The organism is Pedobacter jeongneungensis, from assembly GCF_000633455.1.
In the GTDB taxonomy this organism is placed as follows: Bacteria; Bacteroidota; Bacteroidia; order Sphingobacteriales; family Sphingobacteriaceae; genus Pedobacter; species Pedobacter jeongneungensis_A.
This window is the reverse complement of sequence record NZ_AYMG01000001.1, coordinates 403700-461370: the sequence shown is the minus strand read 5'-3', so window position 1 is coordinate 461370 and position 57671 is coordinate 403700. Positions and strand designations below refer to the sequence as shown.

Annotated in this window: 57 protein-coding genes (2 of these 57 running past the window's edge); 21 read left to right on the top strand and 36 right to left on the bottom strand. The window is 39.1% G+C overall.

The annotated features are described in order from the left end of the window. From U859_RS0102090 to U859_RS0102055, 8 genes are all read right to left on the bottom strand, one after another. Nucleotides 1-98, bottom strand: partial view of an Hsp20/alpha crystallin family protein gene (locus U859_RS0102090; RefSeq protein WP_025141788.1) — the 5' portion only. The gene continues 355 nt to the left of window position 1, outside the view; 98 of the gene's 453 nt are visible here — the first part of the coding sequence; it begins with the start codon at nt 96-98; its stop codon lies off the left edge, out of view. A 53-nt stretch (nt 99-151) separates the two neighbouring features. Beyond that, the gene (locus U859_RS0102085; RefSeq protein WP_025141787.1) at nt 152-541 is read right to left on the bottom strand and encodes a hypothetical protein; all 390 of its coding nucleotides are present in this window, start codon (nt 539-541) and stop codon (nt 152-154) included. Between the two features lie 4 nt (nt 542-545). Then, entirely contained in the window at nt 546-779 is a 234-nt protein-coding gene (locus U859_RS0102080; protein WP_025141786.1) for a hypothetical protein, read from the bottom strand. 3 nt (nt 780-782) lie between these two features. Next, nucleotides 783-1049, bottom strand: coding sequence for a hypothetical protein (locus tag U859_RS0102075; protein WP_025141785.1), 267 nt, complete (start codon nt 1047-1049; stop codon nt 783-785). A 545-nt stretch (nt 1050-1594) separates the two neighbouring features. Next, nucleotides 1595-1948 (bottom strand): hypothetical protein, encoded by a 354-nt coding sequence (locus U859_RS0102070; RefSeq protein ID WP_037505130.1) that lies wholly within the window; start codon nt 1946-1948, stop codon nt 1595-1597. Between the two features lie 10 nt (nt 1949-1958). After that, nucleotides 1959-2510, bottom strand: a complete 552-nt coding sequence (locus tag U859_RS0102065; protein WP_025141783.1) for an RNA polymerase sigma factor — start codon at nt 2508-2510, stop codon at nt 1959-1961. 495 nt (nt 2511-3005) lie between these two features. Next, complete coding sequence (locus U859_RS0102060) at nt 3006-3941, bottom strand: PD40 domain-containing protein (protein ID WP_025141782.1); 936 nt, start codon at nt 3939-3941, stop codon at nt 3006-3008. 119 nt (nt 3942-4060) lie between these two features. Then, nucleotides 4061-4822, bottom strand: coding sequence for a DUF4197 domain-containing protein (locus tag U859_RS0102055; RefSeq protein ID WP_025141781.1), 762 nt, complete (start codon nt 4820-4822; stop codon nt 4061-4063). Between the two features lie 188 nt (nt 4823-5010). Here U859_RS0102055 and U859_RS0102050 point away from each other — a divergent pair, with 188 nt between their 5' ends. The 3 genes from U859_RS0102050 (at nt 5011) to U859_RS0102040 (ending at nt 7622) form a co-directional block, all read left to right on the top strand. Then, a complete protein-coding gene (locus U859_RS0102050; RefSeq protein ID WP_025141780.1) occupies nt 5011-5589 on the top strand; it encodes an RNA polymerase sigma factor in 579 nt (192 codons plus the stop codon). Next, nucleotides 5582-6883: a carboxypeptidase-like regulatory domain-containing protein gene (locus U859_RS0102045; protein ID WP_025141779.1), complete on the top strand. Its 1302-nt coding sequence runs from the start codon at nt 5582-5584 to the stop codon at nt 6881-6883. Before U859_RS0102050 ends, U859_RS0102045 begins: the two co-directional genes overlap by 8 nt. A 124-nt stretch (nt 6884-7007) precedes the next feature. Then, a complete protein-coding gene (locus U859_RS0102040; protein ID WP_162799837.1) occupies nt 7008-7622 on the top strand; it encodes an FMN-binding negative transcriptional regulator in 615 nt (204 codons plus the stop codon). Nucleotides 7623-7959: 337 nt separating this feature from the next. Here the strand turns inward: U859_RS0102040 and U859_RS0102035 are convergent, their stop codons facing one another. The 8 genes from U859_RS0102035 to miaB form a co-directional block, all read right to left on the bottom strand. Continuing rightward, nucleotides 7960-8964, bottom strand: a complete 1005-nt coding sequence (locus tag U859_RS0102035; protein ID WP_025141777.1) for an inorganic phosphate transporter — start codon at nt 8962-8964, stop codon at nt 7960-7962. 12 nt (nt 8965-8976) lie between these two features. Continuing rightward, complete coding sequence (locus U859_RS0102030; protein WP_025141776.1) at nt 8977-9618, bottom strand: DUF47 domain-containing protein; 642 nt, start codon at nt 9616-9618, stop codon at nt 8977-8979. A 631-nt stretch (nt 9619-10249) separates the two neighbouring features. After that, nucleotides 10250-11275, bottom strand: a complete 1026-nt coding sequence (locus U859_RS0102025; protein ID WP_025141775.1) for a sensor histidine kinase — start codon at nt 11273-11275, stop codon at nt 10250-10252. 121 nt (nt 11276-11396) lie between these two features. Further along, nucleotides 11397-11762 carry a preprotein translocase subunit SecG gene (gene secG, locus U859_RS0102015; RefSeq protein WP_025141774.1) on the bottom strand — a complete coding sequence of 122 codons (366 nt, stop codon included), beginning with the start codon at nt 11760-11762 and terminating at the stop codon, nt 11397-11399. A gap of 16 nt (nt 11763-11778) precedes the next feature. Then, nucleotides 11779-12936, bottom strand: coding sequence for a hypothetical protein (locus U859_RS0102010; RefSeq protein WP_025141773.1), 1158 nt, complete (start codon nt 12934-12936; stop codon nt 11779-11781). Between the two features lie 75 nt (nt 12937-13011). Continuing rightward, the gene (locus U859_RS0102005) at nt 13012-13527 is read right to left on the bottom strand and encodes an LptE family protein (protein ID WP_025141772.1); all 516 of its coding nucleotides are present in this window, start codon (nt 13525-13527) and stop codon (nt 13012-13014) included. Between the two features lie 69 nt (nt 13528-13596). Continuing rightward, the gene (locus tag U859_RS0102000) at nt 13597-14844 is read right to left on the bottom strand and encodes a sigma-54-dependent Fis family transcriptional regulator (protein ID WP_025141771.1); all 1248 of its coding nucleotides are present in this window, start codon (nt 14842-14844) and stop codon (nt 13597-13599) included. A 70-nt stretch (nt 14845-14914) separates the two neighbouring features. Beyond that, nucleotides 14915-16330, bottom strand: a complete 1416-nt coding sequence (gene miaB, locus U859_RS0101995) for a tRNA (N6-isopentenyl adenosine(37)-C2)-methylthiotransferase MiaB (protein WP_025141770.1) — start codon at nt 16328-16330, stop codon at nt 14915-14917. A gap of 1079 nt (nt 16331-17409) precedes the next feature. On the opposite strand from miaB, the gene U859_RS0101985 reads away from it, so the two are divergent. The 4 genes from U859_RS0101985 to U859_RS0101970 are packed head-to-tail and all read left to right on the top strand — an operon-like array spanning nt 17410 to nt 22649. Beyond that, nucleotides 17410-19239 (top strand): hypothetical protein, encoded by a 1830-nt coding sequence (locus tag U859_RS0101985; RefSeq protein ID WP_025141768.1) that lies wholly within the window; start codon nt 17410-17412, stop codon nt 19237-19239. A 25-nt stretch (nt 19240-19264) separates the two neighbouring features. Continuing rightward, the gene (locus tag U859_RS0101980) at nt 19265-21079 is read left to right on the top strand and encodes a hypothetical protein (protein WP_025141767.1); all 1815 of its coding nucleotides are present in this window, start codon (nt 19265-19267) and stop codon (nt 21077-21079) included. Nucleotides 21080-21129: 50 nt separating this feature from the next. Next, entirely contained in the window at nt 21130-21690 is a 561-nt protein-coding gene (locus U859_RS0101975) for a LemA family protein (RefSeq protein WP_029985358.1), read from the top strand. After that, on the top strand, nt 21690-22649 hold the full coding sequence (locus U859_RS0101970; protein WP_025141765.1) for a DUF3137 domain-containing protein: 960 nt from the start codon (nt 21690-21692) through the stop codon (nt 22647-22649). Before U859_RS0101975 ends, U859_RS0101970 begins: the two co-directional genes overlap by 1 nt. A gap of 189 nt (nt 22650-22838) precedes the next feature. Here U859_RS0101970 and U859_RS0101965 read toward each other — a convergent pair whose 3' ends face one another. From U859_RS0101965 to gltX, 8 genes are all read right to left on the bottom strand, one after another. Continuing rightward, nucleotides 22839-23204 carry a response regulator gene (locus tag U859_RS0101965; RefSeq protein ID WP_025141764.1) on the bottom strand — a complete coding sequence of 122 codons (366 nt, stop codon included), beginning with the start codon at nt 23202-23204 and terminating at the stop codon, nt 22839-22841. A 19-nt stretch (nt 23205-23223) separates the two neighbouring features. Beyond that, complete coding sequence (locus U859_RS0101960) at nt 23224-23808, bottom strand: chemotaxis protein CheB (protein WP_025141763.1); 585 nt, start codon at nt 23806-23808, stop codon at nt 23224-23226. Then, entirely contained in the window at nt 23793-24611 is an 819-nt protein-coding gene (locus U859_RS0101955; protein ID WP_025141762.1) for a CheR family methyltransferase, read from the bottom strand. The genes U859_RS0101960 and U859_RS0101955 overlap by 16 nt, the downstream gene beginning before the upstream one ends. Next, the gene (locus U859_RS0101950; protein ID WP_025141761.1) at nt 24608-24985 is read right to left on the bottom strand and encodes a two-component system response regulator; all 378 of its coding nucleotides are present in this window, start codon (nt 24983-24985) and stop codon (nt 24608-24610) included. The genes U859_RS0101955 and U859_RS0101950 overlap by 4 nt, the downstream gene beginning before the upstream one ends. A 17-nt stretch (nt 24986-25002) precedes the next feature. Continuing rightward, entirely contained in the window at nt 25003-28593 is a 3591-nt protein-coding gene (locus U859_RS0101945; RefSeq protein ID WP_025141760.1) for a response regulator, read from the bottom strand. Nucleotides 28594-28611: 18 nt separating this feature from the next. Then, on the bottom strand, nt 28612-29745 hold the full coding sequence (locus tag U859_RS0101940; protein ID WP_025141759.1) for a hybrid sensor histidine kinase/response regulator: 1134 nt from the start codon (nt 29743-29745) through the stop codon (nt 28612-28614). 104 nt (nt 29746-29849) lie between these two features. Beyond that, complete coding sequence (locus U859_RS0101935) at nt 29850-30692, bottom strand: neutral zinc metallopeptidase (protein WP_025141758.1); 843 nt, start codon at nt 30690-30692, stop codon at nt 29850-29852. Nucleotides 30693-30879: 187 nt separating this feature from the next. Then, complete coding sequence (gene gltX / locus U859_RS0101930; RefSeq protein ID WP_025141757.1) at nt 30880-32388, bottom strand: glutamate--tRNA ligase; 1509 nt, start codon at nt 32386-32388, stop codon at nt 30880-30882. A gap of 224 nt (nt 32389-32612) precedes the next feature. On the opposite strand from gltX, the gene U859_RS0101925 reads away from it, so the two are divergent. Genes U859_RS0101925 through U859_RS0101915 form a run of 3 tightly spaced genes read left to right on the top strand, consistent with a single transcriptional unit; the run spans nt 32613 to nt 34723 of the window. After that, a complete protein-coding gene (locus U859_RS0101925) occupies nt 32613-33821 on the top strand; it encodes a sensor histidine kinase (RefSeq protein ID WP_025141756.1) in 1209 nt (402 codons plus the stop codon). Then, nucleotides 33802-34311, top strand: coding sequence for a DinB family protein (locus tag U859_RS0101920; RefSeq protein WP_025141755.1), 510 nt, complete (start codon nt 33802-33804; stop codon nt 34309-34311). The genes U859_RS0101925 and U859_RS0101920 overlap by 20 nt, the downstream gene beginning before the upstream one ends. Beyond that, complete coding sequence (locus U859_RS0101915) at nt 34301-34723, top strand: hotdog fold thioesterase (protein WP_025141754.1); 423 nt, start codon at nt 34301-34303, stop codon at nt 34721-34723. Before U859_RS0101920 ends, U859_RS0101915 begins: the two co-directional genes overlap by 11 nt. Nucleotides 34724-34933: 210 nt before the next feature. Here the strand turns inward: U859_RS0101915 and U859_RS0101910 are convergent, their stop codons facing one another. Then, the gene (locus U859_RS0101910; RefSeq protein WP_025141753.1) at nt 34934-35296 is read right to left on the bottom strand and encodes a DUF6249 domain-containing protein; all 363 of its coding nucleotides are present in this window, start codon (nt 35294-35296) and stop codon (nt 34934-34936) included. Between the two features lie 258 nt (nt 35297-35554). On the opposite strand from U859_RS0101910, the gene U859_RS0101905 reads away from it, so the two are divergent. From U859_RS0101905 to U859_RS0101885, 4 genes are all read left to right on the top strand, one after another. Continuing rightward, on the top strand, nt 35555-36121 hold the full coding sequence (locus U859_RS0101905; protein ID WP_051584630.1) for a Crp/Fnr family transcriptional regulator: 567 nt from the start codon (nt 35555-35557) through the stop codon (nt 36119-36121). Nucleotides 36122-36190: 69 nt separating this feature from the next. Then, nucleotides 36191-36511, top strand: coding sequence for a DMT family transporter (locus U859_RS0101900; RefSeq protein ID WP_025141751.1), 321 nt, complete (start codon nt 36191-36193; stop codon nt 36509-36511). A 470-nt stretch (nt 36512-36981) separates the two neighbouring features. Beyond that, the gene (locus U859_RS0101890) at nt 36982-37563 is read left to right on the top strand and encodes an RNA polymerase sigma factor (protein WP_025141750.1); all 582 of its coding nucleotides are present in this window, start codon (nt 36982-36984) and stop codon (nt 37561-37563) included. Next, nucleotides 37560-38039, top strand: coding sequence for a hypothetical protein (locus tag U859_RS0101885; protein ID WP_025141749.1), 480 nt, complete (start codon nt 37560-37562; stop codon nt 38037-38039). Before U859_RS0101890 ends, U859_RS0101885 begins: the two co-directional genes overlap by 4 nt. Nucleotides 38040-38119: 80 nt before the next feature. Here the strand turns inward: U859_RS0101885 and U859_RS0101880 are convergent, their stop codons facing one another. The 6 genes from U859_RS0101880 to U859_RS0101855 all read right to left on the bottom strand — a co-directional run bounded on the left by U859_RS0101880 (nt 38120) and on the right by U859_RS0101855 (nt 45087). Next, nucleotides 38120-38647, bottom strand: coding sequence for an RBBP9/YdeN family alpha/beta hydrolase (locus U859_RS0101880; protein WP_025141748.1), 528 nt, complete (start codon nt 38645-38647; stop codon nt 38120-38122). 87 nt (nt 38648-38734) lie between these two features. After that, nucleotides 38735-38926, bottom strand: coding sequence for a cold-shock protein (locus U859_RS0101875; protein WP_025141747.1), 192 nt, complete (start codon nt 38924-38926; stop codon nt 38735-38737). A gap of 105 nt (nt 38927-39031) precedes the next feature. Then, nucleotides 39032-39958: a hypothetical protein gene (locus U859_RS0101870; protein ID WP_025141746.1), complete on the bottom strand. Its 927-nt coding sequence runs from the start codon at nt 39956-39958 to the stop codon at nt 39032-39034. Between the two features lie 58 nt (nt 39959-40016). Further along, nucleotides 40017-40892, bottom strand: coding sequence for a phosphodiester glycosidase family protein (locus U859_RS0101865; protein ID WP_025141745.1), 876 nt, complete (start codon nt 40890-40892; stop codon nt 40017-40019). Between the two features lie 338 nt (nt 40893-41230). Continuing rightward, nucleotides 41231-43747, bottom strand: coding sequence for a zinc-dependent metalloprotease (locus tag U859_RS0101860; protein WP_025141744.1), 2517 nt, complete (start codon nt 43745-43747; stop codon nt 41231-41233). A 92-nt stretch (nt 43748-43839) separates the two neighbouring features. Further along, the gene (locus tag U859_RS0101855) at nt 43840-45087 is read right to left on the bottom strand and encodes an aspartyl protease family protein (protein WP_025141743.1); all 1248 of its coding nucleotides are present in this window, start codon (nt 45085-45087) and stop codon (nt 43840-43842) included. 51 nt (nt 45088-45138) lie between these two features. Between U859_RS0101855 and U859_RS0101850 the strand changes: the two genes are divergently transcribed. From U859_RS0101850 to U859_RS0101840, 3 genes are read left to right on the top strand one after another with little or no spacing between them, the layout of a single operon-like run. Further along, the gene (locus U859_RS0101850) at nt 45139-46467 is read left to right on the top strand and encodes a D-alanyl-D-alanine carboxypeptidase (RefSeq protein WP_025141742.1); all 1329 of its coding nucleotides are present in this window, start codon (nt 45139-45141) and stop codon (nt 46465-46467) included. Then, nucleotides 46467-47513, top strand: coding sequence for an aminotransferase class I/II-fold pyridoxal phosphate-dependent enzyme (locus U859_RS0101845; RefSeq protein ID WP_025141741.1), 1047 nt, complete (start codon nt 46467-46469; stop codon nt 47511-47513). The genes U859_RS0101850 and U859_RS0101845 overlap by 1 nt, the downstream gene beginning before the upstream one ends. A gap of 37 nt (nt 47514-47550) precedes the next feature. Beyond that, nucleotides 47551-48051, top strand: coding sequence for a phosphoglycerate mutase family protein (locus U859_RS0101840; RefSeq protein ID WP_025141740.1), 501 nt, complete (start codon nt 47551-47553; stop codon nt 48049-48051). 354 nt (nt 48052-48405) lie between these two features. Here the strand turns inward: U859_RS0101840 and U859_RS0101835 are convergent, their stop codons facing one another. The 5 genes from U859_RS0101835 to U859_RS0101815 form a co-directional block, all read right to left on the bottom strand. After that, the gene (locus U859_RS0101835) at nt 48406-49089 is read right to left on the bottom strand and encodes a M15 family metallopeptidase (protein ID WP_025141739.1); all 684 of its coding nucleotides are present in this window, start codon (nt 49087-49089) and stop codon (nt 48406-48408) included. A gap of 112 nt (nt 49090-49201) precedes the next feature. Continuing rightward, nucleotides 49202-50428: an alanine dehydrogenase gene (locus tag U859_RS0101830; RefSeq protein WP_025141738.1), complete on the bottom strand. Its 1227-nt coding sequence runs from the start codon at nt 50426-50428 to the stop codon at nt 49202-49204. 73 nt (nt 50429-50501) lie between these two features. After that, nucleotides 50502-50918, bottom strand: coding sequence for a tRNA (adenosine(37)-N6)-threonylcarbamoyltransferase complex ATPase subunit type 1 TsaE (tsaE, locus tag U859_RS0101825; RefSeq protein WP_025141737.1), 417 nt, complete (start codon nt 50916-50918; stop codon nt 50502-50504). Between the two features lie 203 nt (nt 50919-51121). Beyond that, entirely contained in the window at nt 51122-51319 is a 198-nt protein-coding gene (locus U859_RS0101820; protein ID WP_025141736.1) for a hypothetical protein, read from the bottom strand. Between the two features lie 202 nt (nt 51320-51521). Continuing rightward, nucleotides 51522-53075, bottom strand: coding sequence for a PglZ domain-containing protein (locus tag U859_RS0101815; protein ID WP_025141735.1), 1554 nt, complete (start codon nt 53073-53075; stop codon nt 51522-51524). 111 nt (nt 53076-53186) lie between these two features. Between U859_RS0101815 and U859_RS0101810 the strand changes: the two genes are divergently transcribed. The 4 genes from U859_RS0101810 to lpxA all read left to right on the top strand — a co-directional run. Then, complete coding sequence (locus U859_RS0101810) at nt 53187-54410, top strand: HD domain-containing protein (protein ID WP_025141734.1); 1224 nt, start codon at nt 53187-53189, stop codon at nt 54408-54410. Nucleotides 54411-54532: 122 nt separating this feature from the next. Beyond that, nucleotides 54533-55609 (top strand): UDP-3-O-(3-hydroxymyristoyl)glucosamine N-acyltransferase, encoded by a 1077-nt coding sequence (lpxD, locus tag U859_RS0101805; RefSeq protein WP_025141733.1) that lies wholly within the window; start codon nt 54533-54535, stop codon nt 55607-55609. After that, nucleotides 55599-57011 carry a bifunctional UDP-3-O-[3-hydroxymyristoyl] N-acetylglucosamine deacetylase/3-hydroxyacyl-ACP dehydratase gene (locus U859_RS0101800; protein ID WP_025141732.1) on the top strand — a complete coding sequence of 471 codons (1413 nt, stop codon included), beginning with the start codon at nt 55599-55601 and terminating at the stop codon, nt 57009-57011. The genes lpxD and U859_RS0101800 overlap by 11 nt, the downstream gene beginning before the upstream one ends. Continuing rightward, a protein-coding gene (lpxA, locus tag U859_RS0101795) for an acyl-ACP--UDP-N-acetylglucosamine O-acyltransferase (RefSeq protein ID WP_025141731.1) crosses the window boundary here: on the top strand, nt 57011-57671 show its 5' portion. It continues 125 nt past the right edge of the window; 661 of the gene's 786 nt are visible here — the first part of the coding sequence; its start codon is at nt 57011-57013; its stop codon lies off the right edge, out of view. Before U859_RS0101800 ends, lpxA begins: the two co-directional genes overlap by 1 nt.

Genomic DNA, 57671 nt, shown 5'->3' with positions numbered 1-57671 from the left:
TGACCAAAAGGTCCACCAAAGTGACCTCCAAATCTTCCTTCTCCTGCGCCATAACGGCCATGCATCCTGCCCGAGTGGCATCTATGTTCTTTGTACATTTTACTTAATCTAATTGTTATTTATTTTGTTAATTCACAGGTTTAACCAATAGTTAATTGATAACTGCCTGCTCGGTTTTTGGGATCCCCAATAGTTGGGTTATGATGTTTGCATAAGGATAAGCTGGCGAAAAAACGGCATAATCAAATTTTAAACCCCTTATCTGCACCAAAATATCATCGATAAACTTCATGGGCTCCAATAAGGCACTGATCAATCCCGATTTCGGTTTTTCTTCATCGTTTTCATCATTCCGTTGAAAAACATTCAGCTCCTGATTATAAGCTTTAAAGTCGGCGCCCATTTCTTCTATAGGCCCCTTAAATTCATCCGAACTAAAAAAGGTAACCTTTTCCCCTCGGGTAATCAGGTCGTTGGCCATACCCAAAATCGGACTTACATCAGCCTGAGATGGATCGCTTAAAAAAAGTACCTGCGACATAACCTTATCTGTTTAGGGTGTTTACACTATCAATTGGGGTTATCATGGCATCAGTTGCTTTCCTGTTGTGGTGACTAACTCCATGATGTCTGCTGTATTCGTGCTGGCAATCTTCGTTGTAATGCCTGTTTTTAAAATCCAGCCGATCGCGGTATCCGTTTTGAACCGCAAGCACATTTAAGCTATAGAAAGTTCCTGCAGCAACAGCCAGTGCCAATAATATTCTAAATGTTCTCATCGCTTAATAATTTACGTTGATGTGGTTAAGGGTTCCGTTACTTTGTACGGTTGGTTTGTACCATTGGTTATCAATGGGTACAATCGGGTTGAAATGGTTTTCGAAACCATTATACCGGCTGTGGAAATAATGACGTCTTCTGCCGGCAAATGCCCTGAACATAAAACCGATCAGTACAAAGGCCAATATAAATTTGAATACAAACGGGATAAAGAAAGCGGTTGCACCTAATACGATCCCAAATCCTATAGCTTTTAATATTTTTTTCATCTTCTTATCTTTTTAAAGATTGGTAAACAATTCACTGTAAATGAGTTGAAGCACCAATACTGTTATTTTCGTTATTTATATAGGAAGACGGAGCAGCTTTATTTTTACTTTAAATTATTTTGATTTTTTTTAGTTTATTGAGGAATATCCCGTAGTTATGTCATCCTGAGGAATAATTATTTCATAAAATCAATATAAAAGACAGTGCTTTTTGGCAAAATGATAGGCTGCGTGAGATCGTCATTCCCAACTCGATTGGGAATCGTAATGCAAGCGCTTTAAGATTCCCGCCTGCGCGGGAATGACGGCCGTGCTAATGGATTCTGTCTATTGTAGCGTAGTGAAGGATCTTTTTAGTAGATTAACTTGTTGATTAGTGAGACAATAAATAGGTCGTCATTGCGAGGCACGAAGCAATCTTAATGCTTTAGTTATAGCAGCGATCGTTGTAAGATTGCTTCGTCGTTCCTCCTAGCAATGACGATACCTCTCAGAATGATCGGGTAATAAAACAAAAAAGCTCCGAATTTCTCCGGAGCTTTTAACTATTCTTTATTGCGATGGTGGCCCCAACCGCCACACCTTCGTTTATATTCTTCTTTAAATTTTACCCGTTCCTCATCATTCATGGTTTCCCATTTGGCACGCATGCTCCTCGCCCGCTCACGGAAACCGTTATGCCCGTCATGACCACCTTTTTTAAAATTACCGAAGAGCAACCTGCAAAGTACCAGTAAGCCCAGCGCCTGCCAATAATTTAGTTTGCCTGCATGTGCCACCTCAGGTAAAATCCAGTTCCATAAAAACATAACCACATACCCCAAAACCGCAGCAATAAGTACGGCTACGGGTAAAAAGAAAATAAATTTCTTGCGTCGATTAAAATTTCTATTCATCATGTCTGCAAATTTAATAGTTAATAAATTCCTGATATAAATTTTGTAAGCGGTTACGCAGGTGTTTCACCGCATAACCTTTTCTTGATATTAATGTTTTGATATTTTCGCCGCTTTCATCTGCCAGTTCCTGAAACGTGCGTTCTTCAAGCTCATTCTGCACAAATACGTAACGCTGATTTTCAGGTAGTTCTTCGAGGGCAATGAATAATTGATCCCAGAATAATTTTTTTAAACTTTCTTCTTCCGGCGAGTAGGTTTCGGCCAATAAAATTTCTTTGAAGTTAATTTCGCCATCTTCCCCTTCGAAACTGAAATCTTCCAGCGATTCTTCCTTTTGTTTCCGGTATTTATCGGTAATCTTATTTCTTGCCACACGGTAAAGCCAACCACTAATCTGCTCAATCGTTCCTACTTCGGGCTGATTGCTTAACTGGAACCAAACATCCTGTAAAATATCTTCCGCGTCCTCATCTGTATTCACCCTCCCGCGGATGAAACTGAACAAGCGCTTACCATAATTGGCAACGGTTGAAATGATATTTTGAGGTTCGTTTGTTGGCACTAAATTTTGTTTAATAATTCAGTAAACGGATGAAACTCAATATTACTTTAAATTTTCTTTATTTTTTTGGAATAACTTTCGAAGTTTGGTTTCGGGACTGGGCAGTGGCTAAATTTCGAAAGTATTAAAAGCACTGTGAGTAAGAAGTTATCATTATTTTTTGAAAATGAAAGGAGGATGGTCTTGGCAGACTGCAGCCCTGCTGTTTGCTATAGCCCTCATGCTTCGGGGCTGCCGCTGCCATCAGGTTTATTAACAAAGTGGGTGCACCCTGCAAACTCTAAAATGAAATGCTGTTTTGGCCACCCAGCCCCGGGTGAAGCGATACCCTGAAGGACGGAGGAACGGTGTCCAAAGTGTATGAGCGGAATACGGGAACCAGCTTATTTTTTTGTACAGGCATTGCGCTCCAAAAAGAGCTAACAATAAATTTCCATGCAGACTTACAAAGGCTTCCACCACACATGCTATCACACAGACTTCGTAAGCCTCTGCCTACTTCAAAGCGCCAGTTGGGTTACTTCCTCTATCAACCACAGTTTTAATGTTCCCGTTTAAATCTGAAACATAAATTTTGCTCTGTGTATATGGTTTTACTTCACCGCTATAAAAAATACGGTCGTCGGCAGTAACAAAAAGGAAAGGCACATGAACGCCTTTGGGTGAGATTGGTAATACTTTTTTACTGGCAACATCAAGAATATAAGCAGCCTCGGCCCTATCATGTAAGCCATCCAGCACCTCGCCATTACTGGCATTAAAGATTAATTTCTTGCCATCTTTACTGTAGAAAAAAATGCTGCTACTTGATATGTAATATGCATTTCCGATTAGCGCATTAATAGATTTTGTATCAATCAGTTTTCCAGTAAGATTGAATGTGTAAAGGTTATCCAGGTCATGTGCAATGATTTCTTTTTCATTTTTCCAGGTTGGTCCTGAAACACTGATATTAGACGCGCTATCCAATATGATATATCCCGAATTATCAGCCTTAATTAAACCTATTTTCCAGATACTATTTTTGTTAAAAATACTAAAAGCAATATTGCTTCCATCTGCCGACCAACTGGCACCATAATAGTTGTTGCTATTTACCTGTAGCTTAGCCTGACTTTTATTTTCCATGTCGGCAATCCAGATCGACCTGTTCCCTACAGAATCATTAAACGTGTAGGCCAGTTTATTTCCATCAGGCGAAATGGCCGGATCAGTAGCGCCACCAAATGAAATCTGTTTCATGGTATCGATACTCGTAGCTACAATTTTATCACCATCCTGATAAGCCAATGCAAAACTTTTATTGCTTAAAGAAACGGTATCTAAAACGGCTTTAGTGCTTTCCTCATTAGATTTGTTATTGCTACACGAAGTGATTAACGCCACACAGGGAATTAAAATAGAAACTAATCTGATACTGATTTTCGTCATGCGCAATTTTACAAATAGTTTTTCTTTCTGCAGATTAGAATGCCGTGGATGGACAATATTTTACTTAAAATAAACTTAATCAGTCGCCTTGGTTCGTGTCGCCACGAACCACACATAAATTAAATCTTTTTCTTATCCGCGTAACCGAAAACTTTTTGCAGTAAGGTTGTGCTTCTTGAGTTTAGATTACCCCTGATTTTTAATTCTTCTTTAGCTACCTCAACAAATAATCCATCTATCGCTTTCTGCGTAACATATTCTGTTAAGTTCGTGTTTACAGGTTTTACCAAAGGCAAGCGGTTATATTGAGTTGTTAAATCACTGTAATATTTGGTAGCGTTTACCTTGCTTAGGCTGGTGGTTACAATAGGGCTGAATTTTTCCATCAGTTGCGAAGTGGTTACCCTTTTAAAATATTCTGTTGCCGCGTTGTTGTTTCCCAAAAGGATATTGGTAGCATCGGTTAAAGTCATTTGTTTAATGGCCGAAATAAAAATTGGTTTGGCTTCGGTAGCGGCATCTTCTGCAGCACGGTTTAAGCTTACAATTACATTATCACAAAGTTTGTTCAAACCTATACCACGCAGTGTTTTTTCCACTTTTTGTGCTTCTGGTGGCATTAATATTTTAACGGCTAGATTACCCAAAAATCCATCTTTAACCGAAAGCCTGTCGGCACCGGCCGAAACCCCGATCTGTAATGCTTCTTTAATTCCCTGGCCAATTTCAAAAGTAGATGGCGTTCCGGTGGCACTTGTTGAGGTGGTACCTTGCTTTTCAGTTACCTTTTTAAAAATATCGCTCAGTTTAATCTGGGCATTTGCGTTAAGGCTTAAGGATAGCAGCACTATCGATGTAGCTAAAATATTGATTCTTTTCATTTTGTGTGTTTAGTGATGGTTAGCAAAACAACTGCCATAATTTAAATTGATGTTTCAAATATAAGTGTTTGTGTGCTGCGAATCTGGAATTAATGACGTGTAATCATCCCTAAAAAATTAGTTTATGCGCCATCACTCAGAAATATTTTTTATACTTGAAAGATAATTCGAAATAGCTGCCATTTTTTTTGAGATTTATAAAAAACACAGCTGGAAACAACCAGCAGGATGATGCCAAACTGATTGCCCAGTATAAAAATACCGGCGACTTAGATGCATTGGGTACGCTTTACAATAAATACATGCACCTCGTTTTCGGGGTTTGTCTCAACTACTTTAAAGACGAAGAGCAGAGTAAAGATGCTGTAATGCAGATTTTTGAAGAACTGGTAACCAAGTTAAAAGTGCATGAGGTACAGAACTTTAAAAGCTGGCTTCATGTTTTAACACGGAATCATTGTTTAATGGCACTGCGGAAATCAGCAAAGCAGAATAACGTTTCGATAGACGATACTTTTGTGGAAAACAGCGAGTTTGTGCATCTGGATATAGACAACACAAAAGAAACGCAGCTTACCATAATGGAAAAGTGTATGGAAACTTTGCCCGAAGAACAACGAAAAAGCGTAGATTTATTTTATTTACAGGAGAAATGCTACAAAGAAGTAGCCGATATTACCGGTTACGATATGCTTAAGGTGAAAAGTTACATCCAAAACGGTAAGCGGAATTTAAAGATTTGTATAGAAAAAAATAGTGGTGAATAACGACTGGTTAGATATTGATGTGCTGGAAGATTACCTTGATGGTAAGCTTGATGCCAAAGCCATGCACTTTGTAGAAAGGCAGGCTTTGGAAGATCCTTTTGTGGCCGAAGCATTGGAAGGACTAAAACAATCGCCAAAACGCAAACAAACGCTTTCTATTTTACAAAAACAGCTTTACGACCGTGTTTCGGAAAAACCAATAAAACGTAAACTGTGGGGCATTACTACGCAAAGGTTGAGTATTGCGGCAACTGCTACCGTAGCTTTTATTGCAGTAAGCATTCTGTTCTTTATGCGCGAAACCAATAGAAGGAACGCAGAAAATGTTGCACGTAAACAGGGCGGTGTAATGGTTCAATTAGATAGCACTACCGCAGTTGCTTCAAGTAAACCAAAACAAGATACTGCAGTACAAAGTGCGACTCAAACTGCTTTGGTAGATAAAGCCATAGCCGATGCGAAAAATACTGATCTGGCTAAAAATACGAAGACTAATACCCTTGTACAACCAGCTCCACAAGAGATTGTTGCTGCAAAACCAACAATTGGTTATAACCGCGCAAAGTTGGCGAAAGCTGAAAAAATGAGCACTTATGCTGAAAAAGCAAAAGCGGATCAAAGTGTATTAAATGAAGTCAAAGTTGCGGCGGCTCCAGCTATTGCATCAAATAAAATTGCGTTTAGTGGAAATGTGGTCGATCAAAGCAATGGTCAACCCATTCAAGGTGCTGTGGTAAAATTGGCAGGCTCAAAAAATGTAACGGCTACAGATGCTAAAGGTTATTTTTACTTACCTGCCGATAGCAATGCAAAAGATAAAGATCTACTGATTAATGCAATCGGTTTTAAAGAGGCGCCTGTAGTAGGCATACAAGACCCCAACGCCATTAAAAGCGCTTTAAGCGGGAATAAGTCATTAAATGAAATTGCGTTGATTACGGGATCTAACGGACAAAAGAAAGAAAATATTCCTGCGCCAAAAATCACGCTCCGTGCAGAACAAAACCTTGATGGAAAAGCAACAGGTGAAATTACCAAACCCATTCCGGTTTCGACGATAAACTATACCCAGTACCTGGAGAACAATAATAAGCTCTACAACCCAAAAGGTCCTGAGCAATTTGTGATTTTAAGTTTCAAGGTTAAAAAGAACGGCCGACCTACTAATATTTCCGTTATAAAATCACTCGACAAAAAAGCAGATGCAGAAGCAATGCGGCTTATTCGCGTCGGTCCGGATTGGGTACTGCCCAAAAAAGGAACTGATTTAGTAGAAATCAGCGTTAAGTTCTAATTTCCTTTATTCAACCACCGAGTACACGAAAAAAAGACACAGAGATTGTTGTAAAAGTACAGTTAAAATCCCTCTGTGTTACGCTGTGTAAAACTCAATGCCCTCTGTGGTAAAAACACATTCAATGTACAAACTCCCACATTTTACAGCTAATAATCAAGATGAAGTTCTTGAATTTATGCATCAAAACACTTTTGTAACCTTAATCGGTTACGATGGCGAATTTCCTGTTGCTACACAAGTACCGGTTAAAACGGTAGTTGATGGTGAATCGATAAAACTGATTGGCCACGTTATGACCAAAACCGACCATTGTAAGGCCTTTGAACAAAATCCAAATGTAATGGCCATTTTTACCGGTGCACACGCTTACATCAGCGCCTCGGTTTATGAAAAGCCGGCTTCGGTATCCACCTGGAATTACAAGACCGTTCAGGCTAAAGGCATCATCAGGCTGATGAGCCCGGAAGAAACCTACCAGGCCATAAAAGAACTAACCAATAAATATGAAGATCCGGAGACAAGTCCGGCTGCATTTAATAAAATGGATGAGGACTATATCCAGAAACATTTAAAGGCGATTACCGGATTCGAAGTTTTGGTGAACCATATCGATCATGTTTTCAAAATGAGCCAGAATCATTCAGCTAAAAATCAGGAAAGTATTGTGGCAAATCTGGAGGAAAGTGAAGATCCGCTGTCGAAAGAAGTAGCGAAGGAAATGAAGAAGAATTTGTAAGTACATCTATTATTTTACCACCGAGTCACACCAAGAAAAGGCACAGAGGGCGCTGAGAAGCGATCTATGTCAGTGTCTGAGCGGAGTCGAAGACTAGCCACGGAGACACAGATTAACACGGAGTAGTTTTCGCTTATTGAGCTCTCTCCCAAAGTTCGGGAATGCGCTGCAGTTGAGATAGCCTTCTCTGTGTTACTCGGTGTAAAACTCCGTGGCCTCTGTGGTAAAACAAAGTCACCTTGCGAAAAACTTAGCGTTCTTTGCGTTAAAAAATGCGAAAACGAAAAAAGACCAAAGCTAATGCCTTGGTCTTTCGAGTATATTAAGGATTTTGTTTTTACTTTAAGTAGTGAATTGCAGCATAAATAATGGCCGCCAATGTAGCTGAAACCGGAATGGTTAAAATCCATGCCCAGATTAAGTTGATGGTTACCCCCCAACGTACTGCTGAAACACTTTTTACAACACCTACACCTACAATCGAACCTGTAATGGTGTGTGTAGTAGAAACCGGGATCCCGAAATGCTCTGTAATCCCCAATGTAATGGCACCGGCACCTTCAGCAGCTACACCTTCAAGCGCAGTTACCTTGGTAATTTTCGAACCCATTGTTTTAACGATTTTCCAACCGCCACTCATGGTACCTAACGATATTGCCGAATAACAAGATACCGGAACCCACCAAGGCATGGCCTCGAAATTTGGAATAACCTTAGCGGCGATTAATGCTGTTGCAATAATACCCATAACTTTTTGGGCGTCGTTACCACCATGGAAGAAACTTAATGCTGCAGATGAGATCAGCTGCAAACGTTTAAACCATTTTTCTGCTGTTGCAGGTTTAGCATTGCGGCAGATATTGATGATAATCAATGTTAAAACAACTGAAATGACCAATCCGATTACTGGCGCAAGTACAATAAATGAAACGATTTTAATTACATAACCCATTTCTACAGCAGCAAGCGGACTCGCTCCAATTAACAGGGCATGTGTCATACCCGCACCGGCAAAACCACCGATAAGCGTATGAGATGAACTTGAAGGGATACCATACCACCATGTTAAAAGGTTCCAGATAATTGCAGCGATTAAGCCTGCCAGAATAACTTCTAAAGTGATGTAACTTTCAATTACTGTTTTTGCAACCGTATTGGCCACTTTGTGGTCGGTAAAGTAAAAGTAAGCCGCGAAATTAAACAACGCAGCCCACAAAACCGCCTGAAAAGGCGTAAGAACTTTTGTAGAAACAACTGTTGCAATCGAGTTAGCGGCATCGTGAAAGCCGTTAATGTAATCGAAAGCAATAGCCAGAATTACAACAATAACCAATAAGACCATGTTTATTTTTTATTAAGCGTTTTTAACCAAGATAGTTTCAAGCACATTCGCCACATCCTCACACTTATCTGTCGCTTTTTCTATCGTTTGTAAAACCTCTTTTTGTTTAATTAATTCAATCGCATTGGTTTCGTATTCAAATAAACGGGCAACGGCCAATGTAAATACATAGTCGGCCTGGTTTTCGCCGCTGTTGATACGGATACAGGCATCAGCAATTACACGTATATTCTTGAAACTGCGCAATTCTTTAATGGCTTTATCAATATCGGTACACATTTCTACCAAAAGTTCGGCGATTTTAACAATCGGCTCGTTAATGGTATTCATATTATACATTTGCATACGGTTTGCAGTTCCGTAAATATAATCTGCAACATCATCAACAGCAGTAGCCAATTGGTGAATATCTTCTCTATCAAATGGAGTAATAAAGTTCCTGCTAAGCTCAAGAAAAATCGAATGGGTAATATCATCACCAACGTGCTCTAAGCGTTCAATTTCTTTAAAAATTGTTTTCCTGCTTTCAGCATCACCCGTGCTAACCATCTCTAAAAGTGTTTCAGCAATTTTTAATGCATTGCTACCAGCTTGTTCGAAAAGTGGGTGAAACTTCCTGTCTTGAGGCGTAAAGAACTTAAAAATATTGTTCATGTTAATTTTTAATATGGTACAAAGCTACAAGCTCAATGTTAAGTTAATGTTAATTCATTAATTATATTAAGAAATCATTACCTGTTTTCGTCACATTTTATTGCTTTCAACTTTCTTTTAGGTATTTGATAATGAAATGGATAAAGGTTTAGGAAAATAATAAAGGTAATTCGGAATGGTTTTGAGGTGATCCGTGAAATAGAAACACGCAGCAACTTCCGCTGGACTATGGAGAACGTTGCTACTGAAGAATTTTTAGCCACAGATAAACACGGATTTTATACCTGCAATTAAATTATATTCACTCGCAAAAACAAAAAGTTGTTCGTGGAGACACGAACCACGGCTATGGAAGACATCCTGGTACATCTCTTTCCGTACTTCTGTGTTTCCGTGGCGAAAAAAAAGTTCGTGGAGTATACGAACCACGGCATTTGAATTATTAACCATAGATGCACACAGATAAACACGGTATACCCTTTTGCATCCCTTTTTATTTGTGGTTATTTATTTATATCACTCGCGAAGGCAAAAAGTGTTTCGTGGAGACACGAACCACCGCAAAGAAATGAAGACCTTCACTCAGTGTTCTTCGTGCCTTTTCTCTTTCACTCTGTGGTAAAATTCCGAGCTATCCCCCCTTTTGCAACGTAAATGCAAAGGTTGTACCGATACCAGGCGTACTTCTTACTGAAATGGTTTGCTGGTGAGCTTCTAAAATGTGTTTTACAATAGCCAATCCTAGGCCCGTGCCCCCCACTTCTCTTGCCCTATGGGTATCGATGCGGTAAAAACGCTCAAATAACCGCAACAGGTGTTTTTCTTCAATCCCAATGCCATTATCAGTAACTTCGATTAATACCTGATCATGCAATTCGAAAATCTTGATGGCTGTTTCGCCACCATCAACGCCATATTTAATACTGTTTACAATCAAATTGATCAGCACCTGCCGTACTTTTTCCCTATCAGCTAAAACAGGGGTTAGTGCTGTATATTTATCTTTAAAGAAAAGTTTAATGTGTTTTGCCTGTGCACGGTCTTCGAGATTTTCCATTACCTCCTTGGCCAACTGCACAAAGTCGAATTTTTGATAATCGATAGGCGATTCGCCAGTTTCGAGTTTCGAAATCACATCCAGATCGTTGATCAGGTAACTTAAGCGCTCTACATTGTTTTCTGCCTTTTTCAAAAACAGAACGGCCTGATCAGGATCATCTACCAAACAATCCTGCAAGGTTTCGATATATCCCTGAATGGCAAACAACGGAGTTTTAAACTCGTGTGAAACATTAGAAAGAAATTCCCTTCTAAACTGTTCCTGTTTTTTTAAGAGGTCTATTTCTTTTTTCTTCGCTCCGGCCCATTCTTTCACCTCATGTTCTACATCATTAATCGGATCAGAACTTACATATTCGCCAAGTGCATCCTTTAAATCTTTACCCAGCTTAAGGTTATGGATCAGTTTGTAAATCAGTTTGATCTTAGTGTAAATATATTTTTCGAGCAGGTAATAAAAAACCAGAAAACTACACAGAAACGATACACCAAAAGAAATAGCCAGGTAATACCAGCTATGCTGAAAATAAAAATTAACCATCCCGATGGATAGGCCCACGGCAAGAGCAGTAAATAAAACCAGCACACTTAATTTCATGCTGCAATTTAAAGCTTTTTATGTTAAATGTGTGTTAACAAGCATTCCTGCTGCAATAAATACCGAAAACAAAAAAGCTTTCCCTTTTGAGGAAAGCTTTTTAAAATAAGTTGCTTATAAATTATTTCTTTGTAGAATCGCTTTTAACTGGAGCAGGAGCTGCTGCTGGTTTAGTGTTGTTTAAACTTCCGCCAATTGGAGATGGTGATGGCGTTTTATCTAAACGTTCCTGAATAGCTGAGTTTCCAACTGCAGCAGAACCACCGCTTGTTTTAGCGATTGTAGTAACAGCAAGGGTTAACACCACAATTAAGGTTAACAATACCCACGATCCTTTTTCCAAAACATCGCCAGTACGCTGTACGCCAAACATGTTACTGGTGCCACCGCCTGTAGCTAAACCTCCACCTTTAGGGTTTTGTATTAAAACAAATAAGCCTAGGGCTACACACGCAATAATTAATAAAATGATTAAAAAGGTTACCATGGTAATATTATATTTTTTAAAATTTCTTTTCTATAGATTGGATAAGGTCGGCAAAGTAACGGCTTTTTTCCGGATATTTCAAACTTAATTTTTTATAAGTATCTATGGCTTTGTGATAAAGCATCTGCTCGATATAAATTTTGGCTAAAGTCTCCGAAACAAGGTCGTAATTGTCTTCTGCACTCTTTTTTGCCTTGTTTTCATTATCAATCTGCTCAGGCTTCGGTGGCTTAATTGTAGGGTCTTCTTTTAAAAAGCGCTCAATAATTTCTGCACCCTTGGCATCCTTAACTTCGGCAGCTGGATATTCGGCCAGATGATCTGCCACCTCGAAAGGGGTTTGGATATGGAAAATGTGCTCCACATATTGCTGCTGAAACTCGGCCCGCTCCTGCTGTTGATTGTTTTGTGGCTGTGGTTTTAACGGTCCTTGTTTAGTTGGCGCATAAGGCTGAAAAATCTGTTCGTGCTCTTTACGTGTTTTGGCCAGCCACCATAAAAAGGTATAAGGAAGTTTGTCGTCGTTATACTGCGAAACAAAATTCTGCTCCGGATCATCGGGTACTACAGTTTCTATTTTGGGCACTTCCGCTACTACATCAGTGCTTAGTTTTTGCTCAAATGCAAAAAAGTCTATGGAAGCTACACTTTCAATAAATGAATCATCTGCTGCAGGTAAATCCATTAAATGATCGGTACCTGGAAGGTTATTTGGCGTTTCCACCTCAGCTGTTTGATTTAACGGAGGAGCATCATTACTGGCAATTTCACCAATCTCTTCAAAAATCTCTTGTTCATCGCGATGATCTTCAGCAACTAAAGCATTAACCTCAGTTTCTGCTATTTCTTCTTTTAATGCCTCCTGGTTTTCGCTTGTTGGCTCACTCGATTTCTCAAGAATTTCCTGTTCATCATCAAAAGCCTCAACATCTGTAGTTTCAATTTCTTCCTCTTCATCCTGAACCGGAACCATATTTAACACATGAAACAAAACATGGCCTTGGCCATATAATGCGGCCTTTGGCACAAATGATGCATTGGCCTTAGCCAGAAGTAAATGGATGGGCTGTGAATACGGAAATTGCTGAACCATTTCCTGCAACATGGACGCATGCTCTGGCCTAACCTTTCCAGGTTGCGCAAGTAAATCTGCCAGTAGCTTTTTGTTATCCATTATCGAGGTTTGGCGCTAAGTTAAAAAAATGTATACGGGTTTTTAAAATTTTGTCTTCTACAATCCGGTATTATTTTACCATTGTGCAAAGGCACGGTTAAAAATATCTTCAGATAATTGCTTGTTAATGTTCTCGATAGCCCCCGGCAATAGCGTTTGGATTGGCGCACCATTTATCGGGAAATCGAAAAATTTAGTAAAGCTTTCTTCAAAACTTTCTTTTTCGTGTTCTTTTAGGTTGTTTTTATACTTTACAGAAACGGTAATGGTTAACCTGTTTGCGCCTGAAGTAGGTGTAGCACTGTTTTGAAGTGCAACAGGTTTGATATCATAACCAGTTATTTTGCCTTCAAATGATGCATCGCCTTCGCCTGTGGGCGAAATAATCAGTTTAGTTTGATTACGGATACGGGTTTTGAGCGATTCTGTTATCTGGTTACTCAGTGTAGGTACTACAAGCGGTGCATTGTTTTCGAACACACGCACTACCACCGTTTTTAATCCTGTTGTAGATGCTCCGCTAAATTTATAAGAGCAGGCACTCAATACCGAAGTAGCAAGAATTAAGGCTAATATTTTAATTTTCATCATTATCGAAAATAGTATCTAAAATTATAGTGAACGTAATTTGGTCAGGATCGATATACCGCTTTGGGTAAATTACAGATTTAATTCCTTAATTTTCCTGTACAATGTACGTTCTGATATGCCCAGCTCCTGCGCAGCAAATTTGCGTTTGCCTTTGTGCTTTTTAAGTGCTTTTTTAATCAGATCTGATTCTTTATCAATCAGCGACAGCGATTCTTCGACCTCTTCTGCCTCATGCGCAAAATAATCGCTATTGTTATTATTGTTTACATTATTATTGGAAGGCGTTGGGTGTTGGATGGTAAAAGCATGCTCCTGCCCAACCGGCAACTCTACATCGCGATACAATTGATTGATATACTGTGGATTATCAGCCAAAACCGTAGCAGTATTACCTCCATGTTGAATGATTTCGGCAACGAGTTTTTTAAGCTCAACCATGTCCTTCTTCATATCAAAAAGCACTTTATACAAAATATCACGTTCTGTAAAATCTTCTTTCGACTGCGAATTGATGGCCATAGGCAGGTTACTGCCAGCCTCATTTGGGATATAGTTTAAAATGGCCTGTCCGGTAACATTACGTTCTTTTTCTAACACACAAATCTGCTCGGCAATATTTTTTAACTGACGAACATTACCCGGCCAGCTGTAATTGGTTAAAATCTGGATAGCATCGGGCTCCAGGTGTAAAGCCGGACTACGGTATTTATCGCTAAAATCGGCAGCAAATTTTCTAAATAACAGGTAAATATCTTCTTTACGCTCTTGCAAAGCTGGAATACGCAATGGAACGGTATTTAACCTATAATATAAATCCTCGCGGAATTTTCCGTTTTTAACACGGTTGTACACATCAACGTTGGTGGCAGCAATAATACGGACATCAGTTTTCTGCACCTTAGATGAACCTACGCGCAAATATTCGCCACTTTCTAAAATACGCAATAAACGGGCCTGTGTGCCTAAAGGCAGTTCGGCAACCTCATCTAAAAAGATGGTACCGCCATTTGCCACCTCAAAATATCCTTTACGGGCTTCGTGCGCACCGGTAAATGACCCTTTTTCGTGACCAAAAAGTTCAGAATCTATTGTTCCTTCTGGAATAGCACCGCAGTTTACCGCTATAAAGGCACCATGTTTACGGGCGCTCATTTGATGGATAATCTGCGAGAAAACCTCCTTACCACTACCGCTTTCGCCGGTAATTAATACCGACATATCGGTTGGTGCTACCTGACTTGCAATATCTATGGCACGATTAAGTAAAGGCGAATTGCCTATAATACCGAACCGCTGTTTAATATTTTGTGTATCCATTCTTTAGATTTGAGTATTGAGATTTGGGATATCAGACCTTATGCCCACTACCTTCTACCCTCAACCTTTCTTAAACTATTTTCCCGATCAGCGTAGCTGAAGTACATTTTTCGATAAAAACATTGGCGTATTCACCTGGTTTAACACCTTCTATCGCAGGAAAAATGGCCATTGCTCCACTATCGCCCCTTCCGCAATAATCAAGATCTGATTTTTTAGAAGTGCCTTCAATCAATACGCGCACGGTTTTACCCACCCATTCTTGCAAACGCATCAGTGAATGTGCCTGTTGTTTGGCCAAAATTTCGGCTAAACGGCGTTTTTTCACTTCTTCAGGAATATCATCTTCCAGTTTACGGGCCGCTAAAGTTCCCGGTCTTTCAGAATAGGTGAAGTTATAGGCAAAATCATATTGCACATAATCCATCATGCTCAGGGTTTCCTGGTGCTCTTCTTCAGTTTCGGTACAGAAACCTGCGATAATATCGGTAGAAATTGCACAACCAGGAATAATATTCCGGATGGCATCAATGCGGTTAATGTACCACTCGCGGGTATAAGTCCTGTTCATTAATTCCAACACTCGGGTATTACCAGATTGAACCGGCAGATGGATATAGTTACAGATATTGTCGTATTTAGCGATGGTATATAAAACCTCGTCGGTAATATCTTTTGGATGTGAAGTAGAGAAACGCACCCTTAAATCAGGGCTAACCAAAGCAGTCTGTTCTAAAAGCTGGGCAAAATTTACGGTTTCGGTACCGTCTTCTGATGTCCAGGTGTACGAATCTACATTTTGTCCTAAAAGCGTCACTTCACGGTAGCCTGTTTCGAACAATCCTTTTGCTTCTTCCACAATCGAATGTGCATCGCGGCTACGTTCGCGGCCACGGGTAAAAGGCACGACACAGAAAGAGCACATGTTATTGCAACCACGGGTGATGGAAATAAAAGCGGTGATTCCGTTGCTGTTTAAACGAACCGGACTGATATCTGCATAAGTTTCTTCGCGTGATAACAGCACGTTAACAGCTTTATGCCCGCTTTCTACCTGTTCAATCAAATTAGGCAGGTCGCGGTAAGCATCTGGCCCAACCACTACATCTACCAAACGTTCTTCTTCTAAAAATTTAGATTTTAAACGCTCGGCCATACAGCCTAATACCCCAACAATCAATTTCGGGTTACGGCGTTTTTCGACCCCAAATTGTGATAAACGGTTTCTTACCCTGGTTTCTGCATTTTCGCGGATAGAGCAGGTATTAATGAAGATCACATCTGCCTGATGGTAATCCCCGGTGGTTTCAAATCCAGTTTCCGAAAGAATAGAAGCAACAATCTCGCTATCAGCAAAATTCATGGCACAGCCATAACTTTCGATATATAATTTACGGGCATCGGCTTTTACTGGCGCATCTAAAATTAAAGCTTCACCTTGTCTGGCCTCATCGTGCGTCTTATCTGGAACTTGTAAATCAATCATTATTTAAAAACTTTTGGGGATTGCAAAAATACATAAATTTAATTAAAAGTGACAATTTGACATATTTTGTTTAAATGTTTACAGTGGGATTATGATCTTCACATTATTGCTAAGCACAAAGTAATTTCAAACCATAGGTTAAAATAACAGCATTAAGATTAGCCTTCGCATGAAGTATTTATTAAGATAGATTAAAAGTTTTTGGAAATATAGGGTTCCGTGCCAATGGCCGGCAACAGTCCCGCCCCCCCGCTTCTGCCCCAATTGAAAAAATTGTGGCATCCCACTATGGTCGGGTTTACATTATAGCTGTTCCTGCATATATGAGGGGTTTCCGTGTCACCAGCTTAACCAATCTAGCCCTTGGCGAAGCGGTACCCTGCAGGCCAGGAGGCACGACGGCCAAAGCGTACAAGCGAAGCAAAGGAGCAAACATTGTTACTTATACTGCCCATGCGCTCCAAAAACAATTTACAGCCCTTTTTAGGAAATGTAGGGTTCGGCACCAATGGCCGGTAACAGCCCCGCCCCCGCTTCTGCCCCAATTGAAAAATTGTGGCATCCCGCTACGGTCGGGTTTAAATTATAGCTGTTCCTGCAGCTATGAAGGGTTTCCGTGTCACCAGCTTAACCAATCTAGCCCTTGGCGAAGCGGTACCCTGCAGGCCAGGAGGCACGACGGCCAAAGCGTACAAGCGAAGCAAAGGAGCAAATGATGTTTCTTGTACTGCCCATGCGCTCCAAAAAGAATTTACAGCCCTTTTTAGGAAATGTAGGGTTCGGCACCAATGGCCGGCAACAGCCCCGCCCCCGCCTCTGCCCCAATTGAAAAAATTGTGGCATCACGCTATGGTCGGGTTTAGAAACAGCAGACAGTCAATAAGCGCCAGCAAAACATCCCGCTTCTTCTGGAAAGTGCATAAGAGAGTAGCAAAAAATGTTACTTATACCGCCTCTGTGCTCCAAAAGCAATTTTAACAATAAAACAATTTAACAATACGCTGCCCTTTAGTCTTTTCGCTTTTTATCAAAAAACCTTTCGCGCTCCTATCTGTTACATACGGATAAGCCATCCCCTTATGAACACGCAGAACAGAAATAAAATTTGGACCTGGATAGGAAGTATATTCGGCATACTGGTATTAATTGTAGCATTTGGTGCCATGTTTTTGAGTGCCAGGTGGAAACCTATACTTACCGACAAGATTAAAGATGGTGTTTATAATGGCTCTCACCATTTGTACCGCATAGATTTTAAAAGCATTAACCTAAATGTAATTACAGGCAGTTTGGCCTTGCGTGATGTTACTTTAACGCCAGACACTTCGGTTTTCGACAGCCTGAAGAAAAAACAACTGGCACCCGCACATATTTTCGAGCTTAAATTAAAGAAACTGCAGATTACGAGGGTTGGGATATTAACGGCCTACTTCAAAAAACGGATAGACGTAAATGAAATTCTTTTACAGCAGCCCTCCATCAACATGATTTTTAACAAGGTTACCAGGAAACCTGATACCATAAAAGACGAAAAATCGCTTTATGAGCAGATTTCGAAAAACTTTAAATCGGTACATGTTAAAAGCATTAAAATTGTAGATGCCGATTTCGACTATATCAATAAAACCGCCGCTAAAAAGACCAAAAACTCCATCAAACACCTGGACATTACGATAAATGATTTTTTGCTGGATTCGCTCTCTGGCAATGATATCGCGAGGTTTTATTACACCAAAGATGTATCTTTTCAGTTGGCGGGTTATAAATCGGTTACTAAAGATAAAATGTACTCGATGAAGGTTGATACAATTAAAGGCTCCACTTCATCGAAAAAGATAACGGTTAAGGGTTTTAAACTTACACCTTTATATGATGAGTTAACTTTCGCCCGTAAATATAAGATCCAGAAAGACCGTTATAATTTAGGTTTTGAAAAGATAGAATTTAATGGGGTCGATTTTATTGGCTTAAATACCGATCAGAAACTGCATGCAAAATCTTTAAAGATAGGGCCAGCCAATGTTGAGGTGTTTATGAGCCGCGAATCGCCACCGCCACCAGGTTTTGATAAAGGCCAAAATTATCCACATATGGCGCTGAAAAGGTTAAACATGCCAATGTTAATTGATACTGTGAAGTTGAGGGGCATAAACGTAAAATATTCGGAGTTTAACCCCGCGAGTAAAAAAATTGGTTCGGTCGATTTTAAATCACTTCATGGAAACATCTTAAATGTAACCAATGATAGCCTGCAGCTAACCAAAAAGAACCATGCGATAGCCGATTTGAATACGCTTTTAATGGGTTCAGGCAAACTGAACGTAAAAATTGATTTTAACCTTACCGATAAGAATGCTGCTTTCAGTTATAGCGGAAATTTGGGCAAATTCGACCTTAAAAACTTAAATCCGCTATCAAAATCGTTGGGATTGGTCGAAATTGAAAGCGGCGACATCCAGCACATTGATTTTAAGGCGAATGGTAATTTAAGATCGGCAACAGGATCGATGAATATGCTGTACACCAATTTAAAAGTAAAGTTGTTATCGGACAATATTGATGGGGAAGGCACCAAAGAAAAAGGATTTTTATCTTTTTTGGCGAATGCCATTCTGGTTAAAGATGAAAATCCACTAAAAGGTGAGGCGCCAAGAACAGCAACGATGACCAATAACAGGATTAATTCGGCCTCGTTTTTTAACCTGATGTGGAAGACCGTTTTTGTGGGCATAAAAGATATTGTAGGTGTTGGCATTGTACCCGAAAAAAATCCGGTGAAACAGCAAAAAGTAATCGCAAAAAAAATAAGGGAAAAAAACGTGCTGACAGGAAAGCGGCAAGAAAAGCACGGAGAGAAAAAAACTAACGGCACAATTTCTGTAATTTATGTTATAACCGTATATTGCTGATAAAACCACAGCCTCCCTTTTTTTAATGCCTGATACAAAAAGATACCGTTACAAAGCTTTTAAATGGATTGCGGGTGTTTTACTCGGTATTTTTATCGTACTCGCCGGTTTAACATGGTTTTTAAATGTGAAATCGCGGCCAATATTAACAGACAGGATAAAAACACTGCTTTACAAATCGACCGATAGCTTATACACCATCAGTTTTACAAAAGTTTCAACCAATGTGGTTACAGGTAATGCCACTTTACAAAATGTAAAAATAATACCTGATACCAACCGTTTTAAACAGCTTATTGCCTTAAAAAGAGCACCGAACAACCTTTACACCGTTTCCTTAAAAAAACTGGTAGTGAAACATTTTCACCCTTTAACTTTATACCGCGAAAAAAAGCTGCAGCTGGAAGAAATTATTTTTGATAAGCCAGAGGTAACCATGGTTAACCAGCAATTCGCATTTAACGAAGGGCGTGCACCAAGGCCGATTAAATCGCCTTACGATATCATCTCTAAAAACCTGAAAGAGTTTAGCATCAATACCATCCGTTTTAAAGATGTAAGCTTTAAGTACGTGAATAAAAATATACCAAATTCAGTGCCTTTTGATATTGACGACCTTAACATTACCCTAACCGATCTGCTGGTTGATTCATCTTCGGCTGATGATCCCAGCCGTTTTTACCTGCTCAAGGATATTGTGATTAACCTGAATAACTATGTGTACCATACGCCAGATAAAATGTACGACATCAAGCTTGATCAGCTTGATTTTAGGGCAACCACAGGTAAACTGAGGATTAACAGCTTTGCGCTGGTTCCGCTTTATGATGAAATGAAATTCGGTAAAGTAGCTGGTTATGCCAGAGAACGTTTTGACATCGGCATGCGGGATATTATGCTCAATGGGATCGATTTACCGCTTTACATCAGCAAACAGGAGCTCTGGGCAAAAGAAATGGCCATTTCTAATGGTTTTATATCTGTTTTTAACCAAAATGGGCTCCCGAACAAACCACAGGAAAATAAGATCGGTAAATTTCCCCATCAGCTTTTACAGTTACTTAAAGCTCCTATACTGGTGCAGAAAATTCAGTTGAAAGATGTAAATGTGAATTATTCGGTTTTTAACAGCGAGAGTAACCAGAGGGGGCGCATCAGTTTCGAAAATACCTCGGGCATTATAAAAAATGCCACCAACCTGGATAATATTAAGGCCATAAATCCAATTATGGAGGTTAACCTGAATACTTATCTGTTTGGCCAGGGAAAACTTGATGTAAATTTTAAATTTAACCTCACCGCTAAAGACGGCGAGTTTTCTTATAACGGGATTTTGCATAATTTTAACGCCAGGGTTTTAAACCAGATTACTAAACCGCTTGGCCTGGTACGTATTAACCGTGGGAATGTTGACAAATTGAAATTCAATTTTAAAGCGAACGATTTGGGCGCAAAGGGAACGGTAGCCTTTTCTTATTATGATCTTTCTGTCGCATTGATGAAGAACGACCCTGAAAAAGACCATTTGGTTACCCGCGGTTTTCTTTCCTTCTTAGCTAATGCACTCATCATTAAATCTGAAAACCCCGGTACCGATGGCAAATTAGTGCCTGTAAATGTTAATTATAGCCGGCCATCAAACACTTCGTTCTTCAATTTAATCTGGAGGAGCCTGTTTACAGGCATAAAATACAGTATTGGCATTACAGAAGAAAAACAAAAAGAAGTACAGCAACATATTGCCCGCTTCAGGGCCATGCGGGCCAGCCATAACCTAAGGGTACAAAAAAGATTAGAACGCCGTTTGAAAAAAGAACGAGAACAAAACGAAAAGCGGTAACGTTTTGTAACCTTTTCTTATATTTATTGCCTTAATCTTAAATCTAAATTATGATCATCTTTATTACTATCCTAGTGGTATTCTTACTGCTCATGCCCTTTTCTGCTTACAACTCACTTATAAAGAAAAGAAACCAGGTTACCAATGCTTTTTCATCTATTGATGTAATGCTGAAAAAACGTTTCGATCTTATTCCAAACCTGGTTGAAGTGGTAAAACGTTACGCCATCCACGAGCATGATACCTTAACCAAAATTGCTGAAATGCGATCAAGGATGCTATCGGGTAATCTCGGTCCTGCTGAAAAAACAGACCTTAACAGTCAATTAGGCAGAAGCGTTCAGGGTTTAATAATGACTGCTGAAAATTATCCCGATCTTAAAGCTGATGCCCATTTCAGAAACCTGGAGGCTACCTGGACAGAAACTGAAGAGCAGATTGCCGCAAGCAGAAGAACCTATAATGCTGCTGCAATTGAATACAACAATTCGATTATGACCTTCCCTACCAATTTATTTGCCAAATCATTCAATTTTAATACGGCTCAATTATTCGAAGCCACGGTTGAAGAACGTAAAAACATTAGCGCAAAAGAGCTTTTTAGTAATTAATGGCTCCAAACATTGAAAATGACACAGCTTTACTACAGGCTTTGGCTGCACTGGAGGTAGAACGGAAAAAAATTGCCGCTCAAAAAATAACAGATGAAGTTTTTACCGCACTATGCTTTATTGGCCTTAGTGTTAGTTATTTCTTGAACCACCTTCTTACAGGTATTGCGGTCTTTATCGTTTTTATGCTCATATTGTCTATTAGATATACTTTTAGAAATGATAAACTAACCAGGTATAGGGAAAGGTATAAGCGAGAAGCGCTTAGTGCAGCTTTAAAATTTATTGATCCAAATCTTACCTTTAATCCTTCGGGATATATTGATGCGCATGAATTTGAATATAGCCAACTTTATGATGGACCACCGGACTTTTATGGCTCCGAAGACCTGGTAGCTGGCAGTGCAGGTAAAACAGCTTTTTATTTTGCTGAAGCTTTTGCGGAATATAAAAAAGAATATCAGGATAAAGATGGTAGAAAAAGACCACGATTATATGAAATTTTTAAGGGAATTATTTTTGTGGCCGATTTTAATAAAAATTTTAACAGGGTAACGGTAGTGAAGCCAAAAGCTGGTAAAAGTGCCGTTGGGGCATGGCTATCAAAAAATGTATCCTTTTTTGCAGATGAAAACCTGATCAGGCTGGAAAACACGGAGTTTGATAAAACTTTTGTAACCTACAGTTCAGACCAGGTTGAAGCCAGGTATATCCTTACTCCGGCTATGATGGAAAGTATACTAAAACTCAACCATCAATCTATAAATACCATTAGGCTATCATTTACAGGATCGAAGATGTATATCGCTTTTCCACTTAACAGGAATTATTTTGAAGCTCCGATCTTCGGTTCGCTTTTAAAGCCAGTTACACTTTACAATGATATCAATGTAATTAAGTTTATGTATGATATTGTTAAAGAGCTGGATCTGAATACAAGAATCTGGGGGAAGGAGTAACAGATTTCAAATAAAAAAGTCCTCATCTCGACTGGAACGTTGTGAAATGGGGAGATCTATCCCGATAGATTTAGCTTCACGGAGTACTCCGTAGTTCCCGATTCGTTACCCCCGATAGCTATCGGGTCCGCTCGAAATGACGAACTTTCGCCGCTAGAGGAAACTTCACAAGTTTAGCAAAGGCAGGCGCTAGCTCAAATGCCTTTTCACGATTTCTTCGAGCGCCGCAATATCAAAAGGCTTTGATAAATAACTATCCGCGCCAGCTTCATCTGCCAGTGAAGAAATATCATTATTTGCTGAAAAATAAATTACGGGTATATGTTTTAAATCAGGATGGCTTTTTAATGCCCTTGTAGCTTGTATGCCCCCTAAATCAGGCAACCAGTTATCCATAAAAATCAAGTCTGGCATATATTCAGCCACTTGTTTTTCTATGTTATTGGCATTCTCAGATGTTTTTATTTCGTACCCGGCATCTTCCAAAATAAATGTACATAGATCAAGGATATCCCTGTTATCATCAAAAACAAATACTTTTTTTGCAACTGTCATATTAACCTCCGAAAGCAAATTAATTATTTAAATTATTTATAAAATCAGCCATATCATAACTGTCCAATATTACATGCGGTTTTACACCGAGTACTGCTTGCTGGGGCATATACGGCATGATGGCTGTATTTGGATTTTGTATAACCACTTTACCCCCATAATTGTTTACATTTTTTAGTCCTTCAACTCCATCGGCGTTAGAACCCGAGAGCAAAATACATACTACTTTCTCTCTAAAAACCTCAGCTGCTGATTGAAACGTAACATCGATAGATGGCCGGGAATAATTTACTTTTTCCGAATAATCTAAAGAAATACTATGATCATCTTCTATCAGCATATGGTAATCTGCAGGGGCAATAAAAACTTTTCCAGCAGTTAAAGTCTCTTTTTCTTCGGCCTCACTAACTTTTAATGTGGTACGGCTTTGCAGCAGGTCGGTTAATAGCGATTCGTTACTGGCCTTACGGTGAATGACTACTATAATAGGGAAACTGATATCGCTCTTTAGTACAGGAAAAATCTCGAGCAGTACATCTAAACTACCTGCAGAACCTCCGATAATTAATGCTGCGCATGGAGCAGAATTTACAGTTTCCGCCATATTTTCTCCATTTTTACGCGTTTATACTCTTTAGCTTTAGGCCAAAACTCCAGGCTTTCCTTACTACCTAAGGCAAGGTAACCTAATTTTTCGATGCTTCCATCAAATAGGTTAAATACTTTATGCTGTAGCTCTTTATCGAAATAGATTAACACATTTCTACATAAAATAAGCTGAAATTCGTTAAAGGAATGATCAGAAACCAGGTTATGCGTAGAAAAGATCATTTTGCTATTCAAAGTTTCATCAAATTTGGCCAGCGAATAGTTTGCGGTATAATAGGTAGAAAAATCTTTCAAACCACCCGACTGAAGGTAATTCTCTGAATATTGTTTCAAATAATTTAAAGGAAACATACCTTTTTTTGCCTTATCCAGAACAGATGGATTAATATCTGTGGCATAAATAAGCGATTTGTTAAGTAGGTTCAGTTCTTTTAAAACAATGGCAAGCGAATAAGCTTCTTCACCAGTAGAGCAACCTGCTACCCAGATCCTGATAAAGGGATAAGTACCCAAAGCGGGGAGCACATCATTCCGCAAAGCCCTGTAAAAAGAAGGATCGCGAAACATTTCGGTAACATTAACGGTAATTTCTTCTAAAAACCGCTTAAAATATTGCTTATCTGTTTTAACAGTATAACGGAACTCGGCAAAACTTACAAAATTATCCAGTGCGTAAAGGCGGCTAATCCTCCTTTTTATTGATGCATGCGAATATTCAAGAAAATCATAACCATGAGTCTCCAGCACATCATTTAACAGGATTTCAACCTGATCGTTATCTATCGCATCACCTATCACCTGTTATTTGTAAAATTTTCTATCTGTAACAATAATTCATCCACATTTATCGGTTTTGAAACATAACCTGAGGCCCCGGCAGATAAGCAACGTTCTTTATCGCCAACCATGGCCTGTGCAGTTACTGCCAATACTGGTATATTTTGCATTTTGGCTGATTTTTTCATTACCGAAATGGCCTGGTAACCATCCATATCGGGCATCATCATATCCATTAAAACAATGGCAACGTTATCGTGCTTTTCCATAATAGAAAAACCATCCTGGGCACTTATAGCAGATAAACAATCAAAACCTTTGGCCTTTAAAACAGCTTTTAAGGCAAAAATGTTTCGGTTATCATCATCAATAATGAGAATTAATTTTTGAGGCATAGTTAAATAAAAATGGGTTATGATTTATGATGATTTTCGTAAAGCCAAACACGTAAAAGCGATATTAACTGATCCATATCTACCGGCTTGCTGATATAATCAGAAGCACCTGCGGCAATACACTTTTCCCTGTCGCCCATCATGGCTTTGGCGGTTACAGCCAAAATAGGCAGGTTTCGGTATTTAATATCCTGTCTGATGGCTGTTGTGGTTTCGTAACCATCCAATTCAGGCATCATCATATCCATTAAAACCACATCAACTTCTGGGTTTTCGTTCAATAACTTAAGTGCCTCTTTACCATCGGTGGCAGCGATAACCTTCATCTGGTGTTGCTCAAGCATTTTGGTGAGCGAGAAAATATTACGCACATCGTCATCAGCAACCAGAACCGTTTTGCCCACCAATACATCCTGCAATTCTGAGAATTTTTTAGGTGCTTTTGTCTTTTCCTTGCTCTTTTCTTCAACCAAATGCAGGAACAGGCCGGCCTCATCCAAAATACGTTGATAAGAATGTGCGGTTTTTACCACAATCGAATCAGCATATTGTTTAATGCGGTTTTCTTCACCTTTCGAAAGGTTTTTACCCGTAAAAATAATAATGGGTAGGTTTTCCAATCCGGGGGTTTTCTTTACTACTTCCAAAGTTTCATAAGCATGTTTATCTGGGATACCCATATCTAAAATCACACAGTTCACCTCAGGTTTATGCAAAGCTGAAACACTTTCGTTCACCTGATTAACAATTTCTGTCTGGATATTAAAATTGCTTAAAAAGTAACTTAGCGCTTTGGCATGCTGCTCATTTTCTTCAACGATGAGGACTTTTTTAGGGTGACGGCTTAAAGCATGTTCCAGTTTCGAAAATATTTCCTGCATGTGCTCAAAAGCAAAAGGTTTGTTGATAAAATCTACGGCACCTTTTAATAAACTTTCTTTTTTAACCTGTAACGACGACATGATATGCACCGGAATCGGGCGGGTTGAAGGATCGGATTTCAGCTCCTCCATTACCTGCCAGCCATCTTTAACCGGCAACTGGATATCGAGTAAAATGGCAAGCGGTTTAAATGTTTTAGCCATTTCAATACCCACATCGCCACGAACGGCAACCAGGCCCTTATAATTTCTTTTACGGGTAAAATCTAAAAGTGTTTTGGCAAAAGGGGTATCATCTTCTACAATCAAAATTACCTTATCATCGGGCTGGATGTTATCACGGTCGTCTTCTATTTCCTGTGGAATATTATCAACCGTTAAGTGGCTCACTTTTTTGATAACCGGCTCAGCCTGAGCCACTACTACAGGTTTTTCTAAACTGGCAATCACACCATCAAAACCTTTATTTTTATCGATAGGCAAGGTTAAAGTAAAAATACTTCCTTCACCTTCTGTACTTTTTAAATCAATATATCCACCCAATAATTTGGCTAGTTCTCTACTGATTGACAGACCCAGGCCTGTACCCCCAAATTTACGGCGGGTAGAGCCATCTGCCTGTTGAAAAGCCTCGAATACCATGCCCTGTTTCTCTGGAGCAATACCTACCCCCGTATCGGTAACTTTAAACACCAATGCCCCTAACTTATCATTTTTACTGATGTTTAAGGTTACTGAGCCAACAGTTGTAAATTTAATGGCATTTGATAGCAGGTTTTTGATGATCTGCTCTAAACGCATTTTATCGGTATGGAAAAACTCTGGTACCGCTTCTGTTTTATCGATCACAAAGTTGAGGTTCCGCTCTTTTGCCAACGGATTAAATAACGAACGCATATTGAAGATGATGTCATCAACCTTAATGTTCATCCGATCGAGTTCCATTTTGCCTGCTTCAATTTTAGAAAGATCCAAAATCTCATCAATTAAGCTTAACAAGCCCTGTCCGGAGCTTTGGATTACCTCTGCATATTCCTGATGTTCGCGGTCCATAGCCTCATTTTCGGCCATTAAGCGCGATAACAATAAAATGGAGTTGAGTGGTGTTCTTAACTCGTGCGACATGTTGGCCAAAAATTCCGATTTATATCTTGTACTCAACTCTAACGCTTCTGCTTTCTGTTGAATTTCGATATTCCTTTCTTCGATAAGTTCATTTTTCTCTTCCAGCAAACTACTTCTTTCTTCCAGCTCCTGGTTGCTTTGCAATAATTCTTCCTGCTGTACGCGCAATTCTTCTTCACTGGCCTGAAGTTTTTGTGCCTGCGCCTCGAGCTCGGCATTTAATCCTTCAAGCTCGTTATGCTGCACTTGTAACTCTTCTGATTGTGCCTGGGTTTCTTCTAATAATTGCTGCAGTTTCTGGCGGTTCTGTGCACCTAATAATGCAGTACCTACATCAGACAATACCAGATTTAAAAAGTGAAGCTGTAAATCTGTATATTTAGTAATAGAGCCCAGTTCAAGGCCACCGATGGAAATTTCGTTTCTAACGATTGGTAATACGATCAACTGAGCAGGTTTTATACTGCCCGTAGCATGTGTAATGGATAATTCATTCTGTGGAACATCATCCAGTAAAATAGATTTTCCTGTTTTAACTACCTGACCAATTAAACCCTGACCAATTTCTATGGTTTCGGTTAAATTCTGGCCTTTTAAAGCGTACTGACCTTTTAAATGCAGGTAGCCATCATCTTTAAATAAATATAAGGCTCCAATCTGGCTCTTGGTATAATTAGCTAAAAATTCGATAATATCTTCTGCTAAATGGAAAACATCTTTCTCTCCAACCATTTTCACATTCAGGTTGGCAACGCCAGTTTGTATCCATTCATTTTCTTCCAAAGTATCAAAAGATTTTTTTAATGAATATGACATGGTATTGAGCGATTCGGATAGCTCACCAATATCATCCTGGCTTTGGCTATCGAGTTTTACGCCATAATTACCATTCGAAATTTGTTGTGCAATTTCTTTAATGGCCAAAATACGTTTCTCCATTTCGTACTTTTTATCCTCAATTTCTTTTTGAAGCTTAACGCGTTCATCAAAATCGACAGATACTTTTCTATAGAAAAACAGCGTAATGAGTATCGCCAAAACAGCTGCAATCAAAATGAGGATTGGCGTATAAGAGGTGAGTTTGTTAAGTTCTGCCGTACGGCTTTCGAGCAACCTCCGCTCTTCTTTTACCATGCGGTTAACTACAGCACGGGCCTGATCCATGTAAGTTTTGCCTTCTAACAATACCGTTGGATCGATTTGCCCACCCAGTGATTTAATTTCGATTGTGGAGGTAATAATATTTAACCTGCGGCCCATGATATTTTTTAATTCAGCGACATTTTTTTGCTGAACCAAATTATCTTTCGTTTGTGCCTCTATCCGGCTTAATGCGGCCATTGCGGTATCAGTTGCGCCGTAATACGGTTGCAAAAAGATTTTATTCCCGGTTAAAAGGTAGCCTCTTTGCCCGGTTTCTGCATCTTTTAGGGTAGAAATTACACCTTCGGAACTTAAAATTACTTCATCGCTGTGTTTAACCAGTTCGGTACTTTTAATGAGGTTGCTGATGCTCACGTAAGACGCTAATGAACTGATAAATAGAATAATAAGCGACAAGCCAAGGCCTAAACGCAAATTATTTTTAAGAGTTGTTTTCATTATATGGATTAAGGATAATTAGATCTGATTTTTAAGGATTTCTTCTTCAGTAATGGGAACGATAAAATAAAATTCCGATCCTTCATCAGGCACGCTGTTTACGCCAATTGTACCACCGTGGCGGTTAATGATTTCGGAGCAGATATACAAACCGATGCCCAGGCCGTTAAAGCGGTTGCTGTTTTCTTCTACGCGATAAAATTTATCGAATATTTTATGCTGCTGTTCTTTAGAAATGCCTATACCAAAATCTTTTACGGCAAGGTAGAGTTTTTCATCTTTAATATTGATGGTAACATTAACCTGATTAGTGCCAGGGGCATATTTAATCGCATTGGTTATGAAATTGATCACCACCTGCTCGAGGCGCATTTCATCACCAAAAATCATATCATTGGTTTTACCGAGTTTGGTAATCTTGAAATCGGGATTCGATTGCTGTAACATTTCGATGGCATTGTTTACCATGTTATCAGCACAAAAGCTTTTCATGTTAAACTTCATCTTACCACTTTCTATTTTGGAAATATCAAGCAGATCGACAATGAGTTCGTTCAGTTTTTCGAGCTGGATGCTGGCTTTTTCGATATGGTTTTGCGCCATGGTTTTATCATCTCTATTTAAACTTCTTTGCAGCAATTGGATGTAGCCTTTTACACTGGTTAAAGGGGTTTTTAACTCGTGACTGGCGATACTGATGAATTCGTCTTTTTTATGTTCGGCCTGCTTTCGGAATTCAATTTCTTCCAACAGCTTTTCCTGTACTTCGTTCAGCTTTCTGTTTTGCTCGTATATGCGGTAAAATGTTTTTATTTTAAGCAATAAGACATTAATATCAACAGGTTTTGTAATATAATCCAATCCGCCGCTGAGGTATCCTTTTGTAATAAATTTCAGTTCAGTATTTACGGCCGAAAGGAAAATAATGGCAGTGTCTTTTGCCTTACTAAAACCAGAAATGGCCTCTGCCACCTCGAAACCGTCCATATCGGGCATCTGCACGTCGAGAATAATCAGGACATAATTGTTTTTTAGTACTTTTTTCAGCGCTTCTTCGCCAGATGATGCGGTATCAACCTCAAAATTGTGTGCTTGTAGTACTTTCTGTAACGAGATCAGGTTTTCAGGCCTGTCATCAACTATAAGGATCATCTTTATTAAAACAAATAAGAAGCCGGGATAATTATGTTTGGTTTTGAGACAAAAATCTCATTAACTGTAAACAAACAACAGTAATCAAAAAAAGTTTTATTTTTTTATAAATTATTTGAATTAAAGGTATCACCCTGTTTAATATCTCCGGTTTCGAAGCCTTTTTTAAACCAATACATGCGTTGCGCCGAGGTACCATGGGTAAAAGAATCAGGCTGTACATCGCCTGTTGCCTGTTTTTGCAATTTATCATCGCCAATGGCATTGGCTGCTGTAAGGGCTTCTTCTATATCTCCTTCATCTAATTTAAAATCTTTAAGATTTTGTGCGTTATGTGCCCAAAGGCCTGCGAAAAAATCAGCCTGTAGTTCTAATTTAACCGATAGGCGGTTATATTCTTTTTCGCTCACCTGCCCACGGGCCTGGTCAAGTTTTTCTGATATTCCCAATAAATTTTGTACATGGTGACCAACTTCGTGTGCAATTACATAGGCCTGCGCAAAATCGCCGGCTGCACCAAAACGGTTTTTCAATTCGTCGTAAAAAGAAAGATCGATATACACTTTACGATCACCCGGGCAATAAAAAGGCCCCACATTGGCACTGGCATTTCCACATGCCGTTTGAACAGCATTGCGGAACAACCTTAACTTAGGGTATTCATACTGTTTGCCCATGGCCTGAAATTCTTTATCCCATACCTGCTCGGTAGATTCTAAAACTCCGGATACAAATTGTGCCTGTGGATCGTTGGCTGGTACGCCCTGTTTTACTTCTTCGGTACCTGCAGTAGCCGGAATCTGGCTCACCACACCGGTTAAATCCTTTCCAAAAATTAATCCGAGTACAACAATGATAATACCGATGCCACCGCCTAAAACGGTTCTGCCTCCGCCCCCACTTCTGCCGTCTTCTACGTTATTACTGCCTTTACCAAACCACTGCATAGTTTATTTAATTTAAATGTATAACCTTTAATTTGGGACAATTGTTGCACTAAAGTATAAATTATTTTGATTGATTTATTCTTTTGGGTTGTGACAAAAAACAGCTTAGGTTTTTATCATATAAAGAAAGGTATTATGTTATGTGTGATAAATAAAATTAAAGCCCTCTTTCTTTTAACGAAGTATATTAATTGTTAAAAACAGCAATGGCTTTCTCAATTCTTGCTTTGGTTTCTGCCACACCCAATAATACAGCGATATCAAAAACACCTGGGCCAAATTTACCTCCAACCAACATAATGCGGAAAGGTAACATCAACTCACCAGGTTTAAATCCTTTTTCGTTGGCCAGTGCTTTAAAAGCTGCTTCTGCTGTAACTGCATCAGCCAATGTTAAACTTTCGGCAAAGGCATTAAAAAACGCTGCTTTTTCAGGTGTCCATTTTGGTTTTACCGAATTTACATCGTATTCAGCCGGCAAAGCAAAAAAGTAACCACTTTGTGCCACAAAATCGGGCAATAAGGTACAGCGGTCTTTTATTAAATCAATAATTGTATTTAAAAACGCGTCATCGTTAACTTCAATTCCTGCTTTTTCGAGTTCAGTTTTAACGCCCGGTGCCAAACGCTCAGCACTTTGCGATTTAATCCACTCGTGATTATACCATTTTGCCTTTTCGAAATCGAATTTGGCTCCTGCTTTACTGATTCGCTCTATAGAGAATTTCTCTTCCAGCTCTTTTAAAGAGAATAACTCCTGGTCGGTACCGTCGTTCCAGCCTAAAAGGGCGAGCATATTAATAAAGGCCTCAGGCATAAAACCCATTTCTTTAAATCCTTTAGTAACGTCGCTGGTTTTTGGATCTGTCCAGTTCATGGCATAAACCGGGAAACCTAAACGATCGCCATCGCGTTTGCTTAACTTTCCGTGGCCATCAGGTTTTAAAATCAATGGCAAGTGGGCCCATGCAGGCATATCAGCTTCCCAGCCTAAATATTTCCAAAGTAAAATATGAACCGGTGCCGATGGCAACCATTCTTCTCCCCTAAAGGCATGACTGATTTCCATGGCCTTATCATCAACCACTACGGCTAAATGATAGGTTGGCATCCCATCTGCTTTTAACAAAACTTTATCATCAACCAACGAGGTTTCGAAACTTACATCCCCACGGATTAAATCGTTAAAATGCACAATTTCATCTGTAGGTACTTTAATGCGAACTACGTGTGGCGTTTTAGCGGCTAATAATTCGTCTACTTCACTCACCGTAAGCGTTAAAGAGTTGCGCATTTGCATACGCGTTGCCTGTCCGTACTGGAAATTTGGGATTTCTTTACGTTTAGCATCCAACTCTTCAGGGGTATCGAAAGCATAATACGCATAACCATCGCTAATTAACTGTTCGGCAAATTTACCGTAGCTTGGTTTGCGCTCGCTTTGGCGGTAAGGGCCATAGGCACCCGGATTGCTTGGGCTTTCATCAGGCGTAATGCCACACCAATCTAAACAATTTACAATATATTCTTCAGCACCTTCTACAAAGCGGTTCTGATCGGTATCTTCTACACGAAGTACAAAAGTTCCGTTATTTTTTTTGGCAAACAAATAATTGAACAAAGCAGTGCGCACACCACCTAAATGCAAACCTCCGGTTGGGCTTGGGGCAAATCTTACTCTAACTTTTTTATCCATAGTTGGGTTGTTGAGCGATTGGCGTTGGGCGTTGGGCGATTAAACGCTTACCGCACTGCGCAAAACGCAAGACGTTGCAAAGATATGTTTTTCATCCATTTTATACTGTTTTCATCTGTGATGAAGCTATTATGCTTTTTAATTGATTTGCCTTAAGGTTTTTTAAAAAGCATAATGGTTTTATGATTTTTTCGTTTTGTTATTGTAATTTGCCTAGCTAAAGCATGAACCCCTATCAAAAGAAACGCCGCTGGAAGTTTTTCCTCCTCATTTTTGCTATCTTAATTGGCATAGCATCAGTATTTTACACGGATTCTTTTGTAAAAAAAATGGAACGTGAAGAATCTGATCAATTTCACCTCTGGGTTAAAATTCAGGAAAGAGCCATGTTTCTTTACGATAATGATGATTACCGTACAGTGGTTGAAACGGTGCGAAAAAACACCAAAACACCTGTAATTATGACCGATTCGGCGGGAATTATTACTTCTTTTAACGGATTGGACAGCACCAAAACCAATTACCCCATTTCGGATGCCAAGCTTACTTACGATAGCTTATACTTTGTACGCCAGCTGAGGCAGATGAAAGCACAGCATCCGCCTGATGAGATGAACATTTTTGGCCGGAAATTTAAAGCATACTATCGCGATTCTTTTATTTTAACGCAGTTAAGGTATTTCCCATACATCCAAATGGGGGTTATTTTTCTCTTCCTGTTAACCGCTTATGCTGCATTTAGTTCGGCACGGCGGGATGAACAGGACCACGTTTGGGTAGGTTTAGCCAAAGAAACGGCACACCAGTTGGGTACACCGATATCATCTTTAATGGCCTGGACGGAGTTGATGAAATCCAAATTCGATGCTGAGGATGATCCTTTGATTGCCGAAATGGAAAACGATATTAAACGGCTAGAGATTATTACCGACCGTTTCTCGAAAATCGGCTCTAAACCAATACTCGAAGACCATACGGTTTACATCGTAATCAGCGATTTTATCCGCTATTTTAAAGTCCGTACCTCTGATAAGGTTAAATTTAGCATTACCGGCGATGAACAGGTAAGGGCTTTGCTTAATGTTCCATTGTTTGATTGGGTGATTGAAAACTTATTAAAAAATGCTGCTAACGCCATCGAAAACGAGGGATCTATTTCTGTTAACATCATCGAGAACCTGGCCAAAGAGCAGGTATTTATTGATGTGAGCGATACCGGAAAGGGAATTCCAAGATCGAAGTTTGATGCAGTTTTTCAACCCGGTTATACTACACGAAAACGCGGCTGGGGCCTTGGTTTATCGCTTACCAAACGTATTGTAGAGAATTACCATAGTGGTGAAATTTTTGTAAAAGAATCGGAACTGGGTAAAGGCACCACTTTTAGAATAATATTAAAAAGCAGTTTAAGATATGAACCGACCACAGCCTAACGAGTATCCGATTTGGGGCGAAACCTATATTAGCAAAGTAGACAGGGAAATTTTTGAGATTTTAAACGATCAGGTAGAAAGTCTCCCCGCTCTATTTAGGAGAAATGCAGATAAAGCAGATTATGCCTATGCTGAAGGCAAATGGACTTTAAAAGAAATGCTGGGGCATATTATCGATACTGAACGTGTATTTGCCTATCGAATTACTTGTTTTGCAAGAAATGAGCAGCAACATTTGCCTGGTTTTGAAGAAGATGATTATGTATTGAACGCCCGCTTCGCAGAACGCGACCTGGAAGATTTGATTGAAGAATTTACAGCATTACGCAAAGCCAATTTATTCCTTTTTAAATCTTTAAACGAGGAAGAACTGGAAAGAAAGGGAATTGCTTCAGGCAGGGAAATTAATGTAAAATCTATCTTGTTTATCACTGGGGGACATATTATGCACCATGTTTCCATTTTAAAAGAACGTTACGATGTGGTTTAAAGATTTTACTGTTGAGGATTTAAACAACCGCCCTAAAAACCATTTAGGCGCTTTACTTGATATCCGTTTTACCGAAATTGGAGAAGATTTTATTACAGGCACCATGCCGGTTGATGAACGCACGCACCAGCCAGCGGGTATTCTACACGGTGGTGCTTCGGTGGTTTTGGCCGAAACCCTGGGCAGTATTGCATCATATATGTGCATCGACCCTGAAAAATATGTTGCTGTAGGTTTAGAAGTAAACGCCAACCATTTGCGTCCCGTAAAAAGTGGCCTGGTAAAAGGCATTTGTAAACCTTTACATGTTGGTGCCAAAACGCAGGTTTGGGAAATTAAAATTTATGACGAACGCGGAAAAATGAACTGCATTAGCCGCTTAACGGTTGCAATTATTAATAAGCCGCAGTAGATGTGGTAAAAGTGCTGTCAGATGTTATCATCTGACTGTTCATTAAATCAAGAAAGTAAAATACCTGTATTAATAATTTGGAAATTGTTAAATTGTAATAACTTACAGCAAAAAAAAAGATTCAAGTTTAAACAGCGAACCTGTTATAAAACTTGAATCTCTCTATTTCCCACCAGATGGAAACATCTGATGGTACGACTGCCCTACCGATTAAAATGATTTGTTATTATCAAGCCATTTCTTTTCTACCACATAAGAAACAATCAGGCCCAGGCCGCCGAAAATTCCGATGCAACCAAAGTAAATGGCTACCGATTGTCCTTCTTCAGCGTTTGTCATGTTGCTACCAAATACGCCCCTAACGGTAAATAGCGCCACCAGCAAACCTATTCCTAATCCAACCAACAGCAAACCGAACTTTAAACTTAAAAACGGTTTTGGCGTTGCCTTGTGTATACCAGGATCGATTCCCCGTTCGATCATTGCCATTTTTTCTTTATTTGATAGATAGCGTATTCCAAATACCATTGCGAATGCGCCTAAGAATAATGTGATTGCTACTAACTCTCCCATGATTATATTTTTTTAATTTGTAAATATTTAATTATCTGTTGAACCGTGTTCTATGTATTATGACTACGTGTTTTTTAATCAGGTTACACCCCATGGCAAAAAATGTTCAATCATCAATTTTCAATGACCAAATAGCGGAGCGAAAAACGATTATATATGAGAAATCATATTAAAATATTCAATCATCAAACCTGCGATATTAAATAATTATCCAATACCAGATAAAACATTGCTATTTTTGTTTCAGCGCCTTAAATTTTGATTGACAAACTTAAAAATATAGCTGTTTTTGCCTCATTAAGTGATGATTCATTGCGTGAGCTGGCCATGCATATTGAGTATATCAAGCACAAAAAAGGAACGATAATTATCCGCGCCGACAAAATAGAGCCTCATTTCTATGTCCTTGAAAAAGGCATTGCAAGGGCATTTTGCGATGGTGAAAATCAGCAGATTACTTTTTGGTTTGGGCAAAGCGGTAATGTGCTTTTTTCCTTTAACAGCTATATTAATAACCGCCCGGGTTACGAAAATATTGAGCTGTTAGAAAACAGCACTTTATTACAGTTAAGGTTAAGCGACCTCTTTTCGCTTTACGATCAGCATTTAGAAATTGCCAACTGGGGTAGAAAAATAGCCGAACAGGAATTAATTGCTACCGAAAGGAGATTAATCGACAGGGCTTTTAAAGGTGCAGCAGAGCGTTATCAGGAGTTTATAGCACAATCGCCGGAGCTGATTAAAAGGGTGGCCTTAAAACACATTGCCTCCTACCTTGGCGTTACTCAGGTTACCTTGAGCCGGATCAGGGCTACCTATAAATAAGCTCATTTTTTAACATTTGTAAAATGTTGCCCGGTAAATGTGTCGTAATTTTGCAGAAACACATTTATCATGAACTGGATTATCTTAATTATTGCCGGCCTTTTTGAAGTTGGCTTTACAACCTGTCTTAAATTATCGAACAATTTCTCGAATATAAAATGGAGCGCTGCATTTTTTGTATGCATTGCTTTAAGTTTTCTATTGTTGAACAAGGCCACACAAACTTTACCGATGGGCACCGCTTATGCCGTTTGGACAGGTATTGGTGCTGTTGGGACGGTAATTATCGGTATTGTCTATTTTAACGAACCGGCAACTTTTTGGCGGATCTTTTTTATCTGCACGCTTATCGGATCAATTGCAGGATTAAAATTTTTCGCTTCACATTAGCATACTGCCCAACTTGCGAAGTTTAAAAAGCCAGAGCGCAAGGGAAACTTCGGGAGTTTCGTGTGGGCTAAAGATTTTTTCTTTTTCTTGGAGCGCAATATCCGTGCAAGAAACTAAGTTGGTTCCCGTGTTGCGCTTATACGCTTCGGGTTTCGTTCCTCTACCCTGCAGGGTAATGCTTCACCCGGGGCTAGTTTGTAGATGTAATGCAAATGGGGTGGGTTTGAAATGCAGAACGCTGATATTAAACCTGATTGCGGCGAAATCCTTTTTGTTGTCAACCTGAGCGTAGTCGAAGGGCAACAAAAAGATTAAGCCAAAAGCAGGACTACCCTCTGCCATGAAAACTGCCTTTCATTTTCAAAACCCAACAAAAATCAAATTACACACCATCATTTCTTCCTAAACTCATAATAAATTGATGTTCCACGTGTAACCTCCCTATCTTTAATGTAGTCTTACAGCTAAACATGGAGCAAAAACTGACAGATTTAGCACTGATACAAAACATATTGAACGGCCAAACCGATCAGTATGCGCTTTTGGTTAAACGCCACCAGCGGTTTGTATTTACGCTTGCTTTAAGGTTTGCAAAAAACAGGGAAGATGCTGAAGAAATTGCACAAGATTGCTTTGTAAAGGCCTATAAAGCCTTGGGCACGTTTAAACAAACAGCTAAATTTAGCACCTGGCTGTACACGATTACTTATACGACGGCCATGACTTTTTTGAGAAAAAACCGTTTAGATACCTCCTCTATCCATGATGAGGGGACTGTTTTACAGCTCAAGAATCATACCTCGGGCTTTAATGCCGATGGTTACGATAAACAGGATAGTCATGCTTTTTTAAATATAGCCATTACCCAACTACTGCCAGATGACGCGGCCATTATCACTCTATTTTATAAAGGTGAGCAAAGTTTGGAAGAAATTGGTGAAGCTTTGCATATGGAGCCCAATACCATAAAGGTTAAATTGCACCGGGCAAGGCAAAGGCTTAAAGAAAAATTACAATATTTGTTAAAAGATGAAGTAAAGGAGTTACTATGAATGCAATAGAACAAGAGCTTTGGGATTATATAGATGGAAATTTAAACGGATCCGAAAAAAAAGCCATCGAAGAAAAAATTGAGTCAGATGCCGGGATTAAATCTTTGTACGAGGATCTGGTAAAACTTAATTCTGTTTTTGGCGAACTCGATCTGGATGAACCATCGATGTCTTTCACGCGGAATGTGATGGAAAATGTGGCCATTGTACCGGCACCGGTAGCCATGAAAACCCGGGTTGATAAAAAGATTATCTATAGCATTGGTGGCTTTTTCGTGATTTCACTGCTAGCCTTATTTGGCTATGTGCTCTACAATTCGAATGTAAGTATGCCTAAATTTGGTTTTAATGTTAATTTGAACTTTAATTTAGATCAGTACATCACGCCTACTATGCTGTATAGCTTCTTATTTTTCGACCTGGTGATTGGATTGGTTTTTCTTGATCAGTTTTTGAGAAAAAAGATGCATAAATAATAAAGCTAGTCTTTATTTGCCACGCAGATCAAGATGATTTACGCAGATTTATTGTGATCTGCGTTTTCCGCGGAAAACTTTTAACTCAATTTTTTCAAAATCGTCAATCCTTCTGGCCATTCGCCAAAACCAGCATCAGTATTAATATGCCCGGCTTCACCGATATTAATGAATTCGCTGCCCCAGTTTTTGGCAAAAAATTCAGCTCTATCCAGCGTTACCCACTCATCGTTGGTGCTAGACACCACAATGGTTTTAAAGTTGATTTTATCCAAAGGTACGCCATCAAAACCAGGCGTATCAAAATTGTACTTTGGTGCTTCTATATCGCTTGGTGCAACCAATAAAGCTCCCTTAATTTTCTTTTGGTAAGCTTTCGCCCAGTTGGCAATGGCAGTACAGCCTAAACTGTGGCCGATTAAAACCACATCATCCAGATTATATCCGGTGAGTGCAGATTCTATGGCTTCAATCCAATCCTGATTTGCCGGTGCATCCCATTCCTTTTGGTTAATGCGGATAAAATTATCTCCAGATTTTTCGAAATGGGTTTGCCAGTGGCCTGGACCTGAATTGCCCAAACCCGGAACAATAAAATAATAAGTCATAAAAGTGATGAACTGGATTTATGTTAACGACAAAAAACAAAAAAGCCCCGACTGTGATCGAGGCCATTTGTAAATATGATAAATAAATTAAATTACTTTCACATTAACGGCATTTAAGCCTTTTTTACCGTTAGCAACTTCGTACTGTACTTTGTCGTTTTCACGGATTTCGTCGATAAGACCTGTTGAATGAACAAAAATTTCGCTATCGCCATTCGCAGGAACGATAAAACCAAAACCTTTAGTTACATTGAAGAATTTTACTGTGCCTTCTTGCATTGTATTAAATATTAAAATTAAGTACGCAAGGTAAGTTTTAATTTTTAAAATCAAAATAAATTTTTAACATTTTTTTAACGTTAAAAATTTGTAAATATCAGATTATTAAGGCTTTTTAATCGCCTTCCCAATCATAGTCAGGGTAATTTCGCTATTATGCGGCACGCCCAATGTAGTTCCGGGTGCTATGTTAAAAAGGTTCCTCACGTAGATATCGGCAATACCCTGAGCCACCTTTTTTTTCGCCTCGGCATTTTCTGGTAACACATTATAAATCGTTTTTACGTGTATCCCACCCTGAAAATCTACAACGGCCGCAACCTGGTAAGCAAAATCTTTATAAGCCCTGTCGATCCTGATGATATATTGCGGGAACATGTAATCGTAAGCTTCGGTTCTGTTGTTTGCACGGTCTACTGTACTTATTTTTTCTACTCTTGCAATTTTGCTTTTAGGTATAAACTGAACCGGATCTGTTGCCGCAAAAGCACTATCACTATTCAGGTTAACCCTGGCCGAACGCTTTTCAATAAAAGCGGTATCAGCTTTGGTCGGTTTTTGCAGGTCTTCGGCTTTGGCCTTTAACTTGTTTTTAATGTAATCCTGTGCATAAAAGGTCATGTTTACATCCGAGCGCACATCTGATGCAATTACCTTTCCATCAACCTGGATGCGTTGAAAAACCAGGCTATCTTTACTAACGTGTTTTACCTTGAAAAATTCGGCTGCAAAATTATATACATTACCATGATCGTACTGCAGGTAAAAATTCTGCATCCTATGTTTCTGCGGGCTCCAGGCCGACATGGTATCTTCTTTAACTACTTCAATTATCCACGATGGCTTTTGCATAAAACCTTCCTGATTAAAAGAATATCCATCTTTAAACCTACGTTTTACTTCTACATAACGGATGCCCTTAACGGGCTCAAAAGTAAATTCCCTAAGCGTTGGGTCGCTGGTTTTAGTGCCCATTTTACAGGCACTGAGTATGAGCACAAAAAAGAAAAAGTATATTGTATTTTTAATCATTTCAACAAAAATCTTCGGCTAAAATAAGTTTTTTTAAGCTTGTTGTGTTGCAGGAATTTTATCTTTTAACCTGTTTCTTTACCAGAATAACATTGGCCACTTTCCGCTGCCCTTCATGGTCCCATTTTTTATTATCTGTTGGATAATTGATTACGCCACCATCAGGCATTCCACTTACCCACAAAGTGGTAGAACCGCCGCCATCAAAATTGATAGCAGAAGTACAGCCCAACCAGCGCATTAATTTGGTCAGTTCGAACAAACTCATCCCGGCCGAATTTTCGTTTCTTCCATCAACGGTTAACAAAATTACCCTTTCGTTGGGTTTTATGCCCAGGCAGGTACGGGGATGGCGCAAGCGGTTAAAACCAGCGGTATCTAAAGTTTCATCAACATTGTTTAACGTTAATAACGGACCATTTAGAAAAACATTTTTTTCCTTTAACTTTGTTTCCCAATCGGCCGATCCGTCCCATTTTTTGATTGAGATTTTCCCCTTATCCATTACGATTGCCGCTTCCTGATGCCTTGCTCTATTACCGTTTTTATCTAAACGGTTGGTATTGATTGTTTGTCCGTTTATACGAACAAAATCGACCGATCCTCCGTTTTTTACATCAAAGAAATTGCCGTTTACCGCAGCAATTGCCGTATCTCTTAGGCCGAAATTACTGGTAGTGATTAGTTCCTTTTCTTCTGCACCAATGGCAAATACAGCTTTACGTCCGGTATTTTTTATTTCTAAAAACGAAATATTTTCATTGGCAGCGAAAAGGTTTTTCTGATCAAAATGATGCCTGAATAAAACCACCTGTCTGGCAATTTTATTTTTCTGCCATTTGGCCTTTACAACGGTTAATGAATCGGCACTCTGGCTAAAAGCAGATAAACCGGATGTAAATAATATAAGTGCAAAGAATAGTTTTTTAAGCATAACCCTGTTTTGCCATAAAATTAGAAAACAGTTGTGTTGTTTAAGTTAAGCATCAAGAATTATACAAATGAGAAAGAGGGGGTATAGATCAATATAGCTTTGTCATCCTGAGCCCGTCGAAGAATCTATTAAATTAATGTAAGCGTTTCGACAAACTCAACGTGACAAATCGATGCTTAACTTTATTTAATCTACTATCTTAATTAAAAAAAAAGCGGAGCGATCAATTTAATGATCTGCTCCGATTTTTAATGCCGAATGAGAGAATTTTGAATGATTGAATGGACTATCGCTATTCAATCATTCTTTAATTCCATCCTTCAAAATTCACTCATTAATTATTTCTTTGGATCTAAAATATCTTTAATACGGATACTTAAATCTTCGTAATGTGCTTTTGTAATGGCATCACCAGCAGCAGCTCTTGCTTTAGTGGTGGCTAATAAAGTTTTCAGCTCAGCCCTAACCAATGGCCTGATATCTGATAAACCAACATTAATTGGTGTTAAGCCATAACTTGCAGCATAATCTACAGGGAAACCAACCGGAAGTTCCGAATCTTTGGTCATTAAATCCTGTAACCGGTCTACATACGCACGTTGTAAGTTACGTTTAAAGGCGTCAGCTCTTCCAGCCACAAATACTGATGATCTTAAATCTGTAAATAATTCAGGTAAAGTATAAGCTTTTGCAGCGCCATTTTTGGTTTCGTTATCTAACAAACGTGCAATACGCGATGCTGATAAAAGGTTACCCAAAGTATTGGTTTGAACACCTTTAATACGGTTTAATAATACTCCGTTATCAAATTTGCTCAACTGCTCGTTACTGATTAACCAAAGCGGTGTAGTAAACAATTGTTGGTTAAAGAACGTAATGGCTTCTTTTTGTTTTGCTTTTGGCAAGTATGCGTAAACCGGACCACTTTGCTCATAAGTTTTAAAGTTTTCGCTTAATCCACCAACGTTTGTAGCCACGTGCCCCATGTAACGGTTAAACTGACCAACAATTTCGGTATAGATTTCTTTTAAATCGCTATAATCTTTTCCTTTTTGGTAAGTCCATTTTTCTACGTTAGGTAAAATACGTTTTAAATTGGCAATACCATAAGTACTCGCTTTCATGGCGTTATCACCTAAATCTTCACTTTGTAAACGTGGATCTAAAGTAGTTCCCTGACGGCCGTAGAAATATAGAGGATTACCTGCATTTTTTAAAGTCCATTGATCTAAAACTTCTTTTTCCTGTTCAGCGGTTTTGTTGCCTGGAATCCAGGAATATCCCCATTTTACTACCCATTTATCATATTCGCCAATTTGAGGGTGAAGTTTGGTTACACCGTCGCCTGGTTGTGCAATGTAGTTAAAACGGGCATAATCCATAATAGATGGTGCTGTACCATGTTTATCGGTAAAGGTTTTAGAACGTAACGAATCAACAGGATAAGCATAACTAGAGCCGAAGTTGTGCGGTAAACCCAAAGTATGGCCAATTTCGTGTGAGGATACAAAACGGATCAGTTCGCCCATTTGTTCGTCTGTAAATTTAGCTTTGCGCACTTCAGGGTTAATGGCTGCTGTTTGTACAAAATACCAGTTACGCAGCAGGTTCATTACGTTATGGTACCATCCAATGTGTGTTTCTAAAATCTGTCCGGTACGCGGATCGCTGATGTGCGGTCCATAGGCATTGGCAATATCAGACGCGAAATAACGCACTACCGAATACCTGGAATCTTCTACACTGAACTGAGGATCTTGCTGCGCGGTTGGCGCTTCTTTACCCATAATGGCATTTTTGAAACCTGCAGCCTCAAAAGCTACCTGCCAATCGTTAATCCCCTGGATCAAAAACGGCACCCATTTTTTAGGTGTAGCGGGATCGATGTAAATTACAATCGGTTTTACCGGTTCTACCAATTCGCCACGTTTGTAGGCATTAGTATCTTTTGGAACCAGATTCCAACGGTGAATATAAGCTGTGCGCTCTGCTTTCTGGGCATTACTTCCATAATCAATTTGCGATTGACCGAAGAAACCCACCCTGCTATCCATTATCCTGGCTTTTACCGGGATTTTTGGCAATAATAACATCGAAGTATTGAACTCGAAAGTTACTGCAGCATTGCTGTTATCCGTTGGCGATTCTGCCGCACGATAGGTTTTAGCTGTTTTTACCTCAATATTGATCGGGAAGGTTTTTACGGTATCAATATAAGAGCGTGTAGCATCGTACATGGTTACTTTATAGGCCTTACGGATCTGATCGGTAGCACCGATGGCCATCACATCGCCGTTATAAAAATCGGTTACATCGATCACCACACCAGTGGTATCTTTATTATAAGCTTTGATTTCGAAACTGGCTAAAATCTGTGCCAGGTTAGAATTTTGTACCGATTCGTACATATCGCTGTTTGGATCGGCCTTGGTTGAATAACTTGGTACACGAATGTACACCTGTTTGCCTCTACGCTCCCATTTCCAAACCTGTTCATTTAATTCTTCACCCCCATATTGCTGGTTACCCACTTTTACGCCTGCGGGTACTTTTGCCAAACGGGTAACCACAAGCATTTCGCGGTTAATCATCGAATCCGGGATCTCAAAGTACCACTTATCATCTACCTTATGGGTTTTGAACAAGCCGTTTGTAGTTCTTGCCTTTGCTGTAATTACTTCCGAAAATGGCTTAATTCCTTCTTTTTTTGGTGCTGCAGCCGAAGCGGCTGCAGGTGTTGCCGGCGTTGCGCCTTTTGTAGTTTTAGACTTCTTCTGAGCATATACCGAACCTGATCCGGCTACACCAAGTACTACGATACCTGCCAAAGCAAGTACCCTAAAGTTTTTCTTCATGTGTATATAAAAGTTAGTTTGCTTGATAATAAGAGGTTAAAGTTAGAGCCTTGTTACATAGCAATTGTTTTGTAACTGGAAAATTACGCTACTTAAATCCTTTTTTCGAGCCGTACTACCTTAAAAAACACTTCTTTACCCCTGTAAATTTCAAAAATCAGACTTCTATCAGCCTTTGACTTAAATAATTCGGTAAGATCGTTCAGGCTATAACTTTCAATGCCTTTAAAATTAACACCAATTATCTCGTCATCGGGACAAAGGCCAGCCTTTTCTGCAGGACTGTTTTCATCAATTTCTCCAATAAGTACCCTTTTATATTCTTTTTGATCGAGATAGATTACCATTCCCACCATATCGTGCTCAAAAGGCGCTTTGCTAAAACCATTTGGTTTAACGTATATAAAGCCTTCTTCATAATTAAACTGGATATTGAATTTCCGGAGCAGATCGGCCCCTAGATTCCCATTACGTTTGGATAGGTCAATTTTTTCTGCAATGGTTTTAAAATCAGGAAATCCGGCAACAACATCATTAAAAACATAGTTTCCCAAACTAAATTTACCCACCCTGCCAATGTAACCTTTAATCTGTCCGCTAAGGCTCATTCCTAAATTGGCTTTGATTTTTTTTTCTGGCATGGGAAATTCGGTGCCCTGCAACATTTCGAGAGATAGGGCATGGCTGGCACCGGTATCCATTAATAACCTGGCATTAACTGATTTTCCATCCGGCAGTTCAACATTACCAACTATGTAAGGTTTCTGATTTTCAATCTCAATCGGGATTTTCTTCCCCCGGTATTTCACTTTTGCATCACGATCATAAATAATCAATCTGTTTTCGCTGTACCTTATATCCACAATAAAACTGCTAAAAAAACTGTACCCCAATAAGCCATAAATTTTGATTCCCAAATGCCCCGATAAATTAAAAAGATCTTCTTTTAATATAGCAGTTGGTATATGTTCTATGCTCGCACTGCCTACCTTAACATCTAAACTTTGAGAAACATAAGCCTCAACCGTTTCTATACCCAACCCCGAAACTTTAATTTTACGGAGCATATTAAAGTTTAAAGAATCAATAATAGATGGATCAGTAATAATCATAGGCCCTACGCCAGTATCCAGCACGAAATCAAAAGGCCCTTTACCATCTACATAAACAGGAATAACAATTAGGTTTTTGATGCATTTAAAAGGGATGGATTGTTTTTGGCGGTTCCTTTTAAACAGGAACTCCTGCCCCATGGCAGAAAAAAAAAGAAATACCAGGCCCAGGCAAATGATTAGTTTACGTAAACAGATTATTACACCGGGACTATATTTGGTTAACATTAAACTAAATTTAATAAATTAGTTGATAATTATGTTCCCTAAATTTAGAAGATGTTTCGGTTAAAAAATCAAAATCCCATTTTTCTTGTCTTCACACTATCTATTTGTTTGCTAGCAGGCTGTTCAACTAATAAAATCATATCAAAAAAAGTAGCGAAAGAATTTAAAAGCTCGCAGGTGATCAAGCAGTACCAGGTTGGTTTTGCACTTTACAACCCTGAAAATAAAAAGATGATTTTTGAGAAAGATGCCGACAAGTATTTTACGCCAGCCTCTAACACAAAACTTTATACCTTTTTTGCCAGTTTAAAAATGCTACCCGATTTAATGCCCGCGTTGAAATATATCGAAAGAAATGACTCGCTGATTTTTTGGGGAACAGGCGATCCTTCATTTCTGCAGTTTGCCGTGAAAGATAAATCCGCTTATAATTTCCTGCTCGCCTCGAATAAAAAACTTTTTTTTGCACCTGGCCGTTACTCGGGTACTTTTTTTGGCGATGGCTGGGCCTGGGACGATTACGATTATTATTACCAGCCCGAAATTACCGAAATGCCGATTATGGACAATATGGTAACTTCTACTTATGCAGGTCCAAATAAAATCAACATCGAACCCAGGGTTTTTGCACCTTGCTTTAAAGTAGATCCTACAAAAACCACAGGCAATTTCCAGGTAACACGCGATTTTTTAACCAATAACTTCCATTATCCTGCAGTTACTGTTAAACCAGGTTATAATCAGCAAAATCCTTATAAAACCAGTGCACAGGTTACCGTTGAAGTATTATCTGATACCTTACACAAACCTGTTGGCCTTATTAATTTTAGAATTCCTTCGGATGCCAAAACTTTGCAGGGTGCAAAACGCGATTCGGTTTTAAAACACATGATGTTACCCAGCGATAATTTTATAGCCGAACACTTGTTGCTTGTATGTTCCAACCAGATTGGCGATACCTTGAGTACTGTAAAAGCGATCAATCACATTACCAAAAACTACCTTTCCTTTTTGCCCGATAAAGTTAAATGGGTAGATGGATCGGGGTTATCGCGACAAGATTTATTTACACCCCGCGATAATGTGTATTTACTCGATTCCATTTATAAGCTAGTAAACAATCCGGAGAAGCTTTTTGATATGCTGCCTGCCGGAGGAAAAAGCGGAACTTTAAAAAGTGCTTACCCCAAAACCGATAAACCCTTTGTTTACGGCAAAACAGGTTCGCTCGGTGGTGTCCATAATCAAAGTGGGTACGTATTAACCAAAAAAGGAAAAACCTATATTTATTCCTTTATGAACAACAATTTTGTAAAGCCGACTGCAGAGGTGCGGGCAGAAATGGTGAGGATAGTAACCTACATACATGAAAATTTTTAATGCCAGATTTTAAATCGATCAATCAGCCTTTTTCGAACACCATAAATATTGATGGCAATTCCTATCTGTATTTTGGTGGAACGGCCTATCTGGGTATTCCACAAAATCAGGATTTTATTAATTTATATCTGGAAGGGATCAAAAAATTTGGTTTAAATAACGGCACCAGCCGTACCAACAATATTCAACTGGGTATTTACGATGAGGCAGAAAAAGTAGCTGCAGCACGATATGGAGCAGAAGCTGCGCTCATTACATCTAGCGGATATTTAGCCGCGCAGCTTACGGTTAAAGCTTTATGCAGGTTGGGGAAAGTAATTTATGGCCCTGCAGCACACCCTGCACTTTGGTTGGTAGAAAATCAAACCAGAAACGTAAAATTATTCAGAGATTGGGCAGCTGAAACAATTGAAACAATAAATTTATCTGAAGAAAAAACCTGGGTGTTGATCAGCAATTCGATGAATAATCTTGTACCCGAAACTTATCATTTCGATTTTGTAAAAGAGATCCGTAAGGATAAAAATATAATCCTTGTTGTTGATGATTCGCATGGAATTGGTGTTATAAATAATAACGGGATGGGGGCCATTGTAGATCTTCCGAAACAAGAAAACGTCGAAAATGTAGTAGTTGCCTCAATGGCAAAAGCCCTAGGCGTAGATGCGGGTATTGTTTTGGCCTCAAATAAAATGATCAATAAACTTAAAGTCACAAATACCTTTATTGGTGCTTCTCCACCCAGCCCGGCGGGCTTGCATGCGTTTATTCATGCAGAAGAAATATATAAAAAAGCATTAAATAAGCTGAAAAGTAACATGACAATGTTTGAAAAAGCATCAAATCTTACCTGGAAACACGAATGGGATTTTCCTGTGTATCTCTTGGGAGATGTAAATTTCTCACAACGTCTTTTGCAAAAGCAGATCCTGATTTCGTCTTTTCCCTATCCAAATCCTACCGACGAAATTTTAGACCGTATAGTGCTTTCCGCATGGCATGAAAAAGAGGATATTGAAAAGCTAATCGCCGCCATATTTTTTTAAGCTTTTCTTATCCAATTAATTTTTGAATATTTATGAAATGAAAAAACTGTTCGTATTCCTGTCATTAACCCTTCTTTTTGCCAATATCATTTCTGCACAAACCACCACCGTCTGGATTATTAGACATGCTGAAAAAGATAAGTCGAACCCACAGGATACCAACCCCAATCTTTCCGACGAAGGGAAAATCCGCGCAGCAGATTTAGCAAAATACTTAAAAAAGGTAAAATTTGATGTCGCCTTTGCCACGCCAACGAAAAGAACCCACCAAACCTTAGATTCCTTGGTGATTCCAAAAGTAATCGATTATAAAGATATTAAATCGCTTGCTGATAGCATCAAGACCAACTATGTTGGTAAAACAGTGATAATAGCCGGCCATTCTAACACGGTACTCGAAATTATTGAAGCCCTTGGCGGCAAAAGACCAAAGGAAGAATTAACCGATGATGATTACGATTACATTTTTGAAGTATCGGTAAAAGAAGATAAAGCAAAGGTTAAAATGGATCAATACGGCAGGCCGCACCATTTGTAATCCAAGTGATGTGAGGTGTTACCACCTGACATTTGCCAAACTAAAGATTTAACAATTTAGTGTAAGATGATAACAGCTTACACCACGGATAAATTTTATCGTGTTGTCAGGTATTACTACCTGACAATTAGAAAGCTAAAGGCTTTAAATTTAGAGAATGTATCATAAATATAAATTGTCATCCTGAGCTTATCGAAGGACTGCCATATCACGTTGTAAAGCATTTCTACAGGCTAAACAAGACAAATCTGGAAAAACTAAGTTTATGATGCAGCCTCCACAAATAGGTTTCTCCATTCCACTGCGCTTCAGTCGAAATGACGCAACGAATTGTTATACTCCCAGCCCAATGAACTATAATTTCTCAAAAGGAATATCCATTAAATCATAACTTCTCCAACCCGAGTAATCGTAATGCCACCATTCGTTTTCCAGCACATTCATGCTGTACTTGCTCATAATCGCAATAAGAAAATCGCGGTTTTTCCTGGCCTCCAGAGATACTTTCTCAAATTTAGCAGCAGCAGCAGCCGAAAAACTATCATAGGGTGTTGGCATCACTAACTCTTTCCCTGTTTTCAAATTAATTAGTGTTAAATCTACAGCACAGCCCCTGTTATGTTTAGATCCTTTTGCCGGATTAGCCACAAAATTTTTATCGCTTGCTTTTTTATAAAATTCAACTGTAATGGTATAAGGACGGTAACCATCGAATATTTTTAAACCGTAACCTTTTTTATTTAATTCTTTTTGGATTTTCTTTAAGGCCTCTACTACGGGTTTTCGTGCAAAAGCCCTCGCCTGCTTATACATCACTTGCTGCATGAAATTATTCCTGGTAGCGTAGCGGATATCCAGCTTAATATTTGGAATGGCTTTTTTGATTTCAACCAGTTCGTTGTTAGGGTTCAACTTTACTGAAGCCAGATACTGGTTATAAGAACTTACTACATCTAGCTTTCTTGTCGCGGCGGGTTTATTTTGGGCAGCAGCAAATAAAGAAAAAGATAGAAAAAATATAAGGCAACTTACTTTCATAACGGAATTGGCTTAAGTAGATCGTCATTGCGAGGCATGAAGCAATCTTACAACGATCGCTACAGACTAAAGCATTAGGATTGCTTCGTACCTCGCAATGACGGAAATGTAATTATTGATTAGAAACCACTAACAATTCCAAATCCTTGAACGGCAAATTAAACATATCGGCCAAATCTTTATTTGTACAGTTTCCCTGGTAAATATACAGTGCTTCGCGGATACCCGGGTTGTTCCAAACCATGTTCATTAAACCTCCATATTCGCCAATATCCAACAAAATAGGCGCAAAAATATTAGTTAAGGCATAAGAAGCCGTTCTTGGCACACGCGAGGCAATATTAGGCACACAGTAATGGATCACGTCATATTTCCTGAAAACCGGATTGGTATGGTTAGTAACTTCAGAGGTTTCGAAACAGCCACCCTGATCAATACTCACATCAATTACCACCGAATGCGGTTTCATCCGCGCAACAGTTTCTTCCATCACCACGCAAGGGCTACGGCCATGACTGGCACGAATGGCGCCAATTACCACATCACAGGTAACAATGGCCTTATTTAATACTATAGGCTGCATTACTGAGGTAAATACCCTGCTACCCAAATTATTCTGTAAGCGGCGTAAACGGTAAATAGAACTGTCAAAAACCTTCACTTCGGCTCCTAAAGCCAAAGCCGTTCGTGCAGCATATTCGCCAACGGTGCCTGCACCTAAAATAACAATCTCAGTCGGCGGAACGCCAGTAAAACCGCCTAACATCAATCCTTTGCCCCCTGTTACATTGCTCAGGTACTCGGCCGCTATTAAAATAGAGGTAGATCCAACAATTTCGCTCATGGCCCGCACTACGCTCAAAATATTGCCTTCATCGCGGAGATTTTCAAAACATAAAGCATTGATTTTTTTATGCATCAAAGCTTTAAGGTAATCCTGCTTTAAAGTGCCGGTCTGCAATGAAGAAATAAGGGTTTGCCCTTTATGCATCATCTCAATTTCTTCTAACATGGGAGGTGCTATTTTCACCAGTATGTCCGCGTCGAAAACTTCTTTTTTATCGTAGGCAATTTTGGCTCCCTGCTCGGCATATTCGCTATCAGAAAAATTAGCTGCGATGCCCGCTCCCGTTTCTAAAATAACGCGGTGACCATTGTTTACCAGTAATGCTACTGATAAAGGAGTTAAGGCAATTCTATTTTCCTGGAAAGAAATTTCTTTAGGTATTCCTATGTAAAGGCTGTTTTTCTTTTTGCTGGTTTCTAACTTCGCCTCTTGTGTTTGCAACAAACCCTGACGAGCTATATCGGCCATTCCTTCGCGTAATCCTGTAGCCATGTTGAATTAATATTTTGATAGTTTTAGGTTGTTCAAGGTACGGAAAATCTGTTAATTTATTGATAACTAATTGTTATACCTTCGAAAGTTTGAATAATCTACGGTTCTCATCCAGCACGTTTATCTCCACTTTAATGTAGTTTTCAGGTAGTAATTCTGCTATCCTTTCAGGCCATTCAATTAAACAGGTACCACCTCCATAAAAATATTCTTCATAACCCAGATCATACGCTTCGCGGATATCTTTTATGCGGTAAAAATCGAAATGAAACACGGCCCCATTCGCACTTTCATATTCATTTACAATAGAATAGGTTGGGCTCGAAACTACATCGGCTATCCCTAAATGTTTGCAGAAATTTTTAATAAAAGTGGTTTTCCCGGCGCCCATGTCACCTTCAAAAATGAAGACTTTCTCACTGCCCGCAAAATCTGAAAGCTGTTGCGCCACAACAGGTAAATCGGCTAAACTATTTACTTCTATATCCATTTTAAAAGAATAAAGGCAAAAGTAATACATAATTGCATTGCTTTTGCCTTTATTTATTTTGCGATTAGTCAAGTCTGAGTTTATTGAAAACCTAACCTGTAAATTATTGAAAGTCTTTCGACAGGCTCAAGATGACAACCGATTAAATATGTAACTTATAACTTTATCCCAACGAATAAATCATCATCGGAGCAATTATACAATTAACCTTTAAAGTAAAGGCCGATAATCATTAAAGCCAACGCTATAAACAAACCATTTATCATATCAGTTTTAGCATTCGCTAAATCTTCTTTAAAGGCCAAATGGTTAGTTTTATCAATTACGGTTTTATCAACTTTCGCCTCAATATCAAGCTTTTCGCTTAAAAGTGCATATAGTTGAGTTATCGAAATATTCATGTTGTCTAAAATCTAATTAAAATTAAGAATAATGCTTAAGTTTAACAAAATATAGGCATATTTCTCTTGCAGTGATTGCTTTTGCCTTATCATTCAAACGAAACAGATCCTGAAACAATCCGATAGCCATCGGATCAAGAGGACATTCCTATTGAAAAATGACCGTTCTCATGTCTCAAATCTAGTATCTCAAATCTCTCAACTACCTCGGCGAATAAGTCACTACCGGAATAATCATTTCCTCTAGCGAAATCCCACCATGCTGAAAGGTTTCGTTGTAGTAGTTTACAAATTGATTGTAATTGTTCGGATAAACGAAATAACTATCTTCCCTTGCAAAAATATAACTGCTGCTGATATTGATCTTTGGCAACAAAGCATCATGTGGGTTTTTGATTAAAAACACCTCTTTTGCATTAAAATTAAGGTTTCTACCTTGTTTGTAGCGTAAATTAGTATTTGTACTTCTATCGCCGATTACCTTAACGGGTTTTTTAACCCGGATAGTTCCATGGTCGGTGGTAATGATCACTTTAACCTGTTTTTGAGAGATCTTTTTCAATAAATCCCATAGTGGAGAATGCTCAAACCATGATAAGGTTAACGAACGGTAAGCTGCATCATCATTGGCCAGCTCTCTGATCATCTGCATATCGGTACGGGCATGGCTCAGCATATCAACAAAGTTGAATACAATGGCGTTGAAATCATTCTGCAACAAATTATGCGTCTGATCAACCAAATCTTTTCCCTGCTCGAAAGTTAAAATCTTATTATAACTGAACTTACAGTCTTTTCTTAAGCTGCGTTTAATGTTGTCGGCCAGAAAAGCTTCTTCGTGCATATTTTTCCCACCTTCATCATCATCGTTCTGCCAAAGCTGAGGAAAACGTTTCTCCATATCCAGAGGCATCATCCCTGAGAAAATTGCATTACGGGCATATTGTGTTGCCGTTGGCAAAATACTGGTATACATATCCTCTTCATCAATTCTGAAATATTCAGAAATTAACGGATTAATAATTTTCCATTGATCGTAACGTAAATTATCAATCAGAATAAAAAACACAGGGGTGGTATCGTTAATATGCGGAAAAGCTTTTTTCTTCAACAATTCATTCGAAAGTAAAGGTGCTTTATCCTTATTCTTGATCCAGTCGAGGTAGTTTTCTTCGATAAATTTAGTAAACTGTGTATTGGCCTCCTGTTTTTGCATGGTTAAAATTTCATGCATCTGCGGATCGTCTAATTTTTCGAGTTCAAGTTCCCAGAAGACGATTTTTTTATACACATCAACCCACTCCTCGTAGTTAAGCCTGTCGCCCAGGGTCATCCCTAAACGGCGGAAATCCTGTTGATAAGCCATTGATGTTTTTTCGCTTACCAAACGTTTATTATCAATCAGTTTTTTTATGGTAAGCAATACCTGTTTAGGATTTACAGGTTTGATCAGATAGTCGTCAATTTTGCTGCCTATCGCATCTTCCATTAAATTTTCTTCCTCGCTTTTGGTGATCAAGACTACAGGAACATCGGGATTTAAGTTTTTAATAGCAGAAAGCGTTTCTATGCCACTCATTCCCGGCATATTCTCATCTAAGAAAACCAGGTCGAAATGGTCTTTTCCAAATGCCTCCAAAGCGTCGTTTCCGTTGGTAAATGTGGTTACATTATAACCTTTATCATTCAACAATAATATATGTGGTTTTAATAGGTCGATTTCGTCATCGGCCCATAATATCTTAGTTTCTTGCATGTTTTTGTAAAAATAGGTATGTATTGCCCTTTAATTTTGGCAGGTAAATCAAACTGTGAATAAAAATAGCAATTTTTGTACCGTATCTATCTATTTAACTATTTTTAACGATTGAACAAGAAGAAAATAATAAATGATCCGGTTTACGGTTTCATCAGTATTCCATCCGAATTGGTGTACGATGTAATTTCGCATCCATATTTCCAGCGTTTGCGTTACATTAAACAGTTGGGGATGACGCATTTGGTATATCCGGGTGCTTTACATACCCGTTTTCACCACGCTTTGGGCGCCATGCATTTAATGACTTTGGCCATCAATCTTTTAAAAAGTAAAGGACATACCATCACCGAAGGTGAAGAAGAAGCCGCCATTTTGGCCATTTTACTACACGATATCGGCCACGGACCATTTTCGCATGCTTTAGAACATTCTTTGGTTACGGGAATCAGGCATGAGGATATTTCAGCGAAGCTGATGAACGACCTGAATATCCATTTCGAAGGGAGATTGAGCCATGCCATTGAGATTTTTAACGGCACTTATCATAAAAAATTTCTTCATCAACTCATTTCAGGTCAGTTGGATTTAGATAGGATGGATTATTTAAATCGCGATAGCTTTTTTACGGGTGTTAGCGAAGGTGTGATTAGTTTCGACCGGATCATCAAGATGTTCAACATTCATGATGATGACTTGGTTATCGAAGAAAAAGGGATTTATTCTATTGAGAAATTTTTAATTGCCCGGAGGCTGATGTATTGGCAGGTGTATTTGCATAAAACCGTAATATCGGGTGAAATGATTCTTGTAAAATTATTGGAACGTGCGAAAGAACTGTCCTCTTCCGGGACAGAGTTATTTGCTTCGCCCTCGTTAAATCATTTCTTAAAAAACGATATCAACGAAGCCAATTTCTTTGCACAACACGAAAATCTGGAGCATTTTACCAATCTAGATGACCAGGATATTTATGCAGCAGTTAAGGTTTGGGTTAAACATCCCGATAAAATTTTGTCTACGCTGTGTAAAATGCTTACTTCAAGGAATCTTTACAAAGTAGAAATGGGCAATGAAAAAGCAAGCGATGACCGGGTGAGCTTTTTACAGGACGCAGCTGTTAATTTACTGGAGATCAAACCCGAAGAAGCAAGATATTTTGTTTTTACAGATTCCATCCAAAACCGGGCATATAACGCCGGGGTTGGAAATATCAAGATTTTGATGAAAAATAACGATATTGTAGATATTGCAAAGGCGTCAGATTTATCCAATCTGGAGTCGCTGCAGAAAACTGTAGAAAAATATATCCTCTGTTACCCCAGGGGCATTTAAGCTTATTTAACAAAATATTTAACTTTTACTGCCGTTTTAAGTCTTATTATTGTGTAAAATATACACCACTTAACCCTAGCAGGTTTTTTTGTTCATATCAATTTAACATATACCTTTGTACGATGCAATTTACTGCCACGCAGATAAGTCAGTTTTTGAACGGTTCCATTGATGGTAACCCAGATGTAGCCGTTACCGAACTTTCTAAAATAGAAGACGGGAAAGAAGGATCTTTGTCTTTTCTTTCTAACCCTAAGTACGAAAACTTTTTGTATTCTACTCAGGCGTCGGTTGTTATCGTATCAAAAGATTTCGCTCCAACACAGCCATATACCAGCACTTTAATCCGTGTTGAAAATCCATACAGTGCCTTTACCATTTTACTGGATAAATATAATGAAGCTGTAAATGCGCAAGCGGCACAATCAGGTATCGACAAGCTTGCTTTTGTTCATCCAACAGCAAAAATTGGTAAAAATGTTTTTATAGATGCCTTTGCTTACGTTGCCGAAAATGTAGAAATTGGTGATGGATGTAAAGTAAATGCACAAACTTTTATTGGTGCAAACTCTAAAATTGGCGAAAACAGCACTTTTTTCCCGGGCGTAAAAATATATCACAATTCAGTAATTGGCAAAAGGGTTACCATCCACTCCAATACCGTTATTGGTAGCGATGGCTTTGGTTTCGCGCCTCAAAAAGATGGCACTTACAATAAAATCCCTCAAATTGGGAACGTCATCATTGAAGACGATGTAGAAATTGGCGCAAATACAACAGTAGATCGTGCTACGATGGGATCAACAATTGTGAAAAAAGGAGCAAAAATCGATAACCTGATCCAGATTGCCCATAACGTAGAAATTGGCGAAAACACGGTTTTAGCCGCACAATCAGGAATTTCTGGCAGTACAAAAATTGGTCCTAACAGTGTTGTTGGCGGTCAGGTGGGTATTGCCGGCCATTTAACACTGGCCAAAGGCACACAGATTGGTGCACAGGCTGGTATCAACTTTAACATTACAGAAGAAAATAAACAATGGCATGGTAGTCCGGCGCAGCCACTGCGTAACTGGATGCGTGCCTCAGTAATTTTCAAACATCTGCCGGATGTAGAAAAAAGAATAAACGCGCTCGAAGAGGAATTGAAAAAGCTTACAGCTGAACTGGAAAAGAATACAATAAACAATGAACGTTAGACAAAAAACGATTAAACAAGAAATATCAGCATCTGGTGTAGGTTTACACACAGGCGCTAATGTTACTTTAACATTTTGCCCAGCCCCCGAAAATCATGGCTTTAAATTTCAGCGTATCGATTTAGACGGGCATCCGATTATCGAAGCCGATGCAGATAACGTAACTGATACTTCACGTGGAACAACCCTTACCCAAAACGGCGCCAGCGTAAGCACCGTAGAGCACGTAATGGCTTCTTTAGTAGGTATGGACCTTGACAACGTGCTGATCAAATTAGACGGACCAGAAACCCCGATTATGGACGGCAGCTCGATCCAGTTTGTTGATTTATTGGAAGAAGTAGGTACAGTTGAACAAAATGCTGATCGCGAATATTTTACCATCCCCCACAACATTACTTATACTGAAGAAGATAGAAAAGTAGAAATTGTGGCCATGCCGTTAGACGATTACCGTTTTACCTGCATGATCGATTATAACTCTCCTGTTTTGGGTAGTCAGCATGCTGGCATTAATACCATTGCGGAGTTTAAAAAAGAAATTGCATCCTGCCGTACTTTCTGTTTCTTACACGAATTAGAATACCAGTTATCGCACAATTTAATTAAAGGCGGCGATTTAAATAATGCCATTGTAATTGTAGATAAAGAGGTTACTAAAGACGAATTAAGCCATTTGGCTAAATTATTTAACCGCAAAGACATTGATGTTGCCCCACAGGGCATTTTAAACAACATGGAGCTGCGTTACCAAAACGAACCTGCCCGCCATAAACTCTTGGATATGATTGGCGATTTAGCTTTGGTTGGTATGCACTTAAAAGGCCACATTATGGCTGCACGCCCAGGCCATGCAGCAAACGTTGCTTTTGCAAAAAAAATTAAAGCAGCCATTAAAAAAGAGAAAAACAAAAAAATACAGAAGGTGTACGATCCAAGTGCAAAACCATTGTATGACGTGGTTCAGATCATGGATATTTTACCTCACCGTCAGCCATTTTTGTTTGTAGATAAAATATTAGAACTTTCTAAAAACCATGTGGTAGGCGTTAAAAACGTAACCATGAACGAAGAGTTTTTTAAAGGTCACTTTCCGGGCGCACCAGTTTTCCCTGGTGTAATCCAGATTGAGGCCATGGCCCAGGTTGGTGGTATTTTAGTACTAAGTACCGTTCCTGATCCGAGGAATTACTTAACGTATTTTTTAAAAATAGATAACGTACGTTTTAGAGCTCAGGTTTTACCCGGCGACACTATCGTTTTCCGTTGCGATTTACTTGAACCAATCAGAAGGGGTATTGCCCAAATGAAAGGTGTAGGTATGGTTGGCGAAAAAATCGTTGTTGAGGCCGAAATGATGGCTCAAATTTCAAAAATTAAACAAGCAGAACCCGCCCAATAATGATACAACCTTTAGCATATATACACCCTCAGGCAAAAATTGCCGAAAATGTGGTAATCGAACCCTTTGTAGTGATACATAAAGACGTTGTAATTGGCGAGGGTACGTGGATCGGATCGAACGTTACCATTATGGATGGTGCCCGTATCGGTAAAAATTGCCGCATCTTTCCTGGCGCCGTTATTTCTGGTGAGCCGCAGGACTTAAAATTTGCCGGCGAAATTACCACAGCAGAAATTGGCGACAATACCACCATCCGTGAGTGTGTTACCATTAATCGTGGTACTAAAGATAAGTGGAAAACAACTATTGGAAGCAACTGCCTTATTCAGGCTTACTCTCACATCGCGCATGATTGTGAGGTTGGCAATAACTGCATTTTCTCAAACAGCACTACTTTAGCTGGTCACATCACCATTGGCAACAATGTGGTTCTGGCTGGTTTGGTTGCGATACATCAGTTTGTTAAAGTGGGCTCTTATGCTTTTGTAACTGGTGGTTCATTGGTGCGTAAAGATGTACCACCTTATGTTAAAGCTGCCCGCGAACCGCTTTCTTATGCTGGCATTAACTCTGTTGGCTTGCGTAGAAGAGGTTTTACCAATGAGCAAATTGACGAAATACAGGAAATTTACCGTGTACTTTTTGTAAAACACAATA

Coding starts and splice junctions, on each gene's coding strand:
- U859_RS0102085 (WP_025141787.1), bottom strand. CDS start 541: ATGTCGCAGGTACTTTTTTTAAGCGATCCATCTCAGGCTGATGTAAGT.
- U859_RS0102080 (WP_025141786.1), bottom strand. CDS start 779: ATGAGAACATTTAGAATATTATTGGCACTGGCTGTTGCTGCAGGAACT.
- U859_RS0102075 (WP_025141785.1), bottom strand. CDS start 1,049: ATGAAAAAAATATTAAAAGCTATAGGATTTGGGATCGTATTAGGTGCA.
- U859_RS0102070 (WP_037505130.1), bottom strand. CDS start 1,948: ATGATGAATAGAAATTTTAATCGACGCAAGAAATTTATTTTCTTTTTA.
- U859_RS0102060 (WP_025141782.1), bottom strand. CDS start 3,941: ATGACGAAAATCAGTATCAGATTAGTTTCTATTTTAATTCCCTGTGTG.
- U859_RS0102055 (WP_025141781.1), bottom strand. CDS start 4,822: ATGAAAAGAATCAATATTTTAGCTACATCGATAGTGCTGCTATCCTTA.
- U859_RS0102040 (WP_162799837.1), top strand. CDS start 7,008: ATGTACAAACTCCCACATTTTACAGCTAATAATCAAGATGAAGTTCTT.
- U859_RS0102035 (WP_025141777.1), bottom strand. CDS start 8,964: ATGGTCTTATTGGTTATTGTTGTAATTCTGGCTATTGCTTTCGATTAC.
- U859_RS0102030 (WP_025141776.1), bottom strand. CDS start 9,618: ATGAACAATATTTTTAAGTTCTTTACGCCTCAAGACAGGAAGTTTCAC.
- U859_RS0102025 (WP_025141775.1), bottom strand. CDS start 11,275: ATGAAATTAAGTGTGCTGGTTTTATTTACTGCTCTTGCCGTGGGCCTA.
- secG (WP_025141774.1), bottom strand. CDS start 11,762: ATGGTAACCTTTTTAATCATTTTATTAATTATTGCGTGTGTAGCCCTA.
- U859_RS0102010 (WP_025141773.1), bottom strand. CDS start 12,936: ATGGATAACAAAAAGCTACTGGCAGATTTACTTGCGCAACCTGGAAAG.
- U859_RS0102005 (WP_025141772.1), bottom strand. CDS start 13,527: ATGATGAAAATTAAAATATTAGCCTTAATTCTTGCTACTTCGGTATTG.
- U859_RS0102000 (WP_025141771.1), bottom strand. CDS start 14,844: ATGGATACACAAAATATTAAACAGCGGTTCGGTATTATAGGCAATTCG.
- miaB (WP_025141770.1), bottom strand. CDS start 16,330: ATGATTGATTTACAAGTTCCAGATAAGACGCACGATGAGGCCAGACAA.
- U859_RS0101985 (WP_025141768.1), top strand. CDS start 17,410: ATGAACACGCAGAACAGAAATAAAATTTGGACCTGGATAGGAAGTATA.
- U859_RS0101980 (WP_025141767.1), top strand. CDS start 19,265: ATGCCTGATACAAAAAGATACCGTTACAAAGCTTTTAAATGGATTGCG.
- U859_RS0101975 (WP_029985358.1), top strand. CDS start 21,130: ATGATCATCTTTATTACTATCCTAGTGGTATTCTTACTGCTCATGCCC.
- U859_RS0101970 (WP_025141765.1), top strand. CDS start 21,690: ATGGCTCCAAACATTGAAAATGACACAGCTTTACTACAGGCTTTGGCT.
- U859_RS0101965 (WP_025141764.1), bottom strand. CDS start 23,204: ATGACAGTTGCAAAAAAAGTATTTGTTTTTGATGATAACAGGGATATC.
- U859_RS0101960 (WP_025141763.1), bottom strand. CDS start 23,808: ATGGCGGAAACTGTAAATTCTGCTCCATGCGCAGCATTAATTATCGGA.
- U859_RS0101950 (WP_025141761.1), bottom strand. CDS start 24,985: ATGCCTCAAAAATTAATTCTCATTATTGATGATGATAACCGAAACATT.
- U859_RS0101945 (WP_025141760.1), bottom strand. CDS start 28,593: ATGAAAACAACTCTTAAAAATAATTTGCGTTTAGGCCTTGGCTTGTCG.
- U859_RS0101940 (WP_025141759.1), bottom strand. CDS start 29,745: ATGATCCTTATAGTTGATGACAGGCCTGAAAACCTGATCTCGTTACAG.
- U859_RS0101935 (WP_025141758.1), bottom strand. CDS start 30,692: ATGCAGTGGTTTGGTAAAGGCAGTAATAACGTAGAAGACGGCAGAAGT.
- gltX (WP_025141757.1), bottom strand. CDS start 32,388: ATGGATAAAAAAGTTAGAGTAAGATTTGCCCCAAGCCCAACCGGAGGT.
- U859_RS0101925 (WP_025141756.1), top strand. CDS start 32,613: ATGAACCCCTATCAAAAGAAACGCCGCTGGAAGTTTTTCCTCCTCATT.
- U859_RS0101920 (WP_025141755.1), top strand. CDS start 33,802: ATGAACCGACCACAGCCTAACGAGTATCCGATTTGGGGCGAAACCTAT.
- U859_RS0101915 (WP_025141754.1), top strand. CDS start 34,301: ATGTGGTTTAAAGATTTTACTGTTGAGGATTTAAACAACCGCCCTAAA.
- U859_RS0101910 (WP_025141753.1), bottom strand. CDS start 35,296: ATGGGAGAGTTAGTAGCAATCACATTATTCTTAGGCGCATTCGCAATG.
- U859_RS0101900 (WP_025141751.1), top strand. CDS start 36,191: ATGAACTGGATTATCTTAATTATTGCCGGCCTTTTTGAAGTTGGCTTT.
- U859_RS0101890 (WP_025141750.1), top strand. CDS start 36,982: ATGGAGCAAAAACTGACAGATTTAGCACTGATACAAAACATATTGAAC.
- U859_RS0101885 (WP_025141749.1), top strand. CDS start 37,560: ATGAATGCAATAGAACAAGAGCTTTGGGATTATATAGATGGAAATTTA.
- U859_RS0101880 (WP_025141748.1), bottom strand. CDS start 38,647: ATGACTTATTATTTTATTGTTCCGGGTTTGGGCAATTCAGGTCCAGGC.
- U859_RS0101875 (WP_025141747.1), bottom strand. CDS start 38,926: ATGCAAGAAGGCACAGTAAAATTCTTCAATGTAACTAAAGGTTTTGGT.
- U859_RS0101870 (WP_025141746.1), bottom strand. CDS start 39,958: ATGATTAAAAATACAATATACTTTTTCTTTTTTGTGCTCATACTCAGT.
- U859_RS0101865 (WP_025141745.1), bottom strand. CDS start 40,892: ATGCTTAAAAAACTATTCTTTGCACTTATATTATTTACATCCGGTTTA.
- U859_RS0101860 (WP_025141744.1), bottom strand. CDS start 43,747: ATGAAGAAAAACTTTAGGGTACTTGCTTTGGCAGGTATCGTAGTACTT.
- U859_RS0101855 (WP_025141743.1), bottom strand. CDS start 45,087: ATGTTAACCAAATATAGTCCCGGTGTAATAATCTGTTTACGTAAACTA.
- U859_RS0101850 (WP_025141742.1), top strand. CDS start 45,139: ATGTTTCGGTTAAAAAATCAAAATCCCATTTTTCTTGTCTTCACACTA.
- U859_RS0101845 (WP_025141741.1), top strand. CDS start 46,467: ATGCCAGATTTTAAATCGATCAATCAGCCTTTTTCGAACACCATAAAT.
- U859_RS0101840 (WP_025141740.1), top strand. CDS start 47,551: ATGAAAAAACTGTTCGTATTCCTGTCATTAACCCTTCTTTTTGCCAAT.
- U859_RS0101835 (WP_025141739.1), bottom strand. CDS start 49,089: ATGAAAGTAAGTTGCCTTATATTTTTTCTATCTTTTTCTTTATTTGCT.
- U859_RS0101830 (WP_025141738.1), bottom strand. CDS start 50,428: ATGGCTACAGGATTACGCGAAGGAATGGCCGATATAGCTCGTCAGGGT.
- tsaE (WP_025141737.1), bottom strand. CDS start 50,918: ATGGATATAGAAGTAAATAGTTTAGCCGATTTACCTGTTGTGGCGCAA.
- U859_RS0101820 (WP_025141736.1), bottom strand. CDS start 51,319: ATGAATATTTCGATAACTCAACTATATGCACTTTTAAGCGAAAAGCTT.
- U859_RS0101815 (WP_025141735.1), bottom strand. CDS start 53,075: ATGCAAGAAACTAAGATATTATGGGCCGATGACGAAATCGACCTATTA.
- lpxD (WP_025141733.1), top strand. CDS start 54,533: ATGCAATTTACTGCCACGCAGATAAGTCAGTTTTTGAACGGTTCCATT.
- U859_RS0101800 (WP_025141732.1), top strand. CDS start 55,599: ATGAACGTTAGACAAAAAACGATTAAACAAGAAATATCAGCATCTGGT.